Origin of the sequence: Pseudomonas sp. LFS044 (genome assembly GCF_047978245.1) — a bacterium.
Classification (GTDB): domain Bacteria; phylum Pseudomonadota; class Gammaproteobacteria; order Pseudomonadales; family Pseudomonadaceae; genus Aquipseudomonas.
This window is the reverse complement of the sequence record NZ_JBFPFX010000027.1, coordinates 1-54,813: the sequence shown is the minus strand read 5'-3', so window position 1 is coordinate 54,813 and position 54,813 is coordinate 1. Positions and strand designations below refer to the sequence as shown.

At 63.9% G+C, this 54,813-nt stretch carries 54 protein-coding genes, 1 tRNA gene and 1 riboswitch; of the genes, 31 read left to right on the top strand and 24 right to left on the bottom strand.

Annotated elements, in window-relative coordinates:
- Positions 1–18: 18 nt before the first annotated feature.
- The 3 genes from rplQ to bfr all read left to right on the top strand — a co-directional run bounded on the left by rplQ (position 19) and on the right by bfr (position 2,648).
- Positions 19–405 (top strand): 50S ribosomal protein L17, encoded by a 387-nt coding sequence (rplQ, locus tag ACNQPL_RS20665; RefSeq protein WP_060478900.1) that lies wholly within the window; start codon positions 19–21, stop codon positions 403–405.
- A gap of 173 nt (positions 406–578) precedes the next feature.
- Complete coding sequence (locus ACNQPL_RS20660) at positions 579–2,018, top strand: catalase (RefSeq protein WP_416467759.1); 1,440 nt, start codon at positions 579–581, stop codon at positions 2,016–2,018.
- Between the two features lie 165 nt (positions 2,019–2,183).
- A complete protein-coding gene (bfr, locus tag ACNQPL_RS20655) occupies positions 2,184–2,648 on the top strand; it encodes a bacterioferritin (RefSeq protein ID WP_414537045.1) in 465 nt (154 codons plus the stop codon).
- A gap of 68 nt (positions 2,649–2,716) precedes the next feature.
- Here bfr and uvrA read toward each other — a convergent pair whose 3' ends face one another.
- Positions 2,717–5,551, bottom strand: coding sequence for an excinuclease ABC subunit UvrA (gene uvrA, locus ACNQPL_RS20650; RefSeq protein WP_416467757.1), 2,835 nt, complete (start codon positions 5,549–5,551; stop codon positions 2,717–2,719).
- A gap of 129 nt (positions 5,552–5,680) precedes the next feature.
- On the opposite strand from uvrA, the gene ACNQPL_RS20645 reads away from it, so the two are divergent.
- Complete coding sequence (locus ACNQPL_RS20645; RefSeq protein WP_416467756.1) at positions 5,681–7,075, top strand: MFS transporter; 1,395 nt, start codon at positions 5,681–5,683, stop codon at positions 7,073–7,075.
- A gap of 9 nt (positions 7,076–7,084) precedes the next feature.
- Complete coding sequence (locus ACNQPL_RS20640; protein ID WP_346614684.1) at positions 7,085–7,642, top strand: single-stranded DNA-binding protein; 558 nt, start codon at positions 7,085–7,087, stop codon at positions 7,640–7,642.
- 70 nt (positions 7,643–7,712) lie between these two features.
- Here ACNQPL_RS20640 and ACNQPL_RS20635 read toward each other — a convergent pair whose 3' ends face one another.
- From ACNQPL_RS20635 to ACNQPL_RS20625, 3 genes are all read right to left on the bottom strand, one after another.
- On the bottom strand, positions 7,713–8,201 hold the full coding sequence (locus ACNQPL_RS20635; RefSeq protein WP_416467755.1) for a GlcG/HbpS family heme-binding protein: 489 nt from the start codon (positions 8,199–8,201) through the stop codon (positions 7,713–7,715).
- Between the two features lie 143 nt (positions 8,202–8,344).
- Positions 8,345–8,617, bottom strand: a complete 273-nt coding sequence (locus ACNQPL_RS20630) for a DUF3077 domain-containing protein (RefSeq protein WP_416467754.1) — start codon at positions 8,615–8,617, stop codon at positions 8,345–8,347.
- A gap of 4 nt (positions 8,618–8,621) precedes the next feature.
- Positions 8,622–8,891 carry a hypothetical protein gene (locus ACNQPL_RS20625; protein ID WP_416467753.1) on the bottom strand — a complete coding sequence of 90 codons (270 nt, stop codon included), beginning with the start codon at positions 8,889–8,891 and terminating at the stop codon, positions 8,622–8,624.
- Positions 8,892–9,810: 919 nt separating this feature from the next.
- Here ACNQPL_RS20625 and fdnG point away from each other — a divergent pair.
- The 7 genes from fdnG (at position 9,811) to ACNQPL_RS20590 (ending at position 19,009) form a co-directional block, all read left to right on the top strand.
- Positions 9,811–12,879, top strand: a complete 3,069-nt coding sequence (gene fdnG / locus ACNQPL_RS20620) for a formate dehydrogenase-N subunit alpha (protein ID WP_416467752.1) — start codon at positions 9,811–9,813, stop codon at positions 12,877–12,879.
- A complete protein-coding gene (gene fdxH, locus ACNQPL_RS20615; protein WP_416467751.1) occupies positions 12,879–13,829 on the top strand; it encodes a formate dehydrogenase subunit beta in 951 nt (316 codons plus the stop codon). The genes fdnG and fdxH overlap by 1 nt, the downstream gene beginning before the upstream one ends.
- Positions 13,826–14,482 (top strand): formate dehydrogenase subunit gamma, encoded by a 657-nt coding sequence (locus ACNQPL_RS20610; RefSeq protein ID WP_346614679.1) that lies wholly within the window; start codon positions 13,826–13,828, stop codon positions 14,480–14,482. The genes fdxH and ACNQPL_RS20610 overlap by 4 nt, the downstream gene beginning before the upstream one ends.
- A gap of 4 nt (positions 14,483–14,486) precedes the next feature.
- Positions 14,487–15,413 carry a formate dehydrogenase accessory protein FdhE gene (fdhE, locus tag ACNQPL_RS20605; protein WP_346614678.1) on the top strand — a complete coding sequence of 309 codons (927 nt, stop codon included), beginning with the start codon at positions 14,487–14,489 and terminating at the stop codon, positions 15,411–15,413.
- A gap of 147 nt (positions 15,414–15,560) precedes the next feature.
- The gene (gene selA, locus ACNQPL_RS20600) at positions 15,561–16,988 is read left to right on the top strand and encodes an L-seryl-tRNA(Sec) selenium transferase (protein ID WP_346614677.1); all 1,428 of its coding nucleotides are present in this window, start codon (positions 15,561–15,563) and stop codon (positions 16,986–16,988) included.
- Positions 16,985–18,907 (top strand): selenocysteine-specific translation elongation factor, encoded by a 1,923-nt coding sequence (gene selB / locus ACNQPL_RS20595; RefSeq protein WP_416467765.1) that lies wholly within the window; start codon positions 16,985–16,987, stop codon positions 18,905–18,907. The genes selA and selB overlap by 4 nt, the downstream gene beginning before the upstream one ends.
- A 6-nt stretch (positions 18,908–18,913) precedes the next feature.
- Positions 18,914–19,009, top strand: a tRNA-Sec gene (locus ACNQPL_RS20590).
- 124 nt (positions 19,010–19,133) lie between these two features.
- On the opposite strand, the gene ACNQPL_RS20585 is transcribed toward ACNQPL_RS20590, so the two are convergent.
- Positions 19,134–20,123 carry an asparaginase gene (locus ACNQPL_RS20585; protein ID WP_416467750.1) on the bottom strand — a complete coding sequence of 330 codons (990 nt, stop codon included), beginning with the start codon at positions 20,121–20,123 and terminating at the stop codon, positions 19,134–19,136.
- A gap of 72 nt (positions 20,124–20,195) precedes the next feature.
- The gene (locus ACNQPL_RS20580; protein WP_346614675.1) at positions 20,196–21,638 is read right to left on the bottom strand and encodes an alanine/glycine:cation symporter family protein; all 1,443 of its coding nucleotides are present in this window, start codon (positions 21,636–21,638) and stop codon (positions 20,196–20,198) included.
- A 176-nt stretch (positions 21,639–21,814) separates the two neighbouring features.
- Here ACNQPL_RS20580 and ACNQPL_RS20575 point away from each other — a divergent pair, with 176 nt between their 5' ends.
- A complete protein-coding gene (locus tag ACNQPL_RS20575) occupies positions 21,815–22,624 on the top strand; it encodes a helix-turn-helix domain-containing protein (RefSeq protein ID WP_416467748.1) in 810 nt (269 codons plus the stop codon).
- Positions 22,625–22,635: 11 nt separating this feature from the next.
- On the opposite strand, the gene ACNQPL_RS20570 is transcribed toward ACNQPL_RS20575, so the two are convergent.
- A complete protein-coding gene (locus tag ACNQPL_RS20570) occupies positions 22,636–23,481 on the bottom strand; it encodes an alpha/beta hydrolase (protein WP_416467764.1) in 846 nt (281 codons plus the stop codon).
- Between the two features lie 211 nt (positions 23,482–23,692).
- Between ACNQPL_RS20570 and ACNQPL_RS20565 the strand changes: the two genes are divergently transcribed.
- Positions 23,693–24,577 carry a sugar nucleotide-binding protein gene (locus tag ACNQPL_RS20565; protein WP_346614671.1) on the top strand — a complete coding sequence of 295 codons (885 nt, stop codon included), beginning with the start codon at positions 23,693–23,695 and terminating at the stop codon, positions 24,575–24,577.
- The gene (locus tag ACNQPL_RS20560) at positions 24,570–25,502 is read left to right on the top strand and encodes an NAD-dependent epimerase/dehydratase family protein (RefSeq protein ID WP_346614670.1); all 933 of its coding nucleotides are present in this window, start codon (positions 24,570–24,572) and stop codon (positions 25,500–25,502) included. Before ACNQPL_RS20565 ends, ACNQPL_RS20560 begins: the two co-directional genes overlap by 8 nt.
- 47 nt (positions 25,503–25,549) lie before the next feature.
- Here the strand turns inward: ACNQPL_RS20560 and ACNQPL_RS20555 are convergent, their stop codons facing one another.
- Positions 25,550–25,993 (bottom strand): winged helix-turn-helix transcriptional regulator, encoded by a 444-nt coding sequence (locus ACNQPL_RS20555; protein ID WP_416467747.1) that lies wholly within the window; start codon positions 25,991–25,993, stop codon positions 25,550–25,552.
- 104 nt (positions 25,994–26,097) lie between these two features.
- Here ACNQPL_RS20555 and ACNQPL_RS20550 point away from each other — a divergent pair, with 104 nt between their 5' ends.
- Entirely contained in the window at positions 26,098–27,303 is a 1,206-nt protein-coding gene (locus ACNQPL_RS20550) for an MFS transporter (RefSeq protein WP_416467746.1), read from the top strand.
- Here the strand turns inward: ACNQPL_RS20550 and ACNQPL_RS20545 are convergent.
- From ACNQPL_RS20545 to ACNQPL_RS20525, 5 genes are all read right to left on the bottom strand, one after another.
- Positions 27,291–27,974 carry an OmpW/AlkL family protein gene (locus ACNQPL_RS20545; protein ID WP_346614667.1) on the bottom strand — a complete coding sequence of 228 codons (684 nt, stop codon included), beginning with the start codon at positions 27,972–27,974 and terminating at the stop codon, positions 27,291–27,293. The two genes, ACNQPL_RS20550 and ACNQPL_RS20545, sit on opposite strands and share 13 nt — an antisense overlap.
- A gap of 109 nt (positions 27,975–28,083) precedes the next feature.
- Positions 28,084–28,599 carry a DUF3299 domain-containing protein gene (locus ACNQPL_RS20540; RefSeq protein ID WP_416467745.1) on the bottom strand — a complete coding sequence of 172 codons (516 nt, stop codon included), beginning with the start codon at positions 28,597–28,599 and terminating at the stop codon, positions 28,084–28,086.
- A 9-nt stretch (positions 28,600–28,608) separates the two neighbouring features.
- The gene (locus ACNQPL_RS20535) at positions 28,609–29,874 is read right to left on the bottom strand and encodes an ABC transporter permease (protein ID WP_416467744.1); all 1,266 of its coding nucleotides are present in this window, start codon (positions 29,872–29,874) and stop codon (positions 28,609–28,611) included.
- The gene (locus ACNQPL_RS20530) at positions 29,874–30,584 is read right to left on the bottom strand and encodes an ATP-binding cassette domain-containing protein (protein ID WP_416467743.1); all 711 of its coding nucleotides are present in this window, start codon (positions 30,582–30,584) and stop codon (positions 29,874–29,876) included. The genes ACNQPL_RS20535 and ACNQPL_RS20530 overlap by 1 nt, the downstream gene beginning before the upstream one ends.
- Positions 30,585–31,157, bottom strand: coding sequence for a DUF2796 domain-containing protein (locus ACNQPL_RS20525; protein ID WP_346614663.1), 573 nt, complete (start codon positions 31,155–31,157; stop codon positions 30,585–30,587).
- A gap of 133 nt (positions 31,158–31,290) precedes the next feature.
- On the opposite strand from ACNQPL_RS20525, the gene ACNQPL_RS20520 reads away from it, so the two are divergent.
- On the top strand, positions 31,291–31,635 hold the full coding sequence (locus ACNQPL_RS20520; RefSeq protein ID WP_416467742.1) for a hypothetical protein: 345 nt from the start codon (positions 31,291–31,293) through the stop codon (positions 31,633–31,635).
- Positions 31,636–31,765: 130 nt separating this feature from the next.
- On the opposite strand, the gene trxA is transcribed toward ACNQPL_RS20520, so the two are convergent.
- Genes trxA through ACNQPL_RS20505 form a run of 3 tightly spaced genes read right to left on the bottom strand, consistent with a single transcriptional unit; the run spans position 31,766 to position 33,794 of the window.
- Positions 31,766–32,650, bottom strand: a complete 885-nt coding sequence (gene trxA / locus ACNQPL_RS20515) for a thioredoxin (protein ID WP_346614661.1) — start codon at positions 32,648–32,650, stop codon at positions 31,766–31,768.
- A gap of 31 nt (positions 32,651–32,681) precedes the next feature.
- A complete protein-coding gene (locus tag ACNQPL_RS20510; protein WP_416467740.1) occupies positions 32,682–33,341 on the bottom strand; it encodes a class I SAM-dependent methyltransferase in 660 nt (219 codons plus the stop codon).
- Complete coding sequence (locus ACNQPL_RS20505; RefSeq protein WP_416467738.1) at positions 33,342–33,794, bottom strand: YbaY family lipoprotein; 453 nt, start codon at positions 33,792–33,794, stop codon at positions 33,342–33,344.
- Positions 33,795–33,899: 105 nt separating this feature from the next.
- Here ACNQPL_RS20505 and nrdR point away from each other — a divergent pair, with 105 nt between their 5' ends.
- The 12 genes from nrdR (at position 33,900) to ACNQPL_RS20445 (ending at position 42,585) form a co-directional block, all read left to right on the top strand.
- Positions 33,900–34,364 carry a transcriptional regulator NrdR gene (gene nrdR, locus ACNQPL_RS20500; RefSeq protein ID WP_016393425.1) on the top strand — a complete coding sequence of 155 codons (465 nt, stop codon included), beginning with the start codon at positions 33,900–33,902 and terminating at the stop codon, positions 34,362–34,364.
- Positions 34,365–34,366: 2 nt separating this feature from the next.
- Positions 34,367–35,497 carry a bifunctional diaminohydroxyphosphoribosylaminopyrimidine deaminase/5-amino-6-(5-phosphoribosylamino)uracil reductase RibD gene (ribD, locus tag ACNQPL_RS20495; RefSeq protein WP_416467737.1) on the top strand — a complete coding sequence of 377 codons (1,131 nt, stop codon included), beginning with the start codon at positions 34,367–34,369 and terminating at the stop codon, positions 35,495–35,497.
- A gap of 42 nt (positions 35,498–35,539) precedes the next feature.
- Complete coding sequence (locus ACNQPL_RS20490) at positions 35,540–36,205, top strand: riboflavin synthase (RefSeq protein WP_346614657.1); 666 nt, start codon at positions 35,540–35,542, stop codon at positions 36,203–36,205.
- Positions 36,206–36,223: 18 nt separating this feature from the next.
- The gene (ribBA, locus tag ACNQPL_RS20485; protein ID WP_387530108.1) at positions 36,224–37,315 is read left to right on the top strand and encodes a bifunctional 3,4-dihydroxy-2-butanone-4-phosphate synthase/GTP cyclohydrolase II; all 1,092 of its coding nucleotides are present in this window, start codon (positions 36,224–36,226) and stop codon (positions 37,313–37,315) included.
- Between the two features lie 91 nt (positions 37,316–37,406).
- Positions 37,407–37,883, top strand: a complete 477-nt coding sequence (ribE, locus tag ACNQPL_RS20480) for a 6,7-dimethyl-8-ribityllumazine synthase (protein ID WP_176518320.1) — start codon at positions 37,407–37,409, stop codon at positions 37,881–37,883.
- Positions 37,880–38,380, top strand: a complete 501-nt coding sequence (gene nusB / locus ACNQPL_RS20475) for a transcription antitermination factor NusB (protein ID WP_346614655.1) — start codon at positions 37,880–37,882, stop codon at positions 38,378–38,380. Before ribE ends, nusB begins: the two co-directional genes overlap by 4 nt.
- Positions 38,381–38,398: 18 nt before the next feature.
- The gene (thiL, locus tag ACNQPL_RS20470) at positions 38,399–39,358 is read left to right on the top strand and encodes a thiamine-phosphate kinase (protein WP_416467735.1); all 960 of its coding nucleotides are present in this window, start codon (positions 38,399–38,401) and stop codon (positions 39,356–39,358) included.
- Positions 39,355–39,858, top strand: a complete 504-nt coding sequence (locus tag ACNQPL_RS20465) for a phosphatidylglycerophosphatase A (protein ID WP_313714135.1) — start codon at positions 39,355–39,357, stop codon at positions 39,856–39,858. Before thiL ends, ACNQPL_RS20465 begins: the two co-directional genes overlap by 4 nt.
- Before the next feature lie 16 nt (positions 39,859–39,874).
- Entirely contained in the window at positions 39,875–40,618 is a 744-nt protein-coding gene (locus tag ACNQPL_RS20460; RefSeq protein WP_346614653.1) for a transporter substrate-binding domain-containing protein, read from the top strand.
- A 121-nt stretch (positions 40,619–40,739) separates the two neighbouring features.
- Positions 40,740–41,357 (top strand): GTP cyclohydrolase II, encoded by a 618-nt coding sequence (gene ribA, locus ACNQPL_RS20455; protein WP_346614652.1) that lies wholly within the window; start codon positions 40,740–40,742, stop codon positions 41,355–41,357.
- Positions 41,354–41,773, top strand: coding sequence for an MFS transporter (locus tag ACNQPL_RS20450; protein WP_416467733.1), 420 nt, complete (start codon positions 41,354–41,356; stop codon positions 41,771–41,773). Before ribA ends, ACNQPL_RS20450 begins: the two co-directional genes overlap by 4 nt.
- Positions 41,773–42,585, top strand: a complete 813-nt coding sequence (locus tag ACNQPL_RS20445; RefSeq protein WP_416467732.1) for a cobalamin-binding protein — start codon at positions 41,773–41,775, stop codon at positions 42,583–42,585. Before ACNQPL_RS20450 ends, ACNQPL_RS20445 begins: the two co-directional genes overlap by 1 nt.
- On the opposite strand, the gene ACNQPL_RS20440 is transcribed toward ACNQPL_RS20445, so the two are convergent.
- From ACNQPL_RS20440 to ribB, 5 genes are all read right to left on the bottom strand, one after another.
- Positions 42,563–44,440: a TonB-dependent receptor domain-containing protein gene (locus tag ACNQPL_RS20440; protein ID WP_416467731.1), complete on the bottom strand. Its 1,878-nt coding sequence runs from the start codon at positions 44,438–44,440 to the stop codon at positions 42,563–42,565. The two genes, ACNQPL_RS20445 and ACNQPL_RS20440, sit on opposite strands and share 23 nt — an antisense overlap.
- 106 nt (positions 44,441–44,546) lie before the next feature.
- Positions 44,547–46,442, bottom strand: coding sequence for a 1-deoxy-D-xylulose-5-phosphate synthase (dxs, locus tag ACNQPL_RS20435; RefSeq protein ID WP_416467730.1), 1,896 nt, complete (start codon positions 46,440–46,442; stop codon positions 44,547–44,549).
- A 101-nt stretch (positions 46,443–46,543) separates the two neighbouring features.
- Positions 46,544–47,431: a (2E,6E)-farnesyl diphosphate synthase gene (gene ispA, locus ACNQPL_RS20430; protein WP_346614647.1), complete on the bottom strand. Its 888-nt coding sequence runs from the start codon at positions 47,429–47,431 to the stop codon at positions 46,544–46,546.
- Positions 47,428–47,670, bottom strand: a complete 243-nt coding sequence (locus ACNQPL_RS20425) for an exodeoxyribonuclease VII small subunit (RefSeq protein ID WP_008092375.1) — start codon at positions 47,668–47,670, stop codon at positions 47,428–47,430. The genes ispA and ACNQPL_RS20425 overlap by 4 nt, the downstream gene beginning before the upstream one ends.
- Before the next feature lie 211 nt (positions 47,671–47,881).
- The gene (gene ribB / locus ACNQPL_RS20420) at positions 47,882–48,532 is read right to left on the bottom strand and encodes a 3,4-dihydroxy-2-butanone-4-phosphate synthase (protein WP_416467729.1); all 651 of its coding nucleotides are present in this window, start codon (positions 48,530–48,532) and stop codon (positions 47,882–47,884) included.
- Between the two features lie 80 nt (positions 48,533–48,612).
- Positions 48,613–48,754: riboswitch (FMN riboswitch) on the bottom strand.
- A gap of 63 nt (positions 48,755–48,817) precedes the next feature.
- Here ribB and ACNQPL_RS20415 point away from each other — a divergent pair.
- Positions 48,818–49,222, top strand: a complete 405-nt coding sequence (locus ACNQPL_RS20415; RefSeq protein ID WP_416467727.1) for a hypothetical protein — start codon at positions 48,818–48,820, stop codon at positions 49,220–49,222.
- A gap of 61 nt (positions 49,223–49,283) precedes the next feature.
- Here the strand turns inward: ACNQPL_RS20415 and ACNQPL_RS20410 are convergent, their stop codons facing one another.
- The 3 genes from ACNQPL_RS20410 to ACNQPL_RS20400 all read right to left on the bottom strand — a co-directional run bounded on the left by ACNQPL_RS20410 (position 49,284) and on the right by ACNQPL_RS20400 (position 52,294).
- The gene (locus ACNQPL_RS20410; protein ID WP_416467725.1) at positions 49,284–50,174 is read right to left on the bottom strand and encodes an alpha/beta hydrolase; all 891 of its coding nucleotides are present in this window, start codon (positions 50,172–50,174) and stop codon (positions 49,284–49,286) included.
- An 81-nt stretch (positions 50,175–50,255) separates the two neighbouring features.
- Positions 50,256–51,602 (bottom strand): histidine kinase sensor domain-containing protein, encoded by a 1,347-nt coding sequence (locus ACNQPL_RS20405; protein WP_416467724.1) that lies wholly within the window; start codon positions 51,600–51,602, stop codon positions 50,256–50,258.
- Complete coding sequence (locus tag ACNQPL_RS20400; protein ID WP_416467722.1) at positions 51,602–52,294, bottom strand: response regulator transcription factor; 693 nt, start codon at positions 52,292–52,294, stop codon at positions 51,602–51,604. The genes ACNQPL_RS20405 and ACNQPL_RS20400 overlap by 1 nt, the downstream gene beginning before the upstream one ends.
- Positions 52,295–52,488: 194 nt before the next feature.
- Here ACNQPL_RS20400 and ACNQPL_RS20395 point away from each other — a divergent pair, with 194 nt between their 5' ends.
- The gene (locus tag ACNQPL_RS20395; RefSeq protein WP_346614641.1) at positions 52,489–54,666 is read left to right on the top strand and encodes a TonB-dependent siderophore receptor; all 2,178 of its coding nucleotides are present in this window, start codon (positions 52,489–52,491) and stop codon (positions 54,664–54,666) included.
- Positions 54,667–54,813 lie beyond the last annotated feature (147 nt).

Below are 54,813 nucleotides of genomic sequence, written 5' to 3'. Positions count from 1 at the left end.
TTTGGTAAGGAATGAATCATGCGTCATCGTAAAAGTGGACGTCACCTGAGCCGTACCAGCTCTCACCGCAAAGCTATGTTCCAGAACATGGCTGTGTCGTTGATCGAGCACGAGCTGATCAAAACCACCCTGCCGAAAGCCAAGGAACTGCGCCGCGTTGCCGAGCCGCTGATCACCCTGGCCAAGGAAGACAGCGTTGCTAACCGTCGTCTGGCCTTCGACCGTACCCGTTCGAAGACCGCTGTTGGCAAACTGTTCAACGATCTGGGCAAGCGCTACGCCACCCGTCAGGGCGGCTACCTGCGCATCCTGAAGTGCGGTTTCCGCGCTGGCGACAACGCGCCTATGGCGTACGTCGAGCTGGTTGATCGTCCAGTCGGTGGTGCTGTAGAAGCTGCCGAGTAAGACGTTCTGTCTGCTACAGAAAACCGGGCCTAGTGCCCGGTTTTTTGTGTCTGCAGGTATTGTTTATTTCTATTGATACAAGTCATGTAATGAATTTGTTCTGAAACGACCGCTCGTCAATACTCCTGTCCAAGCCGATTTAGCCGGCAGTTCAAGACCGATAAGGAGAGCCCATGAGCAAGATTCTCACCACCGCCAGCGGTGCCCCAGTAGCTGACAACCAGAATTCCCGCTCTGCCGGCCCACGCGGCCCGCTGCTACTCGACGATTTCCACCTGATCGAGAAGCTCGCCCACTTCAATCGCGAGAACATTCCCGAGCGTCGCGTTCACGCCAAGGGTTCAGGCGCCTATGGCACCTTTACCGTTACTCGCGACATCACTCAATACACCAGTGCCAAGCTGTTCGAACAGATCGGCAAGCAAACCGAAACGTTCCTGCGGTTCTCTACCGTCGGTGGCGAGCGCGGTTCGGCTGATACCGAACGGGACCCTCGCGGCTTTGCGGTCAAGTTCTACACAGAAGAAGGCAACTGGGACATCGTAGGCAACAACACCCCGGTGTTCTTTATCCGTGACCCGCTCAAGTTCCCGGACTTTATCCACACCCAGAAGCGCCACCCGCAGTCCAACCTGAAGAGCGCACAGATGATGTGGGACTTCTGGTCGCATTCGCCCGAGGCGCTGCACCAGGTCACCATCCTGTTCTCTGATCGTGGCATCCCGGACGGCTACCGTCACATGCACGGTTTCGGCAGCCACACCTACAGCCTGATCAGCGCTGCTGGCGAGCGTACTTGGGTCAAATGGCACTTCAAGACCCAGCAGGGCATCAAGAACCTGGCGCCTGCCGATGCCGCGCGCCTGGCCGGTACTGACCCGGACTACGCCCAGCGCGACCTGTTCGAGGCCATCGAGCGCGGCGATTACCCACGTTGGACCGTGTGCATTCAGGTAATGAGCGAGGCCGAGGCGGCAAGCCGCGACGAAAACCCGTTCGATGTCACCAAAACCTGGTCGCAGAAAGACTACCCCCTGATCGAAGTAGGTGTGCTGGAACTCAACCGTAACCCGCTCAACTATTTCGCAGAGGTCGAGCAGGCCGCATTCGGGCCGAGCAACATGGTGCCGGGCGTGGGCCTGTCGCCCGACCGGATGTTGCAAGGCCGTGTGTTTGCCTATGCCGATGCGCACCGCTACCGCGTGGGTACCAACCACCAGCAGCTGCCGGTCAATGCGCCGCGTTGCACGGTGAACAGCTACCAGCGGGACGGTTCGATGGCGGTGGGCAGCTACGGCAATGCGCCCAACTATGAGCCCAACAGCTATGGCGATGCGCCAAAGCAGTCGCCACGCCACGCGGAACCTGCGCTGGCCCTGAACGGTTCTGCGGATCGCTATGATCACCGCGAGGACAACGACTACTACAGCCACGCCGGTGCGCTGTTCCGCCTGATGAGTGACGAACAACAGGCACTGCTGATCAGCAACATTGCAGGGACCATGGCAGGCGTCAGCGAAGACGTCATCCAGCGGCAATTGCAATACTTCTTCAAGGCCGACCCGGCCTACGGAGAAGGGATCGCGAAGGCCTTGGGTGTGAATCTCGCCTGACTCGAAGTGATAAGAAGAACCGCCCTCATTTGGGCGGTTTTTCAATGAATATCACTACTGTTTAACCGATTTTTTGCTTCTAATTGCGCGGTTTTCAGTGACCGCCAGCAATTCCTGGTTCACACTATGTTCCCTATAGACGTATCCACAGGGAGAAGCAGGGCGATGCAAGGTCACCCGGACGTAATCAATTACCTCGTCACGTTGCTGAAGGGCGAACTGGCAGCACGCGACCAATACTTCATTCACTCGCGCATGTACGAAGACTGGGGCCTGGCCAAGCTCTACGAACGTATCAACCACGAGATGGAAGAAGAGACTCAGCACGCCGACGCGCTGATGCGCCGTATCCTGATGCTCGAAGGCACCCCCGACATGCGCGCGGATGACCTGGAAGTAGGCAGCACCGTGCCGGAAATGATCGAGGCCGACCTCAAGCTTGAGTACAAGGTCCGCGCTGCATTGTGCAAAGGCATCGAGCTGTGCGAGTTGCACAAGGATTACATCAGCCGCGACATCCTGCGCGCGCAATTGGCCGATACCGAAGAAGATCACACCTACTGGCTGGAGAAGCAGCAGGGCCTGATCAAGGCCATCGGCCTGGAAAACTACCTGCAATCGCAGATGTAAGTTATCCGCAGCCCACGAAAAAGCCCCTGGCACCATCGGTACCAGGGGCTTTTTCATGCACAGGCTTTTCAGGCCCGGTCACGCTCCAGCAGTGGTTTGAGGTAATGCCCTGTATAGGACTGCTTCATCTTGGCCAGTTCCTCCGGGGTGCCACTGGCAATGATCTGCCCACCCTTGGAGCCCCCCTCCGGTCCCAGGTCCACCAACCAGTCGGCTGTCTTGATCACGTCCAGGTTGTGCTCGATCACCACCACGGTGTTGCCGTGATCGCGCAGGCGGTGCAGGACATCGAGCAACTGCTGAATATCGGCGAAGTGCAGGCCTGTGGTCGGCTCGTCGAGGATGTACAGGGTCTTGCCGGTGTCGCGCTTGGACAGCTCGCGGGACAACTTGACGCGCTGCGCCTCACCGCCGGACAAGGTTGTCGCCGACTGCCCCAGCTTGATGTACGACAGGCCGACGTCCATCAGCGTCTGCAGCTTGCGCGCCAACGCTGGCACCGCGTCGAAGAACTCGCGGGCATCCTCGATGGTCATTTCCAGCACCTCGTGGATGTTCTTGCCCTTGTACTTGATCTCCAGAGTTTCGCGGTTGTAGCGCTTGCTCTTGCACACGTCGCACGGCACGTAGATATCCGGCAGGAAGTGCATTTCGACCTTGATCAGGCCGTCGCCCTGGCAAGCCTCGCAACGCCCACCTTTGACGTTGAAGGAAAAACGGCCTGGGCCGTAGCCGCGTGAGCGCGACTCCGGCACACCGGAGAACAGCTCGCGGATGGGCGTGAAGATGCCGGTATAGGTCGCCGGGTTCGAGCGCGGGGTGCGGCCGATCGGGCTCTGGTCGATATCGACCACCTTGTCCAGGTGCTGCAGGCCATCCATGTTGGTGTGTGGCGCGGCTTCCAGGCTGCTTGCGCCGTTGAGGGCGGTGGCAGCGAGGGGGTAAAGCGTGTTGTTGATCAGCGTCGACTTGCCGGAGCCCGATACACCCGTCACGCATGTCAGCAGGCCGATCGGGATTTCCAGGTCGACGTTCTGCAGGTTGTTGCCGCGGGCACCCTTGAGCTTCAGCGACAGCTTCTTGTTACGCGGTGTACGTTTGGCCGGCACGGCGATCTTCTTGCGACCCGACAGGTATTTGCCGGTCAGCGAGTCAGGATGGTCCATGACCTCCTGCGGTGTCCCCTCAGCGACGATCTGGCCACCATGCACACCGGCACCCGGGCCGATGTCCACAACGTAGTCAGCCAGGCGGATGGCGTCTTCATCGTGCTCGACCACGATGACCGTGTTGCCCAGATCGCGCAGGTGGTTGAGGGTGGCGAGCAGGCGGTCGTTGTCCCGTTGATGAAGACCGATGGACGGTTCATCAAGGATATACATCACGCCGACCAGGCCTGCGCCGATCTGGCTGGCAAGGCGGATCCGCTGTGCCTCGCCGCCCGACAGCGTGTCGGCACTGCGGTCGAGGGTGAGGTAATCCAGGCCCACGTTGACCAGGAACTGCAGGCGTTCGCAGATTTCCTTGAGAATCTTCGAGGCGATTTCGCCCCGACGCCCGGTCAGCGTCAGTTCGCCGAAATACTTGCTGGCTTCGCCAATTGGCAGGTTGGTTACCGCCGGCAGGGTCTTCTCGCCAACCCAGACGTGACGCGCTTCACGGCGCAGGCGGGTGCCGCGGCAATCGGGGCAGGGCTGGGTGCCGAGGAACTTGGCCAGCTCCTCACGCACGGTGGCCGACTCGGTCTCGCGGTAGCGTCGCTCCAGGTTTGGCACGATGCCTTCGAACGGGTGCGTGCGTTTGACGATGTCGCCACGGTCGTTGAGGTACTTGAAGTCGACGCTCTGCTTGCCGCTGCCTTGCAAAATCACCTTCTGGTGGTCGGCAGGCAGCTCGCCGAACGGTTCTTCCAGGCTAAAGCCGTAATGAGCGGCCAGCGAGCCGAGCATCTGGAAGTAATAGACGTTGCGCCTGTCCCAGCCGCGGATCGCCCCTTCGGCCAGGGTCAGCTCAGTGTTGACCAGTCGCTTGGTGTCGAAGAACTGCTTCACCCCCAGGCCATCGCAGGTCGGGCAGGCGCCGGCGGGGTTGTTGAAGGAGAACAGCTTGGGCTCCAGCTCACTGATCGCGTGGCCGCAGACCGGGCAGGCGAAGCGGGCGGAGAAGATCGTCTCTTCGCCTTCCTCGTCGTCCATCGGCGCCACCAGGGCGATACCGTCGGCCAGCTTGAGCGCGGTCTCGAACGACTCGGCCAGGCGCTGCTGCAGGTCGGCGCGCACCTTGAAGCGGTCCACCACCACATCGATGCTGTGCTTCTTCTGCTTGTCCAGCTTGGGCAGTTCGTCGAGCTCGTACAGCTTGCCGTTGACCCGTGCGCGCACGAAGCCCTGGGCGCGCAGCTCGTCGAACACCGCCAGGTGCTCACCTTTGCGCTCGCGGATAACCGGCGCCAGCAGCATCAGCTTGCTGCCCTCGGGCCGCTCCAGCACCAGGTCGACCATCTGGCTGATGGTTTGCGCTTCCAGCGGAATATCGTGGTCTGGGCAACGCGGGGTACCCACGCGGGCATACAGCAGGCGCAGGTAGTCGTAGATCTCGGTGATGGTGCCGACGGTGGAACGCGGGTTGTGCGAAGTCGACTTCTGCTCGATGGAAATGGCCGGCGACAAGCCTTCGATGGTGTCGACGTCGGGCTTTTCCATCATCGACAGGAACTGCCGGGCGTAGGCCGACAGCGATTCCACATAGCGGCGCTGGCCTTCGGCGTACAACGTATCGAACGCCAGGGACGACTTGCCGGAACCGGACAAACCGGTGATCACGATCAGCTTGTCCCGCGGCAGGGTCAGGTCGATGTTCTTCAGGTTGTGGGTACGTGCCCCACGAATCAGGATCTTGTCCACTGCGGCCTCGCTCGGCGGGCATAAACAAGGAAGTATACGGCGCGCTGCCAGTACGCGGCAAAGCGTCGCGTAGATGCCGTCAAGCTGTCGGACTGATAGAATCGCCGCCGGTTCACACGAGGTTAATCCATGCACGACACCCACAACGAACGCATGAGTGGCAGCGAAACCCGCGCCGCTAGCGGCCTTGCCCTGGTCTTTGCCTTTCGTATGCTGGGCATGTTCATGGTCTTGCCGGTGCTGGCCACCTACGGCATGGACCTGGCAGGCGCCACGCCCGCGCTGATCGGCCTGGCCATTGGCGCCTACGGCCTGACCCAGGCGTTCCTGCAGATCCCGTTCGGGGTGATCTCCGACCGCATCGGCCGCCGCCCGGTCATCTATGTGGGCCTGGTGATCTTTGCCCTCGGCAGTGTACTGGCGGCCCAGGCCGACTCCATATGGGGCGTGATCGCCGGGCGCATCCTGCAGGGCGCGGGGGCGATTTCCGCTGCGGTGATGGCGCTGCTGTCCGACCTTACCCGCGAACAGCACCGCACCAAGGCCATGGCCATGATCGGCATGAGCATCGGCCTGTCGTTCGCCGTGGCGATGGTCGTCGGCCCGCTGCTCACCAGTGCCTTCGGCTTGTCAGGATTGTTCCTGGCAACTGCAGGACTTGCCCTGGTCGGCATCCTGCTAATCGCCTTCGTCGTGCCCAACACCCACAGTACCTTGCAGCACCGCGAATCGGGTGTCGCCCGCCAGGCCCTAGGCCCAACCCTGCGCCATCCGGACCTTCTGCGCCTGGACATCGGGATCTTCATCCTCCATGCCATCCTCATGGCCAGCTTCGTCGCGCTGCCCCTGGCGTTCGTCGAACGCGGCGGCCTGCCCAAGGAAGAGCACTGGTGGGTATACCTGACCGCGCTGTTCGTCTCATTTTTTGCAATGGTCCCGTTCATCATCTATGGCGAAAAAAAGCGCAAGATGAAACGCGTGCTGGCTGGGGCGGTCAGTGTGCTGCTGCTGGTGGAAGTGTTCTTCTGGCAGTGGGCTGACAACTTGCGCGGACTGGTGATTGGCACCGTGGTATTCTTTACTGCATTCAACCTGCTGGAGGCATCGCTGCCTTCGCTGGTGAGCAAGGTGTCACCTGCTGGTGGCAAAGGGACGGCGATGGGGGTGTATTCCACCAGCCAGTTCCTTGGCGCCGCGCTGGGAGGAATCCTCGGTGGGTGGTTGTTCCAGCACGGTGGGCTGAACACGGTGTTCCTCGGTTGTGCAGTGCTGTGTGCCGTATGGCTGGTCGTCGCTTTGCGCATGAACGAGCCGCCGTATGTGACCAGCCTGCGCATGCCGCTGACGGCTGAGGCAGTCCGGGAAGCCGGCCTGACCGAACGCCTGCTGGCCGTGCCGGGTGTGACCGACGCCGTTGTGGTGGCAGAAGAAGCTGCCATCTATATCAAACTGGATACGAAAATTTTGGACCGTGCGACCCTCGAGCGTCTGGTAAACCCAGCCTCTTCGGCGTGCGAAGCCTAGGAGAACGTTATGGCCCGTGGGGTTAACAAAGTCATTCTGGTCGGCACCTGTGGCCAGGATCCCGAAGTCCGCTACCTGCCCAACGGTAACGCCGTGACCAACCTGAGCCTGGCTACCAGCGAGCAGTGGACCGACAAGCAGTCGGGCCAGAAGGTCGAGCGTACCGAGTGGCACCGTGTGTCGATGTTCGGCAAGGTTGCCGAAATCGCTGGCGAATACCTGCGCAAGGGTTCGCAGGTGTACATCGAAGGCAAGCTGCAGACCCGCGAGTGGGAAAAAGACGGTATCAAGCGTTACACCACTGAGATCATCGTCGACATGCAGGGCACCATGCAGCTGCTTGGCGGCCGTCCGCAAAACCAGCAAGGTGGCGGCGACCAGTACAACCAGGGTGGTGGTAACAACTACAACCAGGGTGGCCAGCAGCAACAGTACAACCAGGCCCCGCAACAACAACGTCAGCAGGCCCCACGCCCGCAACAGGCCCAGCAGCGCCCAGCGCCGCAACAGCCAGCACCGCAGCCGGCGGCTGACTTTGACAGCTTTGATGACGATATTCCGTTCTGATAAAAACGGTCAGGCGTCGCGCTACACCAGAAACCCAGGGCATTTGCCCTGGGTTTTTTCATGCGTGAGTTCAGGCCCCGCTATCCAGCGCGGCCTGGGCAAATTCCGCGTCCAGCTCAGGCGTTGCACCGCTGATACCGATACCGCCAATGTGTTCGCCGTTCGCGTCCAGGATCGGCAGGCCGCCACCCAGTAGCGTGAAACCTGGCAGTGACGCATATGGGTTTGCTGGCAGTGCAGCGCTTCGCGCTGCGAGCGCGCTGGACGAAAGGGGGAAGCGGGCGGAGGTCGACGCCTTGAGTTGTGCGACTTTTATGCTGCCGCTGCTGGTGCCGTCCATGCGGTGGAAGTGCTTCAAGTTGCCATGGTTGTCGACAATGCTGATGACAATGGCAAACCCCTGAGCGCGGGCTGCTCGTTCTGCGGCAGCGGCCATTGCTCGGGCCGCTTCTGCAGTGATGGCTGGCGCTGGTATGGGTTTTACAGCTTCAGCCAGCGCCGGTGCTGCCAGTAACAGCCAAAACATGAAGAGTGTGACACGGCCGTAGTTCGTATTCATGTGAGCACCATCCCTAGGTTTTTTCGCGAACCTAGCAAGGGGTTAGCGCTCTTGGATGTAGTCCGTTTCCGAAATTGATGTGCGGTTACTGGATAGCAGCTGATGGCCCAACCGCCGACAAGCGAGCGATCGGGCCCTTGAGGTCAATGCAGCCTGTTCTTGGCTATCTCGATATCGTTCATCAGCGCCTTTGCCAGCGCGGTCAGATAATCCGCCGCGCCCAGCAACTTGTGGTCATCCTCCATATCCCCTTCACGAACAAGATGCCTGATGTAGCCCAGCAGGACGGAGACCTGTTCGTACGCACCGTCGATGGGAACACCAGGCTGCACGCGCAGGAGGTCGATCGGTGGGTTGCCCACATCGAGAAAGGTCGCCACGCCGACGGTTGTAAGCGGTTTGGGTTGGTCCGCCATGTCGTCAATCCTCGCCCCGTTGGCTATAGAGCCGATCATGAACGTGCTCCACCAGTGAGTGGGCGATCTCGCTGGCATGCATGGCATTGCTCAGCATCTTCATGCCGGGTTCGCCCGCCCGAGCTCTGCAGTGTTCGTCGATGGTTTCGATGACGCCGCGTAACAGTTCGCTCACGTGGGCCAGGGCGTCGGGTGGGTACATGTCGGCTTGGACGGTGAAGAATGGGGTGGTGATGGGTTTGCGGCGGGGTGGGTCGGGGACGATCTTTTTCATGGCGTAATTCCGGAGTTCTCAGTAATAAACTGCCGCCTGAATCTTTCTCACGGGCTAGGTGGCAGCCGTACGTGGGGTGAGAAACCGAGGAGAATTACGCCAAAAGACTCGGCCAGGACGAAGCCTGCCCACGTACGGCCACCATAACGGTGCTGCGTAAATATCTCTGTCGGGTTCTCACGCCCGGTCGCCTAAACGACCCGAAAACGTTATCCCTGAGGCGTTTCCCCGACAACAGCGACACTTCAGCAGCGCGCGTAGGATAATTCGCAAGCATGCTAATCCTGAAGCATTTGGTTTCAGGTTCAGAAATGTCTTACGGAAGATGGATTTTTTGCGTGTGGTGGCATGGCAGGAAATGGGGTGGGGCCCGATGTGTTTGGCTCAAAACATTCAGCGCCCATGAAATCGAGCGCCGCCCGCGCGGCGCATCGCGGGCAAGCCCGCTCCTACATTTGTTGCAACGTGCCATGGCCTGACAGGCCATAGTTGTCAGCCTTGTCGGCACGACGCGATTTTTCGGCTGGCGCTGCCGCCGCCCCGCCAGTCTTGGGCCATGCGCCAAGGCGAGCAACCATGGCCCGACTGGAACGGCGCGTTGCAACAAATGTAGGAGCGGGCTTGCCCGCGATGCGCCGCGCGGGCGGCGCTCGATCTCAAGGGCGCTGAAGATATCAAGGCAAGCGCTTCGCGAAGCGCCGCGCGGGCGGCGCTCGATTTACGCATCACCCTAAAACCCAAGCCATGCACCTGGCGGCCATAACGCCCCCATCACCAACCGCCCATGTGACCCAAGTCACCACACCTTCCCGATTCTTGACTAGTCTTACCCATTGGCGGCCAGCAAAAACCCGCCACCGTGACTACCAAGAGGCGCCGGCCATGTTCCGTGCGTCCACCACCTGATCAGGAGTGCACGATGGACCTCAACCGTCGGCAGTTCTTCAAGGTCGCCGCCGTCGGCCTTGGAGGCTCTAGCCTGGCGGCGTTGGGCATGGCCCCGACGCCGGCCTTCGCCGAGCAGGTGCGCCACTTCAAGCTGGCGCATACCAAAGAAACCCGTAACACGTGCCCCTACTGCTCGGTCGGCTGCGGCCTGATCATGTACAGCCAGGGCGATGCGGGCAAGAACGTCAAACAGAACATCATCCACATCGAAGGCGACGCCGACCACCCGGTCAACCGCGGCACCCTGTGCCCGAAAGGCGCGGGCCTGCTGGACTTCATCCACAGCCCTAGCCGCCTGCAGTACCCCGAGGTACGCAAGACAGGCAGCAAGGAATGGGTGCGAGTCAGCTGGGACGAGGCGCTCGACCGCGTCGCCGACCTGATGAAACAGGACCGGGACGCCAACTTCATCGAGAAGAACGCCCAGGGGCAGACCGTCAACCGCTGGCTTACCACCGGTTTTCTCGCTGCCTCCGCCGCCTCCAGCGAGGCAGGCTACCTGACCCACAAGGTCGTACGCGCAACTGGCATGCTGGGGTTCGATAACCAGGCTCGTGTCTGACACGGCCCGACGGTGGCAAGTCTTGCCCCGACGTACGGCCGTGGCGCCATGACCAACCACTGGTCAGATATCGCCAACGCGAATCTGGTCCTGGTGATGGGTGGCAACGCAGCAGAAGCGCATCCGTGCGGCTTCAAATGGGTGACCGAGGCCAAGGCGCACAACAAGGCGCGGCTGATCGTGGTCGACCCACGGTTTACCCGTACCGCCTCGGTGGCGGATTACTACGCGCCGATTCGTACCGGCAGCGACATCGCCTTCATGGGCGGGCTGATCAATTACCTGCTGAGCACTGACAAGATTCAGCACGAGTACGTGCGCAACTACACCGACGTGTCGTTCATCGTCAAAGAAAACTATGGCTTCGAGGACGGGCTGTTCAGCGGCTACGACGCGGCCAAGCGCGTGTATGCCGATAAGTCCGGCTGGGGTTATGAGCTGGGCGAGGACGGCTTCGCCAAGGTCGACCCGACCCTGCAGCACCCGCGTTGCGTGTTCCAGCTGATGAAGCAGCACTACAGCCGCTATACCCCGGAACTGGCGAGCATGACCTGCGGTATGCCGCAGGACGCCATGATGAAGATCTGGGAGGAGATCGCCACCTGCTCGGTACCGGGCAAGACCATGACGATCCTCTATGCGCTGGGCTGGACGCAGCATTCGATCGGCGCGCAGATCATCCGCAGTGCGGCCATGGTCCAGTTGCTGCTGGGCAACGTCGGCATGCCGGGTGGCGGGGTCAACGCCTTGCGTGGGCACTCCAATATCCAGGGCCTGACCGATCTCGGCCTGTTGTCCAACTCGCTGCCGGGGTACCTGACGCTTGCCGGCGATGCCGAGCAGGACTACGCCACTTTCATCGACAAGCGCGCCTCCAAGCCGCTGCGCCCGGGGCAGCTGTCCTACTGGCAGAACTACGGCAAGTTCCACGTCAGCCTGATGAAGGCCTGGTACGGCGCCAACGCCACGGCGGAAAACAACTGGGGCTACGACTGGTTGCCCAAACTCGACGTGCCGGCCTATGACGTGCTGCGCATGTTCGAGATGATGGGCCAGGGCAAAGTTAACGGTTACATCTGCCAAGGCTTCAACCCGATTGCCGCGCTGCCGGATAAAAACCGCGTCACCGCGGCACTGGCCAAGCTCAAATGGCTGGTCATCATGGACCCGCTGGCCACCGAGACGTCGGAGTTCTGGCGCAACGCCGGGCCGTTCAACGACGTCGACACGGCCAATATCCAGACCGAAGTGATCCGCCTGCCCACCACCTGCTTCGCCGAGGAGGACGGCTCGCTGGTCAACAGCAGCCGCTGGCTGCAGTGGCACTGGAAGGGCGCCGACGGCCCGGGCGAGACGCGCACCGACGTGCACATCATGAGCGAGCTGTTCCTGCGCCTGCGCCAACGCTACCAGACCGAGGGCGGCGCTTACCCCGATGCCATGATGAACATCAGCTGGCCGTACAAAGTCCCTGAAGAGCCTTCACCTGAAGAGCTGGCCAAGGAAATGAACGGCTGGGCCGTGGCCGACGTCACCGACCCGAGCGGCGCGGTGATCAAGGCTGGCCAACAGCTGGCGGGCTTCGGCCAGCTCAAGGACGACGGCAGCACGGCGTCTGGCTGCTGGATCTTCGCCGGCAGCTGGACCGAGCAGGGCAACCAGATGGCGCGCCGCGACAACAGCGACCCGTATGGCATGCACCAGGTGCAGAACTGGGCCTGGGCCTGGCCGGCCAACCGCCGCATCCTCTACAACCGCGCCTCCAGCGACCCGCAAGGCAAGCCCTGGGACCCGGAGAAGAAGCGCCTGGTGTGGTGGAACGGCAAGGCCTGGACCGGTACCGACGTGCCCGACTTCAAGGTCGACTCGCCTCCGGAAGCAGGGATGAACCCATTCATCATGAACCCCGAAGGTGTGGCGCGGTTCTTTGCCATCGACAAGATGGCCGAAGGCCCGTTCCCCGAACACTATGAGCCTTTCGAGACGCCCATCGGCATCAACCCGCTGCATCCGCAGAACAAGAAGGCCACCAGCAACCCGGCCGGGCGGATCTTCGATTCGGTGTGGGACACCCTCGGCACGCACGACGAATTCCCCTACGCGGCGACCACCTATCGGCTGACCGAGCACTTCCACTTCTGGAGCAAGCATTGCCGGCTCAATGCGATCGCCCAGCCCGAGCAGTTCGTCGAGATCGGCGAGGTGCTGGCCAACGAGAAGGGCATCACGGCTGGCGACCGGGTGCGGGTGTCGAGCAAGCGCGGGCATATCGATGCGGTGGCGGTGGTGACCAAGCGGATTCGCCCGCTGCAGGTCAACAACCAGACCGTGCACCAGATCGGCATACCGCTGCACTGGGGCTTCACCGGTGCCACCCGGCATGGCTACCTGACCAACACCCTGGTGCCATTCCTGGGTGACGGCAACACGCAGACGCCGGAGTCCAAGTCGTTCCTCGTCAAAGTGGAGAAACTCTGATGGCCAGCCAAGACATCATTGCCCGCTCGGCCACCACCACCGTACCGCCCTCGGTACGCCAGCAGCAGGAAGTCGCCAAGCTGATCGACACCACCAAGTGCATCGGCTGCAAGGCCTGCCAGGTGGCGTGTTCGGAGTGGAACGAACTGCGTGACGAGGTCGGCCACAACCACGGCACCTACGACAACCCCCAGGACCTCACCGCCGAGACCTGGACCCTGATGCGCTTCACCGAGCACGAGCGCGACGACGGTAACCTGGAGTGGCTGATCCGCAAGGACGGCTGCATGCACTGCGCCGACCCCGGTTGCCTGAAGGCCTGCCCGAGCCCGGGGGCGATCATCAAGCACGCCAACGGCATCGTCGACTTCAACCAGGACCACTGCATCGGTTGCGGCTACTGCATCACCGGCTGCCCGTTCAATATCCCGCGCATCTCGCAGAAGGACCACAAGGCCTACAAGTGCACGCTGTGTTCCGACCGCGTGAGCGTGGGCCTGGAGCCCGCCTGTGTGAAAACCTGCCCGACCGGGGCGATCGTGTTCGGCAGCAAGGACGAAATGAAGGTGCATGCCGCCGAGCGCATCGTCGACCTCAAGTCGCGCGGCTACGACAACGCCGGGCTGTACGACCCGGACGGGGTCGGCGGTACGCATGTGATGTACGTGCTGCACCATGCCGACACCCCCAGGTTGTATGCCGGCTTGCCGGACCAGCCGGTGATCAGCCCGCTGGTGGGCCTGTGGAAAGGCTTCACCAAGCCGCTGGCGCTGCTGGCCATGGGCGCGGCGGTGCTGGCCGGGTTCTTCCACTACGTGCGGGTCGGCCCGCAGCGGGTCGAGGAGGACGAGCATCCTACGCCGCCGGATGCCAGCGTGCACCAGCTGGATCCGGCAGTGCATGTCTACGATCCGAAGCAGCCCGGTGGGCAAGGGGAGCAGCGGCCATGAACGACGACAAACCCATCCTGCGTTACAACGCCAACGAGCGCACCAACCACTGGCTCGTCGCCATCTTGTTCTTCATGGCCGGGCTTTCCGGGCTGGCGCTGTTCCACCCGGCGCTGTTCTGGCTCAGCCATCTGTTCGGCGGTGGGCCGTGGACGCGCATCCTGCACCCGTTCATGGGCGTGGCGATGTTCGTGTTCTTCCTGTTCCTGGTTTTCAGGTTCTGGCGCGCCAACTTCATTACCGCCAACGACCGCCTGTGGCTGCGCCGCATCGACCGGGTAATGGTCAACCGCGAGGACGGCGTGCCCCCCATCGGCAAGTACAACGCCGGGCAGAAGCTGCTGTTCTGGACCCTGCTGCTGTGCATGCTGGTGTTGTTGCTCAGTGGCGTGGTGATCTGGCGCGCGTACTTCAGCCATTTCTTCGACATCGGTTCGATTCGCCTCGCGTCACTTGCCCATGCGTTGGCGGGCTTTGTGCTGATCCTCAGCATCATCGTGCACATCTATGCCGGCATCTGGATCAAGGGCTCGATCGGCGCCATGCTGCATGGTTGGGTCAGCCGTGCCTGGGCACGCAAGCACCATGAGTTGTGGTACCGCGAAGTGACCGGTGACAAGCCGCCGAGCAATCACCGACGTAAAGAAGGATAAGCGCTTGAGCACGATACTCGAACCCGGGCAGATCGAAGCATCGGCGGTGATGCCGCCCTTTCTGCACCTGCCGCCCAAAAACCTGTTCGCCCTGCGCGCCGAGCGGCTGGAGCAGCTGGCCGAAGGCAATGCCCTAGGCGATTACCTGCGGTTTATCGCGTGGCTGTGTCGCTTCCAGCAACAGCTTGTGGATAACCCGCCTGGTGGTTTACCGGTGGCCGAAGAGCGTCAGCGCCTGTGTACAAGCCATGGCCTCCCTCCGCTTGCGGCCGATAGCCTGGTGCGCGAAGGGCCCTGGCTGGTCTGGATGCAGGCGTTGATCGATCATTTTGACGAAGAGACCAGCGGCCCGCTCGCGGCCGCGTTGCATACCCTGCGTGAAAGCGAGGCCAGCCAGCGAAAGGCGTGGGGGATCGCATTGCTTGCCGGGCAGCTCGACGCCGTGCCTGCGGCGTTGGTGCCATTCCTTGGCGCCGCGCTGCAAGCTGCCTGGTTCAGTTGGCTGCTGGCGCTGCCGTCACCCGAGCTCAAACCTTCAGCCAGCTTGGCCCAGTGCCCGGCCTGCGGCTCACCGGCCATGGCCGGGGTGGTGCGCAATCGCGGCAAGCATAATGGTTTGCGCTATCTGGCATGCTCCCTGTGTGCCTGCGAATGGCACGTGGTGCGGGTCAAGTGCGTGTACTGCGAGTCCAGCAAGGACCTGCGCTATAGCAGCCTTGAAGATGACCGCCATGCACCCGGCAAGGCGCCGCTGCGGGCGGAGTGCTGCCCGGGGTGCAATACCTACCTGAAGCAGCATTACCTGGAGAACGATGCCGCAGCCGAGCCACTGGCCGATGACCTGGCCAGCCTGGCGCTGGACATCCGGCTGGACGGGGAGGGCTTTCACCGGCTGGCGCCGAACCTGATGCTGGCGCCGGGTGGTGGGTGAGTGTCTACACTTCACAACTGAGTTGCCCTTATCGCCGGCAAGCCGGCTCCTACAGGTACTGCACCGTTCCTGCGACCGGTGCAGCCTTTGTGGGAGCCGGCTTGCCGGCGATGAAGCCCGAACAGACAATGGATAAGGTCGTACCTGATGTCTTCAAGCCTCGCCGATAACAACCCGCGCCTGCCTTCCATCGACACCCTCCTGCGCCACCCGGCCTGCCTCCCGCTGATCGACCGCCACGGCCGTGACGCCGTGCTCGCCACCCTGCGCCAGCTGCTCGACGACCTGCGCCAACCCACCCGCCTGGGCCAACTCAGCAGCGCCGAACTGGCCGCCGAAGTATTGCTTGGCCGCACCGGCGAGCGCCTGGCCATCCAGCAACGCAGCCAGGTGCGTCGCGTGTTCAACCTCACCGGCACCGTATTGCACACCAACCTCGGCCGCGCGCTGTTGCCGGAGGAGGCCATCGAAGCCATGCAGGCCGCCGCCCGCTACCCGCTCAACCTGGAGTTCGATCTGGCGACCGGCAAGCGCGGTGACCGTGACGACCTGATCGAAGGCCTGATCCGTGAGCTCACCGGCGCCGAAGCCGTCACCGTGGTCAACAACAACGCCGCCGCCGTTCTGCTGGCGCTCAACAGCCTGGGCGCACGGAAAGAAGGCATCATCTCGCGCGGCGAACTGATCGAGATCGGCGGCGCCTTCCGCATCCCCGACATCATGGCCCGCGCCGGTGTGAAACTGCACGAAATCGGCACCACCAACCGCACCCACGCCCGTGACTACGAAGCCGCCATCGGCCCCCGCACTGGGTTGTTGATGCGGGTGCATTGCAGCAATTACAGCATCCAGGGGTTCACCACCCAGGTACCCACTGCCGAGCTGGCACGCATCGCCCATCAACATGAACTGCCGCTGCTCGAAGACCTGGGCAGCGGCAGCTTGCTCGACCTTACCCGCTGGGGCCTGCCCGCCGAGCCGACCGTGCGCCAGGCCCTGGCTGATGGTGCCGACATCGTGACCTTCAGCGGTGACAAGCTGCTGGGCGGCCCGCAGGCCGGGATCATCGTCGGCCGCAAGGCGCTGATTGCCAGAATCAAGAAGAACCCGCTCAAACGTGCACTGCGTGTCGACAAGATCACCCTCGCCGCACTCGAAGCGGTGCTGGCGCTGTACCGCAACCCCGATCGGCTGGCCGAGCGCTTGCCAAGCCTGCGCCTGCTGACCCGCAGCCAGGCCGAGATCCAGGCCCAGGCCGAGCGCCTGGCACCCGTACTCAAAGCCCGTCTCGATGGGCAATGGGCGGTCAGTGTGGAGCCGGCGCTAGGCATGATCGGCAGCGGCAGCCAGCCGGTAGCCCGCTTGCCCAGCGCCGCGCTGTGCCTGCGCCCGCAGGTATCGAAGAAGCTGCGCGGGCGCAGCCTGCATGTGCTGGAGCGCGCCTTGCGCGAGCTGCCGGTGCCGGTACTCGGGCGCATCGACGATGACGCGCTATGGCTCGACCTCCGGCAGCTGGACGACGAAGCCCAATGGCTGGCGCAGCTGCCCGCCTTGCGGCTGGGGCCAGTGCAGTGATCGTTGGTACCGCCGGCCACATCGACCATGGCAAGACCGCGTTGCTCCTGGCCCTGACCGGGCAGGCCGGCGACCAGCGTCAGGAGGAGCGCGAGCGTGGCATGACCATCGACCTGGGTTATCGCTATGCAGCCCTGGCCGAAGGTGCGCCACTGACCGGCTTCATCGATGTGCCGGGCCATGAGCGGTTTATCCACAACATGCTGGCGGGCGCCCACGGCATCGACGTGGTGTTGCTGGTGGTAGCGGCAGACGATGGGGTCATGCCACAGACCCGCGAGCACCTGGCGATCATCGAGCTGTTGGGCATTCCTCAGGCGCTGGTGGCAATCAGCAAATGCGACCGGGTAGCGCCGGCGCGGGTGGCTGAAGTGCAGGCGCAGGTTGCCGAGCTGTTGGCGCCAGGGCCTTACGCTGATGCGCTGCAGCTGACCCTGTCGAGCGTCACCGGCGAGGGGGTCGATGCCTTGCGCCAGGCACTGCTCGAGGCTGACGCGCACGTGCAGCAGCGCAGTTCGCGCGGTGGTTTCCGCTTGGCAGTGGACCGCGCGTTTGCCGTGACCGGGGCCGGCGTGGTCGTTACCGGCACCGCGCTGGCGGGGCGGGTCAGCGCCGGTGACACACTGCTGTTGGGCAAGGCCGGCAAACCGGTGCGGGTACGCGGCCTGCACGCGCAGAACCAGGCGGCGCTGGTGGCGGAGGCGGGGCAGCGAGTGGCGCTGAATATCGCCGCCGAGCGCCTGGCGGTGGAGCAGGTGCACCGTGGCGACTGGTTGCTGCCTGAGTGGTTGCACGCGCCCAGTGTGCGGGTCGATATCGAGCTGCATCTGCTGGCGAGCGAGCCCCGGCCTTTCGAGCACTTCAGCGCCGTCCATGTGCACCTGGGCACCCAGGATGTCACCGCCCGGGTGGCGTTGCTCGAAGGCGAGCGGCTGGTGGCAGGGCAGCGCATGTTCGCCCAGTTGTTGCTCAACGCCCCGCTACAAACCGTACACGGTGATCGCCTGGTGCTGCGCGACCAGCGTGCCCAGCGCACCCTCGGCGGCGGCACGGTGCTCGACCCGTTCGCGCCGAGCCGGCATCGCCGCAGTGAGCCGCGCCTGCGCCAGTTGCAGGTACTGCGCGATACCCAAAACCTGGAGCAGGCGTTGATGGCATTGCTTGCCACCGCGCCAGGCGGGCTCGACCCGCAGCGCCTGGAGCGCCAGTTCAACCGCCTGCGTGAAACCTGGCAGTTACCGGCGCACGTGCTGGTGGTTGCCACACGGCAGGGGCAGTTGTTGTTCACCAAATCCCAGTGGCAGGCCCTGAAACAACAGGTGCTGGAGCAACTGGCGCTGTTTCACCAGCAAGAGCCCGATCAGCTGGGCCCGGACCGTGACCGCCTGCGCCGCTTCGCCGCCTTGCCGATGGAGCGCCCAGCATTCGTCAGCCTGCTGGATGAGATGCTCGGCGAAGCTACGATTGCCAGCAGTGGGCCGTGGCTGCACCTGCCTGGCCACAAGGTGCAGTTGAGCGAAGCCGACAGCGCGTTATGGGCACAGCTGCAGCCAAGCTTGCAGGAAGGGCAATTCGACCCGCCCTGGGTCAGGACGCTGGCCAGCGAAGCGCAATGTGCCGAAGCGGATGTGCGCCTGCTGCTGCGCAAGTTGGCCAGGCTCGGCGTTGTGCATCAGGTAGTGCGCGACCTGTTCTACCCTGAGACGACGCTACAGCGCATGGCAGAGCTGCTGCTGGCGCAAGCGAGTGAAACGCCGATAGTGCAGGTGGCTGCGTTTCGCGATATGTTGGGCATCGGTCGTAAACGCAGTGTGCAGATTCTCGAATACTTCGACCGTATCGGCCTGACCCGCAGGGTCGCCGATCAGCGTCACATCCGCGCCGACAGCGCGCTGGCCCAGCAGCAGGCCAGGCCCTGAGTTCAAGGAAGGCAATCGCGCCCGGTGGCGCGGCCGGGCTTCAAACCCGGTTGGGGACGGCAGCCGTTCCCGGGCAGGTTCGACTCCCGCTGCCTTCCGCCAATTTCTGTGACGGTGCTGGCCTATCGCCGGCAAGCCGGCTCCCACCGGTGTCAGGCAGCACTTCAGGCCAGCGCCGTCCCTGTAGGAGCCGGCTTGCCGGCGATAGGGCCGCAACTGGCAGAATTCAGGCCCGCTCGCCGCACAGGTCCAAGGCAAACCACTGTTCTGCGGCCTCTGCATCCAGCCCGGCGCCCAGCAGCGCAAACATCTTGGCCAACGCCGCTTCACGGGTCATGCCGCCGCCACTGACCAGGCCAGCGCCGCGCAGGCGGTTGCCCGCTGCATAGGTATCGAACACCACCGAACCCTCCGGGCACTGGCTGATGGCAACCAGCAACACGCCACGCTCGCGTGCCGCGCGCAGCACGTCGAGCAAGGCTTGGTCGTCCGACGGCCCGGTGCCGCTGCCGTAGCATTCCAGCAGCAGCCCTTGCACGCCAGTGTCGAGCAGTGCGCGCAGGTGCTCGGCGTGCAAGCCGGGGAATACTGGCATCACGGCAAGGTTGACTGGCTGGCGCTGCTGACGATAACCGAGGGCGGCAGGTACCTGGGTCGCCCGCTCGCCTTCACGGTGGCGCGGCAAAGCGGCAAACGCATCGAACGCTTCGCTGCGCAGCTTCGAGGCGCGGCAGCCGTGCAGCAGCTGGCCGTGGAAGTACAGCTGCACGCCGTCCTCCAGGCCCTGCTCGAACTGGCGCAGGGCGCCGCACAGGTTGTCCCAGGCGTCGCTGCCCGGTGCGCCTGCCGGCAGCATCGAACCGGTCAGCAGCACCGGCACCGGCAACCCCAGCAACAGCAACGCCAACGCCGCGGCGCTGTACGCCAGGGTATCGGTGCCATGCAGTACCAGCACGCCGTCATGCCCGCCAACCTCTACCGCAGCCACAATGGCATCGCGCATGGCCAGCCAGTTGTGCTGCTGCATGTTGGCGCTGTCGAGCAACGGGTTCAGTTCCTGCAGCGTCCATTGCACCTGGGGTGCATCGCTCAGCTGGGCAAAGTGTTCGCGCATCCGCGCGTCGAAGCCACCGGCCGGTGCCAGGCCTTCGGCGGTTTCGAGCATGCCGATGGTGCCCCCGGTATAGAGGACGAGGAGATTCTTGACTGCACGCATGGAAAGCATCCGTAGCGGTGAGCGGATAGAAAGCAGCCGCCCACTGACGGGGCGGCTGGGCAGGGCAGGATATCAGCGCTGCGGCTGGGCTTGGCCCACGGCTTTGTCAGCGGCTGTTTCGGCCTGAGGATTGGCAGGCCAGGCATTGCGGTCCAGGTCCAGGTCGGTGAACTTGGCCGAATCGAACACGGGCTGCTTGATACCCGCCTTGCGCTGATCATCGTAGTCGCGCATCACCCGCAGGCCGACCTTGAACAGCAGGGCCAGGGCCACCAGGTTGACGAAGGCCAGGCAGGTCATGGTGATGTCGGCGAAGGCGAACACGGTCGACAGGTCCTGCATCGAGCCCCACACCACCAGTGCCAGCACCAGGCCGCGGAACACCATCAGTACAGCGCGGTTGCGGGTGAGGAACTGCAGGCTGTTTTCGCCCAGGTAGTAGTTGTAGAGGATGCAGGTGAAGACGAACAGCGACAGCGCGACGCTGACGAACAGGCGGCCCCAGTCACCGACCACTGCGGCCAGGGAGTTCTGGGTCAGGACGATGCCATCCCCTTCGAAGCCCGGGGTGTAGAAGCCCGACAGCAGGATCAGCAGCGCGGTGCAGGTGCAGATCACGAAGGTGTCGAGGAACACGCTGAACGCCTGGACCACGCCTTGCGCGCCCGGGTGCTTCACGGCCGCCACGGCCGCCACGTTAGGTGCACTGCCCAGGCCCGCTTCGTTGGCGAATACGCCACGCTTCACGCCCATGACGATGGCGCTGCCGAGCAGGCCGCCGAACGCCGGGTCAAGGCCGAAGGCGCTCTTGAAGATGGTTTCCAGCATGGCTGGCACGTGCTCGATCTGCGTGCCGATCACGTACAGGGTCACGCCGATGTAGGCCAAGGTCTTGACCGGTACCAGCAGGTCCGACACGGCGGCGATGCGCTTGATGCCGCCGAGGAAGGTGATGGCCAGCAGCACGGCCAGGACGATACCGGTGTGCTTGGGGTCGAAGGCAAAGGCGTTCTGCAGCGAGTGGGTCACGGTGTACGACTGCAGGCCAATGAAGGCGAAGCCATAGGTGACCAGCAGCAGGATCGAGAACACGATGGCCATGTTCTTGCGCTTCAGGCCATGCTGCATGTAATAGGCCGGGCCACCACGGTACAGGCCGTCGCCGTCGGCGCGTTTGTAGACCTGGGCAAGCGTGCATTCGAAGAAGCTGCTGGCCATGCCGACCAGGGCAGTGACCCACATCCAGAACACCGCGCCTGGGCCGCCCAGGGTGACGGCGATGCCGACGCCGGCGATGTTACCGGCGCCAACGCGGCCGGCAAGGCTCAGCATCAGGGCCTGGAAGGAGCTCAGCTGGCCTGCCTGGCCACGCAGCGATTCCTTGAACACACCGAACATGTGGCCGAAATGGCGGAACTGGACGAATCGCGAGCGGATGGTGAAGTAACCGCCGAGACCGACGATCAACACGATGAGGAGCTTCCCCGAAAGGAAATCGTTGAGTACTTCGAGCATTGGAAAATGACCTCGATTCTTATTCTTTGTGTGAAAAGACCAGCGGCCGGCAGGCGCACCGCTATCGTTGGGCGCATGGTTGGCCATGACAAGAGTGGTTACAATTTCGCGGGTTGCTCTGACTTGATGCGACTTGATGCTACACTTGCGCCATTCGCGTCACCTGGATTCTGAACATGAGCGATCATTTCGCTACCAACCTCAAACTGGCCTGCAGCCACTACCGCTCTATCTCCGAAGTTTGCCGCCAGCTGTCGATCAACCGCGCCCAGTTCAACAAGTACTTGAGCGGGCAGAGCCGTCCGACGGCGTTCAACCTCAAGCGCATCGGCGATTTCTTCGGGGTCGAGGATTACGAGCTGAATTTGCCGCCCGAGCAGTTCGCCCGCCTGATTGGCGCACGTGTGTCGACGGTAAGCGACCAGCCCAGCGACCCCATCAGCGATCTGTTCCGCCCGCTGCACGAGCATGCCGGCAACCTGTCGCGCTACTGCGGCTATTACTTCGAATACTCCAATTGCATGTCGGTACCCGGCACCATCCTGGTGTCGCTGGTGCACCTGCGCGAAGAGCGTGGCCGCTTCCTGTTCGAGCGTCAGGAGCGCCAGGAACGCTCCAGCGCCACCGATCAGCATGCCGAGGTACGCTGCCGCTACCTCGGCGCGGCGTTCCAGCTGCAGGACCGGATGTTCCTCATCGACTACGAGTCGCTGACCTTGAACGAGATGAGCCAGACCATCCTCATCCCCAGCTTCAAAAGCCGCATCACCCGCTTGAATGGCCTGAAGACCGGCGTCTCCAGCGGCGACCGGCGCAACCCGGCCTGCACACGCGTGGTGTGGGAGTTTCTGGGGGAGGAGATCAACCGCATCAACGCCTACCGGCAGGTCAAACTCTACCGACCGGATGATCCGCGGATCGATGACGATGTGCGCGAGCGGTTGAGCGTGGGGCCGCTCAGTAACGGGCTGTTCGAAATCGAGTGATGCTCAGCGCATCAGCCGCCGTCGAGGATGAACATTTCAACCGCCTTGGCAACCTGGTCCGCGATGGCTGGCGTGCTGCGCAGGTGGGCGGCGATGCCGTGGTCGCAGTCTGTAAGAAACAGGCACTGCAAACGCGCCGCCGGTACGGCGCTCATCAACGCTTGGGTGACTTCTTCAGGGATCGGGCTGTAGCGTTCGGTGCCGCCCAGCCACAGGTTACCTGCGCTGGTGCCCGGCCCTTTGCCGTAGCGTTGTGAGTTGAGCCCGTCGTACTCGCCAATCACCATCAGCACTCTGCCCTGGAACTGCTTGAGGAAGGCGTAGCTGTCGCTGTCCAGAAAGCCGTAGGGCTTGCTGATGGCGGCAGTGAATGCCGGGCCAAACGGCGCTTGGTGGGCATCATCTGGATAGACTGCCGGGCAGATCAGTACGATGCTGTCCACTTGAGGCAACCGTGCCGCAAGTTTCAGCGTGATTGCCGCGCCCAGGCTGTGGCCTATCAACGTTCTGCATCGAGGTGCGATGTGCGCGTGGAAGCGCTGGGCCTCTTCGAGGTTGGTAACCAGTGACGGGGCCACTGCGCCTGGCTCGCTGGCGGGGCTGTGACCAGAAAGATTGCCCGTGAGCGACCCGATGCCAGCGGCTTGCAGGCGATAGAGCAGAGGGTTGAGCCGGGTAAAGTCCGAACGCGCGCCACCCAGCACGAATACCGGCGCTGAGCGCTCGGTATCAGGTACCAGCAACCGGGCCTGTTGCCGATAGCTCGCGAAGTGTTCGTCGATGAACAGCTCTCTGCCCGGGGCAGGCTCGTCGAATTGCCATTTAATGCGCTGTTGGGTGCCGGTTTGCACGTGCAGGGTGCTCTCTCGGAGGACAGTTTGTGCAGCCCTTCGCCAAGTGGGTTGCCCGAATCGAGCAGCAACGTGAGAGCGTTGATGCAGCAGGGTAGTCGATAGATTTACCTTGCGCGCTTGTTCATTGGGTTTTGGGCCCTGTGTTGGACTTCCCGGGCAGGAAACCGCAAAATGGCCCCTTTCCCTCATCAACCTGTTCGGATCTGCTGACTCTATGCGTATGCGCCTGATGCTGTTGGGTGGTGGCAATGCCCTCGGGCAAGCGCTGATTCGTCTCGGGGCCGAGGAGGACATCGCATTCCTGGCGCCGCGCCCGCCGGAAGATGGCTGGACGCCGGCCAACCTGACCCAGCTGCTTGACGATCACCGGCCCGATGCCCTGGTCAACCTGGCTTACTACTTCGACTGGTTCCAGGCCGAGTCGGTCAGCGAGCAGCGCCTGGCTCAGCAGGAGCGGGCGGTTGAGCGGCTGGCGGAGCTGTGCCAGCACCACCAGATCACCCTCGTGCAGCCTTCCAGTTACCGGGTGTTCGATGGTTCGCGGGCCACGGCCTACAGCGAAAAGGACGAACCGGTACCGTTGGGCCTGCGTGGCCAGGCGTTGTGGCGCATCGAACAGAGCGTGCGTGCGGCGTGCCCGCAGCATGTGCTGCTGCGTTTCGGCTGGTTGCTGGACGAGAGCATCGACGGTGCCCTGGGCCGCTTCCTGACGCGCGCCGAGCAGCCGCAGGAACTGCTGCTGGCTGATGATCGCCGCGGCAATCCAACGCCGGTCGACGATGCTGCGCGGGTGATCCTGTCGGTGCTCAAGCAGCTCGACTGCACAGCGCCGCTATGGGGCACCTACCACTACGCCGGCAACGAAGCGACCACGCCGCTGGCGCTGGGCCAGGCGATCCTCACCGAGGCCGGGCAGCATCGCCAGCTGGCGGTGCAGGCGCCGACCGCGCAGGCGCATGCCGCTCGCCCGGATGCCAGCGAAGAGCCGCAGAACGCGGTGCTGGCCTGCAAAAAAATACTTCACACCTTCGGCATCAAGCCGCGTGCCTGGCGCGCTGGCCTGCCGCCTCTACTGGACCGATTCTACCGCCATGGCTGATGCCCCCATCCTGATCACCGGCGGCGCCGGCTTCATTGGCTCCCACCTGTGCGATGCGTTGCTGGCCAAAGGCTACGCCGTGCGCGTGCTCGACGACCTCTCCACCGGCAAGCGCGACAACCTGCAACTGGGCAACCCGCGCCTTGAACTGATCGAGGGTGATGTCGCCGATGCCGCGCTGGTTCAGCGCGCCGCAACCGGTTGCCGCGCCGTCGTGCATCTGGCTGCAGTGGCTTCTGTGCAGGCCTCGGTGGAAGACCCGGTGAAGACCCACCAGAGCAACTTCATCGGCACCCTCAATGTCTGCGAAGCCATGCGCCTGCAGGGCGTGCGCCGGGTGCTGTTTGCCTCCAGTGCGGCGGTATACGGCAACAACGGCGAAGGCCAGTCAATTGCCGAGGACACGCCCAAGGCGCCCTTGACGCCCTATGCGGTGGACAAGCTGGCCAGCGAGCAATACCTGGACTTCTACCGCCGTCAGCATGGGCTGGAGCCGGTGGTGTTCCGCTTCTTCAACATCTTCGGGCCGCGCCAGGACCCTTCGTCCCCGTACTCCGGGGTGATCAGCATTTTCAGTGAGCGGGCCACCCAAGGGTTGCCGATCACGGTGTTCGGCGACGGCGAGCAAACCCGTGACTTCCTGTATGTGGGCGACCTGGTGCAGGTGATGGTGCAGGCGCTGGAGCAGCCGCAAGTGGAGGAGGGCGCGGTGAATATCGGCCTGAACCAGGCGACTTCGCTGAACCAGTTGCTCAAGGCGTTGGAAAAGGTGGTCGGCAGCTTGCCGCCTGTCAGCTATGGCGAGGCTCGTTCGGGTGACATTCGCCACTCCCGGGCGGATAACCAGCGTCTGCTGACGCGATTCGATTTCCCGCAGCCGACATCGATGGTCGAAGGGCTGGCACACTTGCTCGGCAAGGCCTGAAACCAGGGCCTCTGCAGTAGCGGGCTCGCCCGCAAAGACGGTACTGCTCAGCCGTGGCTGATCACCCGTCTCCGGCAGTCTTCCGGCCCCACAACCCGGCCATCCTGCGCCCGTACCAGCAGCGTCTCGATCGGCTTGCCGCTGGCGCTGTCGAGTAGCTCCGAGCGCGCCTCCCCCGCCTCGAACAAAAACCGCTCCCCCCACTGCCGCAGCCCCACCACGATCGGAAACACCGACCGCCCTTTGTCGGTGAGCACATATTCCTTGTAGGCACTGCCATCTGATGCTGGCTGCAGCTGCAGCAGGCCGCTTTCCAGCAAAAGCTTGAGCCGCGTTGCGAGGATGTTCTTCGCCAGCCCCAGGTTCTTTTGAAATTCACTGAAGCGGCGCAGGCCGTCGAAGGCATCGCGCAGGATCATCAGCGCCCAACGGTCGCCCAATACTTCCAGGGCCCGCGCTACAGGACATTGAGCGTTCACGTCATCGAGCATCGGGTGCAACCTTTGGTGATCATCTGGTTGCAGATTAAAACCACATTTGCTAAATAGCCAGCATGTGGTTTCAATTTGAAACCAGAAGCGCTGGAGCTGAGCCGATGAACGATGTGCTGACCCGCGGGATAACCCTGCTGCTCGCCGCCACCTGCGCCATGGCCGTGGCCACGGTCTATTTCGCCCAACCTTTGCTCGAGTCGATCGCGGCCGACCTGGGCGTGCCTCAGGCACGGATTGGCTGGGTTGTCGGTGCCACCCAGGCGGGTTACGCGCTGGGGCTGATGCTGATCGTGCCGCTCGGTGACTTGTTCGACCGCAAGCGCCTGGTATTGGGCCAGTTGCTGGTCGCGGCGCTGGCGCTGGCCGCCGTTGGCCTGGCGCAGAACTGGGCGGTAATGCTTGCCGCTTTGGCCGTGGTCGGGCTGATGGCGGTGATGGTGCAGGTGATGGTGGCGTATGTCGCGGTCCTTGCCTCACCCGCCCGCCAGGGGCAGGCCGTGGGTACGGTCACCAGCGGTGTCGTGCTGGGCATTCTGCTGGCGCGCCTGGTGTCCGGTGCGCTTGCCGATGTGGCGGGTTGGCGCAGCGTCTACTTCGTGGCGGCGGGGTTGCTGTTGCTGATGGCCGTTGTGCTCTGCCTTTGCTTGCCACCAGGGCGCCGCCCGCAGCATCGATCAGGTTACCTGGCGCTGATCGGCTCGCTGTTCAGCCTGTACCGGCAGGACCGCTTGCTGCGCCGGCGCGGCCTGTTCGGCCTGTTGATCTTTGCCGCGTTCAGCGTGCTGTGGAGCAGCATGGTCTTGCCCCTGGGGGCCGCACCTTTGGCGTTGAGCCACAGCGAAATCGGCCTGTTCGGCCTGGCAGGCATTGCCGGTACGTTGGCGGCGTCGCGCGCAGGGCGTTTGGCTGATCAGGGGTTGGGAGAGCGCACCACGGGCCTGGCGCTGGCACTGCTGACGCTGTCATGGCTGCCGACAGCCTTCGTCGGGCAATCGTTGATGGCTTTCACCCTGGGTGTGCTGATGCTGGACTTCGCCGTGCAGGCGGTGCACGTCACCAACCAGAGCCTGTTGTTGGCCGGGCGGAGCGAGCTGGCCAGCCGGTTGATCGGCGCCTACATGTGCAGTTATGCGATTGGCAGCGGGCTTGGCGCGGTGCTGGCGAGCTGGATGTATACCCGTTGGGGCTGGGGCGCAGTGTGTGCGCTGGGGATGTCGTTCAGCGCGCTGGCGCTGGGTTACTGGCTGTGGCTGCAAACAGAAAGGGCGGCCTCGGCCGCCCTGTCTCGCAGTGGTCAGAACTTGTAGCCAAGGCCGACCATGTAGACCCACGGGTCGACTTCCACATTGACCTTGGTCTTGCTGTAACCCAGCGCGCTCGGGCCGTCGACGCTGGCCTTGGTGTCGATGTCGACGTACCAGACCGAGGCGTTGACCAGCAGGTTGTCGGTCAGCATGTAGTCCATGCCCAACTGGCCGGCGATACCCACCGAGTCCTGCAGCTTGAGGTTGCTGAAGCCCTGTTGCTTGCGCGCGCTGCTCAGGTCTTCATCGAAGAACAGGGTGTAGTTGATGCCGATACCCGCGTAAGGCTGGAAGCGCGAGTTCGGCGCCATCGGGTAGTACTGCAGCGACAGGGTCGGTGGCAGTTGCTTGATGTCGGCCAGCTTGCCGTCCAGGCCGCCGCCCAGGCCTTTGACGCCAACGGTGTGCTGGAACGGCGTGGCGGCCAGCAGCTCAAGGCCGATGTGGTCGGTGAGCATGTAGGCGAAGGTCAGGCCCAACTGGGTGTCGCTGTCCAGGGTTGCCTTGGTGCCCGACACCTTGTTGCCGTCGAACTTCAGGTCGCCGCTGCTTTCGTTTGGGGCGGTGGTGATAGCGCCTGCGCGCAGGATCATATCCCCCGCCTGATAGGCGTGGGCGGCAGGGGCGACGAGCGCAAGGGCCACAAGCGAGGCGCCGAGCAAGGACTTGTTCATGGAAGCTCCCAAAGGACGTTATCAATCGAGTAGTCCAATGGTACGGAGCCGTCTAAACCGATTGTTTGACCCAGCTCAAAGAACTGCGTTCACGAATTCGAAACAGTTCTCACTTCAAGTCATAAACGTATATTTTCTCGGCTTCCATCTGGTACCCAGCGTCGGCCAGTTCGCTGCTGGAGGCTCTAACCTGCAGCTTTCCTTCGATCCAGTAGGGCTGGTAGAGGTCTTCGACGCGAACGCCCATCTCGCTGAAAATATGCACGATCTGGTTGGAGGGCGGGGGTGGCACATGGATGCAGGCGCCGTAGTAAGGCACCAGCAGAAATTCGGTGGTGCGGCCTTCTTCGCTGACTTCCAGCGGCACGATGTAGCCAGGCAGCTTGATCTGCTGGCCATCCAGGCCTTTGACCACGGGCGCATCCGGCGCTTGCTGGCGGGCTGGTGGCGCCGATTCGGCAGACAGTGCGTTGCTCAGCTGCGACATGTCATGCAGCGGTGCCAGCTGCGGCGGGATGACCGGCGCCCCTTCCGGGATCAGCGCGGGCCAGTCGAGTTCGCGGGGTTCCGCCGCCCAGGTATGGGCGGCGAACATCAGCAGGGTTAAAAACAGCGCGCGGAGCATGGCGTTTTCTCAGAGGTGAATCGACAAGCCATCAGCCAGCGACTGCCGGTAGGCGCGCCAGGCCGGCACGCTGCCCATCAGCAGCGCTGCGCCGAGGATGATAGCCAGCAACGTCCACTCGTGCGCGCTGGGCCAGGCCAATGGCAGGTACAACCCGTAGTTGGCCTGCACGTAACCTTGGGCAAGGGCGATACCGGCGTATAGCAGGCCAAGCCCGGCTACGATCCCGGCAGCCGCCAGCGCCAGTGCTTCAAGCACCAGCAACCCAGCAATGTGCCATGGCCGGGCACCCACCGAGCGCAAGATCGCCATCTCCCGGCGACGCTCGTTGAGGCTGGTGAGGATCGCCGTGAGCATGCCGATCAGGCCGGTCAGCACGACGAACAGCGAGACCACGAACAGCGCCTGTTCGGCAGTGCCCATCAGGCTCCACAGCTCCTGCAGTGCCACCCCCGGCAAAATCGCCAGCAGCGGTTCGTTGCGGTATTCGTTGATCTCGCGCTGCAGGCTGAAGGTGGCGATCTTGTTGTTCAAGCCGAGCATGAATGCGGTGATCGCAGCGGGCTGCAGGTCCATGCCACGCGCCTGATCGGCACTGATGCGCCCGGCGCCACGGGCCGGCACGCCGTTGTGCCAGTCGATATGGATCGCCTCCATGCCTGCCAGGCTGATGTGCAAGGTGCGGTCGACCGGCGTGCCGGTGCGTTTCAGCACGCCGACCACGGTGAAGGGTTTGTCGTCGTGCTTGACCAGGCTGATCGCTGCTACGCCATGTGCCAGCACCAGCTTGTCGCCCAGCTTGTAGTGCAAGGCCTCGGCGACTTCTGCGCCAAGCACCACTTCGAACGGGTCGTCGGCAAACTCACGGCCTTGGCTCAGCGCCAGGTGCTGCCTGCGCCCATATCGATAGTGGCTGAAATAGTCGCCGGTGGTGCCCATCACCCGGTAGCCGCGGTGCGAGTCGCCTAGCGAAATAGGAATAGCCCACTTCACCCGCGGGTCCTGGGCGTAATGCTGGTAGCTGTCCCAGCGAATGTTGTTGGTGGCGTTGCCGATGCGGAACACCGAATACAACAGCAGGTTCACCGAACCTGAGCGGGCGCCGACGATCAGGTCGGTACCGCTGATGGTGCTGGCGAAGCTGGCGCGGGCTTCGGTACGCACGCGCTCTACGGCCAGCAGCAGGCACACCGACAGGGCGATGGCGAACGCGGTAAGAAAGGCGGTGAAGCGACGGTTGGCCAGGCTGGCCAGGGCAAGACGAAGCAGGTACATCAGGCCTCCCGGGGCTTGGCGGCGCGGTTGAGTTCGGCCAGTGAAAGGTGGCGGTCGAACAGCGGCGCCAGGCTCTGGTCATGGCTGACGAACAACAGGCTGGAGCCAGCCGCCCGACACTCGGTGAACAGCAGGCGGATGAACGCTTCGCGGGTGTCGGCGTCCAGTGCCGAGGTTGGCTCGTCGGCGATCACCAGTTCGGGCTGGCCGATCAGCGCGCGGGCCGCAGCCACGCGCTGCTGCTGGCCGATCGACAGGCTGTCAGCGCGCCGCGCAAGCATGGCCGGGTGGTCCAGGCCCAGGTGCGCCAGCAGCTCGGTGGCGGCCTGGTCGACACTGCCGTGACGCTGGCGCGCACGTTCGGCGCGGCTGCGCGAGAAGCGGCAGGGCAGCTCGACATTTTCGCGCACCGAAAGAAACGGCAGCAGGTTGAACTGCTGGAAGATATAGCCGGTGTGGTCCACCCGGAAGCGGTCCCGGGCGCCTTGGCCCAACGCAGCGAGGTCCTGGCCGAGCAACCGGATACGCCCCTGGCCAGGCAAATGGACCCCGCCCAACAAGCCCAGCAAGGTGGTCTTGCCGCTGCCGCTGGGGCCTTTGAGGAACAACGCCTCACCGGCATCCAGGCGAAACGCCGGGATGTCCAGCAGTGTGAGCTGGTTGGGCCAGGCGAACACCACGTCCTGCAGTTCGATCAACGGCAGGCTCATTCAGAACGCGACCATCGCTTTGGCGGGCGAGGTTTCCACGCCTTTCTGGCCGTTGGGGCCGATCAGCTGCACGTTGATTTTCTGTGTGGCGGGAAAAGCCTTGAACAGCGGCGCAAGGTCGAGCTGGGTGAGTTTCTCAGGTGCCGAGCAGTTCAGCTGATAATGGGCACCGATGTCGCTGTGCGGGTGGGTGTGCTCGTGCTCATCGCCGTCGTCATCCTTTACCGCATCCCCGAACAGCGGGCTCTCAAGCTCCTGAGCGTCTTCCTTGCAGCCTGCCGCCGCCGCCAGGCCAAACAGTTTCAGCGGTTGTTCGAGCTGCTGGCGCACGGCAGCGACCTTGGCCTTGTCGGCATCAGTACTGGCCGCGTGCTCGAAGCCGACCAGGTTCATTGCCGGGCTGTCCAGCTCCAGCTCCAGCGTATTGCCATCGAGCACGGCGTTGAGCTTGGCCACGCCATGCTCATGGGCACCGAGCGTGCCATGGGCGTGGTCGTGATCATGGTCGTCGTGGGCATGGGCAACGGCCAGGGGCAGCAGAGCGAAAGGCAGGGCGAGCAGCAGGCGACGCATGGACGACTCCAGGAGCGGGCTGGGGATGATTTGGTAATGTTATAACAACTTTTCTCTTGGCCGCCAGCCTGCGTGGCGCAGGTTTCATGTTGATGTAGCATGGCTCTATTGACCTGCGTGCAAGGAAAACATCGTGAGAATACGTGGACAGATCGGCAACTGGCCGGTGGACCTGACCCTCGAGCTGGAGCCGGCGGAGTGGGCACAGTTGGGGCGGCAGCTGGAAGCGCCCGTAGTTGCAGAAGCTACGTCGACGGCCATGCCGGCAGCGCCGCGTCAGGATGACGGGCAGTGGACCGCAGCGCGTGAGGTGCTGCGCGCGGCGGGGCAGATGAACGGGCCAGAATTGCTGGACCGGCTGGAAGGGCTGGCGGGCAGTACTGCGGCCGGCAAGCGGTTGCTGGTGCGGTTGCGGCACAGCAGTGAGGTGAAGGTAGAGAGTGGCGCGGATGCGCCGGTGTATCACTGGGTCGGATAAAGTTGCTGGCCTGTCCGGGCCTCTTCGCGGGGCAAGCCCACAGGTTGACCGTAGACCTGAGAACAGCGCGGTACCTGTGGGAGCGGGCTTGCCCCGCGAACGAGGGCGGAGCCCTCGCCTGATGCGAGGGTCAGAACAGGGCCGAAGACAGCCGGCGGCGGTAAACACCTACCAACGGATGGTCGCTACCTAGCAGCTCGAACACTTGCAGCAGCGCCTTTTGCGGCAACCCGTTCTCATACGCCCGGTTACGCTGGAACAGTTTCAACAGCCCATCCAGCGCCGCTTCATACTGCTGGCGCGCCAGTTGCTGAATGCTCAGCTGGTAGGCCGCTTCGTCATCCTGCGGGTTCTGCGCCAGGCGGCTTTTCAGGTCGGCCACTTCCGGCAGGCTCTCAGCCTGGCGCAGGAACGTCAGCTGAGCCTTGGCACCGGCCAGCGCCGCCTTGTGCTCGTCGGTCTTCACCGCATCCAGTACGACCTGGGCTTCACCCAGTTCGCCACGCTCTGCCAGGCAGCGGGCATACAAGATCAGCGCCTCGGCATTGCTGTTGTCTTCACCCAGCAGCACCTGCAGCAAGGCTTCGGCCTCGGCAAAACGGCTTTCGGCGAACAGCGCCTTGGCCTGCTCCAGTGGCGAAGCGGCTGGGGCGGCAGGCATTTGCACGTGCGGTTCGAGCATGGCGCGGATGCCCGACTCCGGCTGCGCACCGGCAAAGCCATCGACCGGTTGGCCGTCCTTGAACAGCACCACGGTCGGCAGGCTGCGAATGCCGAACTGGGCGACCACCTGCTGCTCCACGTCGCAGTTGATCTTGGCCAGCAGCAGCTCGCCCTGATATTCCTCGGTGATCTTCGCCAGCAGCGGCATCAGCGCCTTGCACGGCGCGCACCATTCGGCCCAGAAGTCCACCAGGACCGGCTTGTGGAAGGAGTTCTCGATGACCAGTTGCTGGAAGTTGGCATCGGTGGCATCGAAGATGTACGGCAGATCTTTACTAGGAGCTTGGCTCATCGCGACTCTCGCAAAACCGTGAATCGCACCACTATAAAGGCTCGCGGCTGGCGTGGTACAGGCTGACCCGGCGGAATTCGTGCGGCTCGGCCAGGTCCGGCAGGGTCAGCGCATCGAGCACGCCCAGTTGCCGGTACAGCGGGTGGCTGAAGTCGCGCACCCGCGAGTCGGCCACCAGGGCCTGGCGACCACGGCCCAGGAAGGCATCGAGCAGCGGCAGGTTGGCGCGGTCGTAGAGCACGTCGGCGACCAGGATCAGGTCGAAGCGGTCTGCCTCGGCGAAAAAATCACTGCTGTAGCCGAGCTCCACGCCATTGAGCAAGGCATTGGCCTGGCAGGCTTGCAGCGCCAACGGGTCGAGGTCGCAGGCCACCACTTCGGTTGCCCCGGCCCGGGCAGCGGCAATCCCGGCAATGCCCGAGCCTGCGCCAAAGTCCAGCACGCGTTTGCCGGCTACCCACTCGGGGTGTGCGGCCAGGTAACGGGCCATGGCCAGGCCGCTGGCCCAGCAGAAGCTCCAGTACGGCGGGTCCTCGAGAATGCGCCGGGTTTCTTCCATGCTGAAGGCGCGGTCCATGTTCTGGTCGTCGATCAGCCACAGCTTGAGTGCGCATTCCGGCAGTTCACTGACCACCAGGCGCGCTTCACCAATCAGGCCGCTGAGGGCCTGTTGCAGGGCAAGTGGCGCCACTTACGGTGCCTTTTCGAACTGCAGCGGGCCGGTGGCCTGGGTTTGCGCTTGCGTGATGCGCACCGGTGGCAGGTGCAGGATCAACTGCCCGGAGTTGCTGGCGCGGCCGCGCAGTTCCACCCTGGCGCCGGCCGGGAAGGCCTCAGGGTTGAAACGCAGCTGGTAGGGCAAGGCCTGGCCGGTACCCGTCAGGGTGCTGCTGGCCAGCAACTGTTGCGGGCGGCCGCGCTCGTCGATCACCAGCAGTGCCAGCTCCACGTCCGCGCCAGCAGGGATAGCCATCAAGGTCCCGCTCAGCTCGCGCTGGTAGGCCGGCAAGGGGCCGAGCGGCTGGGCTTTTTTCGCCACCTTGGCAGGTACTGGCGCGGGGGCTTGTTCAGTCTTGGGCCGGTCACTGCCGCAGGCAGTGAGCAAGGCGGCGCAGCACAGCACGGCGAGCGCTCGAAGATGCATGGGGTAGTCCTTCACGGGCAGAATTCTATGGATGTTAACCCCTTTGGCTTGTCTTGCCAGTGGGATGCGCTACCATGGCCCTCCCTTTTTTTGTTGCCTGCCACCATGCACTGTCCGTTTTGCGGTGCCAACGACACCAAGGTCATCGACTCGCGCCTGGTCGCCGAGGGCGAGCAAGTGCGCCGCCGTCGCGAATGCGTCGCCTGCGGTGAGCGCTTCACCACCTTCGAAACCGCCGAATTGGTACTGCCCCGGCTGATCAAGCAGGACGGTACCCGCCAGCCCTTCGACGAAGACAAGCTGCGTGCAGGCATGCAGCGCGCGCTGGAAAAGCGCCCGGTCAGCGTTGAACGCCTGGAGGCGGCGCTGGCGCATATCAAGAGCCGCCTGCGCGCCACCGGCGAGCGTGAGGTGAAGTCGCTGGTGGTCGGTGAGCTGGTGATGGCCGAGCTGCGCAAGCTCGATGAAGTCGCCTATATCCGTTTCGCTTCGGTGTACCGGCGCTTCCAGGACCTCGACGAATTCCGCGAAGAAATCGACCGCCTGGCCCGCGAGCCGGCTAAAGAGTGAGCATGCCGAGCCAGACCGCGATCCTCGACGCCCATTACATGGCCCGTGCCCTGGAGCTTGCCCGCAAGGGGGTGTACACCACCCACCCCAACCCGCGCGTGGGGTGCGTGATTGTTCGCGATGGTGAGGTGGTCGGCGAGGGCTGGCACGTGCGCGCCGGCGAACCGCATGCCGAGGTGCATGCCCTGCGCCAGGCCGGTGAGCGTGCCCGCGGTGCCTGTGCCTATGTAACCCTTGAGCCGTGCAGCCATCATGGCCGCACGCCGCCGTGCGCCGAAGCGCTGGTGAACGCGGGCGTGGCGCGCGTGGTGGCCGCCATGCAGGACCCCAACCCTCAGGTCGCAGGCCAAGGCCTGCAGCGCCTGGCGGATGCCGGCATCGAAGTCGCCAGCGGCGTGCTCGAAGCAGAGGCGCGCGCGCTCAACCCCGGCTTCCTCAAACGCATGGAACACGGCCTGCCATTCGTCCGGGCCAAGCTCGCCATGAGCCTGGACGGTCGCACCGCCATGGCCAGCGGCGAAAGCCAGTGGATCACCGGCCCCGCCGCCCGTTCTGCGGTGCAGCGCCTGCGGGCCCGCGCCAGTGTGGTGCTGACCAGCGCCGCCAGTGTGCTGGCCGACAACGCACGGATGACCGTGCGCGCTGCCGAGCTGGGGCTGGATGAAGAGACCACCGCGCTGGCCCTGAGCCGCACGCCGCTGCGTGTGCTGATCGACGGCCGCCTGCGCTTGCCGCTGGATGCAGCGTTCTTCCGGGCCGGCCCGGCCCTCGTGGTGACCGCCCTGGGCAGTGATCCGCGCTACGCCGAAGCCGGCCACGAACTGCTGAGCCTGCCCGGTAGCGGCGGCCACGTCGATCTGCTGGCCCTGATGCAGGCGCTGGCGGCCCGCGGCGTCAACGAAATCCTGCTGGAAGCCGGCGCCGGCCTGGTCGGCGCCTTCGCCCAACAAGGCCTGGTCGACGAGTACCAGCTGTTCGTCGCTGGCACGTTCCTCGGCTCGCAGGCACGCCCATTGCTGGACTGGCCGCTGAGCAGGATGAGCGAAGCGCCACGGCTGAAAATCACCGAAATGCGCGCAGTGGGCGATGACTGGCGGGTCACGGCCATCCCTCTGCCGGCGCCCGGCGTATAATGCCGGGCTTGCCCCGCGCAAACCGTTTTTGAGGAAGACCCCATGTTCACCGGCATCATCGAATCCATCGGCACCATTCGCAGCATGACCCCCAAGGGCGGTGACGTGCGCGTTTACGTCGAAACCGGCAAGCTCGACCTGGGTGACGTCAAGCTCGGCGACAGCATCGCCGTCAATGGCGTATGCCTGACCGCCGTCGAACTGCCGGGTAACGGTTTCTGGGCCGACGTCAGCGTCGAGACCCTCAAGCGCACCGCCTTCATCGACCTCAAGAGCGGCAGCAAGGTCAACCTGGAAAAAGCCCTGACCCCGACCACCCGCCTGGGCGGCCACCTGGTCAGCGGCCACGTCGACGGTGTCGGCGAAATCATCTCGCGCGCCGATAACGCCCGCGCCATCCAGTTCCGCGTGCGTGCGCCCAAGGAGCTGGCCAAGTACATCGCCCACAAGGGTTCGATCACCGTCGACGGCACCAGCCTGACGGTCAATGAGGTCAATGGCGCCGAATTCGAGCTGACCATCGTCCCGCACACCCTGTCCGAAACCATCATGGCCGACTACCGCGCAGGGCGTCGGGTAAACCTTGAGGTCGACCTGCTGGCCCGTTACCTGGAGCGTCTGCTGCTGGGTGACAAGGCTGCCGAACCGAGCAAGGGCAGTGGCATTACCGAAAGCTTCCTGGCCGCCAACGGCTTCTTGAAATCCTGATTGAGAAGGGGGTGCCGCGTGGCGCTCAACAGCATCGAAGAACTGGTCGAAGACATCCGCCAGGGCAAAATGGTCATCCTCATGGATGACGAAGACCGCGAGAACGAAGGCGATATCATCATGGCGGCCGAGTGCTGCCTGCCTGAGCACATCAACTTCATGGCCAAGCATGCCCGCGGTCTGATCTGCATGCCGATGACCCGCGAGCGCTGCGAAACGCTGAAGCTGCCGCTGATGGCTCCGCGCAACGGCTCGGGCTTCGGCACCAAGTTCACCGTCTCGATCGAAGCTGCCGAAGGCGTCACCACCGGCATTTCCGCTGCCGACCGTGCGCGTACCGTGCAGGCTGCTGCCGCCAAGGACGCCAAGGCCGAAGACATTGTCAGCCCCGGCCACATCTTCCCGCTGATGGCCCAGCCCGGCGGTACCCTGGCCCGTGCCGGCCACACCGAAGCGGCCTGCGACCTGGCGCGCATGGCGGGCTTCGAGCCGAGCGGCGTCATCTGCGAAGTGATGAACGACGACGGCACCATGTCGCGCCGCGCCGAGCTGGAAGTGTTCGCCGCCGAGCACGGCCTGAAGATCGGCACCATCGCCGACCTGATCCACTACCGCATGATCCACGAGCGCACCGTGCAGCGCGTGTCCGAGCAGCCGATCGAAAGCGAGCTGGGCGAGTTCAACCTGGTCACCTACCGCGACGCGGTGGAAGGCGATGTGCACATGGCCCTGACCCTGGGCAAGATCTGCGCCGAAGAGCCGACCCTGGTGCGCGTGCACAACATGGACCCGCTGCGCGACCTGCTGATGGTCAAGCAACCGGGCCGCTGGAGCCTGCGCGCGGCCATGTCCGCCGTGGCCGAGGCCGGCAGCGGCGTGGTGCTGCTGCTGGGCCACCCGCTGGACGGCGACGTGCTGCTGGCGCACATCCGCGAAAGCGCCGGCGACGCCCCGACCAAGGCCCCGACCACTTACAGCACCGTCGGTGCCGGCTCGCAGATCCTGCGTGACCTCGGTGTGCGCAAGATGCGCCTGATGAGTTCGCCGATGAAGTTCAATGCGATATCCGGATTCGATCTGGAAGTTGTAGAATACGTGCCCTCCGAGTGACTTGAGGCGGCGCTTGCGCCCTCACGCTCGAGTCCAAACCCTCCCGAGGCCGCCAGTGCGCGGCCTCGCTCTTGAAGATGAGAACATCGGAATGACCCTGAAGACCATCGAAGGTACCTTCATCGCCCCCAAAGGTCGCTATGCTTTGGTGGTTGGCCGCTTCAACAGCTTCGTCGTCGAAAGCCTGGTAAGCGGTGCCGTTGATGCCCTGGTACGCCACGGCGTCAGCGAAAGCGACATCACCATCATCCGTGCCCCGGGCGCGTTCGAAATCCCGCTGGTGGCACAGAAAGTCGCCCAGCAAGGCGAATACAACGCGATCATCGCCCTGGGCGCAGTGATCCGCGGCGGTACCCCGCACTTCGAATACGTGGCGGGCGAATGCACCAAGGGCCTGGCCCAGGTGTCCATGGAGTTCGGCGTGCCGGTGGCCTTCGGCGTCCTGACCGTCGACTCCATCGAGCAAGCCATCGAGCGTTCCGGCACCAAGGCCGGTAACAAAGGTGCTGAAGCTGCCCTGTCCGCACTGGAAATGGTCAGCCTGCTGGCGCAGTTGGAGGCCAAGTGATTAGCGACGAAAGCGATCGTTTCAACCCGCGCGATCCAAAACCTGCGGATGCCGGCAAGCCATCGAAAAGCGCCAAGCGCCGCGAAGCCCGCAAGCTCGCGACCCAGGCCCTGTACCAGTGGCACATGGCTCAGCATTCGCTGAACGAGATCGAAGCGCAGTTCCGGGTCGATAACGATTTTACCGATGTCGACGGTGCCTACTTCCGCGAGATCCTGCATGGGGTCCCGGCGATCAAGGGCGAAATCGACAGCGCACTGAAGCCGTGCATGACCATGACCCTCGAAGAACTCGACCCGGTCGAGCTGGCCGTGCTGCGCCTGTCCACCTGGGAGCTGATCAAGCGGGTCGACGTACCGTACCGCGTTGTGATCAACGAAGGCGTGGAACTGGCCAAGGTTTTCGGCGCCACCGACGGCCACAAGTTCGTCAACGGCGTGCTGGACAAGCTGGCACCTTCGCTGCGCGAAGCAGAAGTCAAGGCGAACAAGCGCTGATCCTGGCGCTGTCGAGCCATGGGTGAGTTCGAGCTGATCAACCACTACTTTGCCGCCGCGCCCTGTGCGCAGGGCGGTGAGGGCGTGGCCCTGGGTATCGGCGACGACTGCGCCTTGCTCGACCTTCCCCCCGGCGAGCAACTGGCGGTGTCCACCGACACCCTGGTGGCCGGGGTGCACTTCCCGGCGGTCTGCGACCCGTGCCTGCTTGGCCAGCGTTCATTGGCCGTGGCGGCCAGCGACCTGGCGGCCATGGGTGCCCACGCCATCGGCTTCACCCTCGCCCTGACCCTGCCCGATGTCGGCCCTGACTGGCTCGCAGCCTTTGCCAACGGCCTTAGCCGCATGGCCGAGCGTTGCCGCATGAGCCTGATTGGCGGCGACACCACACGCGGCCCCCTGAGCATTACCGTCACCGTGTTCGGTCGCGTGCCGGCCGGTCAGGCCCTGCGCCGCAGCGGTGCGCGGCCGGGCGACCTGCTGTGTGTCGGTGGCGTGCTGGGCAAGGCGGCAGGTGCGTTGCCACTGGTGCTGGGCGAGCGCGAAGCGCCGGCCGAGCAGGCCGAGCCGCTGCTGGCCCATTACTGGTCGCCGCTGCCGCAGCTCGACCTCGGCCTGCGTTTGCGCGGCCTGGCCACGTCGGCGCTGGACATTTCCGATGGCCTGCTGGCCGATTGCGGCCATATCGCCAAGGCCTCCAGGGTCGCGCTCGAGGTGAACCAGGCGCAGGTGCCAGGGTCTCCTGCACTAGAGGCTTTTCTCGGCCGCGACGCGGCGGTGCGGGCGGCGCTCACCGGTGGCGACGACTACGTGCTGGCATTCACCTTGCCGCCGGAGGCACTTTCAGCCCTGGCCGATGCCGGCGTGCATGTGATCGGCCGGGTGTGCGAAGGGCAGGGCGTCATCCTGCGTGACCCGCAGGGCCAGGACATCACCCCCGTACAGCGGGGCTATCAACACTTTAGGGAGACACCGTGACCGACCACCCGAACCAGGTGCCTGCGGAGTTCGTTCCGCCATCGGTCTGGCGCAACCCGTGGCACTTCATCGCCTTTGGCTTCGGCTCTGGCACCCTGCCCAAAGCCCCCGGTACCTGGGGGTCGATGGTGGCCATTCCGTTCATCCCGCTGTGGCAGATGCTGCCCGATTGGGGGTACTGGCTGCTGTTGGGCGTGACCATGCTGTTCGGCTTCTGGCTGTGCGGCAAGGTGGCGAATGACTTGCGTGTACACGACCATGAAGGCATTGTCTGGGACGAGATGGTCGGCATGTGGATCACCCTGTGGCTGGTGCCCGAAGGGTGGCAGTGGATCCTCGCTGGGTTCCTGATGTTCCGCTTCTTCGACATCCTCAAGCCGTGGCCGATTCGCTGGATCGATCGCCACGTGCACGGCGGTGTCGGCATCATGCTCGACGATATCCTGGCCGGTGTCTTTGCCTGGCTGGGCATGCAGGTTCTGGTGTGGGCGGTTGGCTGAGACAGGGAGCGCTTTGATGGCCATACGGACTGTGCTGCTGGCAATGATGCTTGGCCTTGCCCCATGGGTGGCGGCGGCGGAGGGGACGCCGAAGCAGGTCCATCTGGTCAGCGAAGAATGGCTCGACTACACCAATGCCGATGGCAGCGGCGTAGCCTGGGATGTGCTGCGCAAGGTGTTCGAGCCAGCAGGGGTGAAGGTGGTGGCGCAAAGCGCGCCTTACAGCCGGGCAGTTGGGCTGGTCAAGCGCGGCGAGGCCGATGCCTGGGTCGGCTCGTACAAGGATGAGAACGAAGACAACCTCTACCCGCGCTGGCACTTCGACATGGACCATATCTATGCCTTGGGCCTTGCCAGCAAGCCTGTGCCAACCCTGAACACCGTCGGCCAGTACCGCCTGGCATGGGTACGCGGCTATGACTACAGCAGCTACCTGCCGAACGCCAAGACCTTCCGCGAAATCCAGCGCCGCGAGGGCATCCTGCCGATGCTCGAGCATGATCGGGTGGACTTCTACATCGATGCACTGACCGAGGTGGACTACGTGCTCGGCCAGAGCCCCCAGCCCGAGCGCTTCCGCCGCACCCACGTGGCCGAACTGCCGCTGTACCTGGCGTTCGCCCGCAACGACCAGGCCAGGGCTTTGCGAGACCTGTTCGACCGGCGCATGGACGAGCTGGTGCGCAGTGGCGAGCTGCGGCCGATTTTCGAGCACTGGAAACAGCCGTATCCATTCGCTACCGACAGCCAGCCGCAGTGATGCCACCCTGCTCAGCATCGAACTTTTCGATCTTAAGCCACGGTATTCAACGAGCGCGCAGCCGCCGACCTGCTGATACAATCGCTTCACGAGAAATTTCCTACTTATCCAGGAGCACAACGTGCCCGTCGTCTTTGTTGCCGCCTCTAAACTCCCGACGCCTTTTGCGACTTTCACCATGCATGGTTTCCTCGAAGAAGCCACCGGCCGTGAGCACGTGGTGCTCAGCCTGGGTGATATTGCCGACGGCGAGCCGGTGCTGGGGCGCCTGCACTCCGAGTGCCTGACCGGCGATGCCTTGTTCAGCCAGCGTTGCGACTGCGGTTCGCAACTGGAAGCCGCTTTGCAGGCGATCGCCCGTGAAGGCCGTGGTGTGCTGCTGTACCTGCGCCAGGAAGGCCGTGGCATTGGTTTGTTGAACAAGATCCGCGCCTACGAGCTGCAGGACGGTGGTGCCGACACCGTCGAGGCCAACGAGCGTCTGGGCTTTGCCGCCGACCAGCGTGATTATGCGATTTGCCTGCCGATGCTCGAGCACCTGGGCGTTAAATCGCTGCGCCTGATGACCAACAACCCGCGCAAGGTCAAAGCGCTGACCGACATGAACATCAAGGTCGCCGAGCGCGTGCCGCTGCACACCGGCCACAACCCGCACAACCGCTACTACCTGGCCACCAAGGCCGACAAACTGGGCCACATGCTGGGTAACGAGCACCAGGGCGAGGTGCCCCAGGCGTGACCCGGGGCGAGGTGAAGCGGCGCCTGGCGCTGGCCTGGTGGCAATACCTGGCGGTCGGCGTGGTGCCGCTGCCGGTCATGGCCTGGGCCTTTGGTGGTGGCGATGCGCTGATCCCGGTGCTGGCCATGCCGCTGTTCATCGCGGGCGCGGCGACCATGTTCCTGAGCCTGCCGCGCTTTGGTGCCTACAAACGTTCTTTGATTGCGGCCTCCAAGGTCATGGGCACTGCTGAAGAGCCCGAGGCCTGGATCGAGTTGGCGCGGGTGCGTCGTATGGCGATGCTGTACGCCTGCTTCCCTGCTTGGGTGGGCGCGCTGTCGGTGCTGGTGGGGCTTGAGGCGGTTCCGCAGATCCTTCTGGCGCTGTCCACCGTGGTCATCCTTTACCTCTACCGCATTCCGCGTCAGCTGGGCTGATGCGCATCCTGCTCTGCCTGCTGACGCTGCTGGCCTGCACCGCCCGGGCTGGCGAGCCCTTGCGCGTGGTCAGCCTCGCACCCTCGATGAGCGAGATCATGCTTGAACTGCAGGCCGATGACCTGCTGGTGGGCGTGCTCGATGGCGGCGAGCGGCCAGCGGCGCTGCGCAACCTGCCTTCGGTGGGGCGCCAGGGGCAACTGGACATGGAGCGCTTGCTGAGCCTCAAGCCGGACCTGTTGTTGTTCTGGCCTGGCAGCGTGGTGCCGGCCCAGCGCGATCAGCTCAAGCGCCTGGGCATTGCCATGTATAGCGCCGAACCCCACACCCTTGACCAGCTACTCGAACAGATCGAGGCCATTGGCGTGCGGGTCGGGCGGGCAGAGCAGGGGCGGCGCTACGTGACGGGCTTGCGTGAGCGCTTGGCGCAGTTGCGCCAGCAGTATCGGCGCGAGCAGCCGCTGCGGGTGTTCTATCAGGTCTGGGACCGGCCGTTGTACACCTTGGGTGGGCGCCAGGTGGTCAGCGACGCCTTGGCGGTGTGCGGGGCGCGCAACATCTTCGCCGACTTGAGCCAGCCGGCCCCGCAGGTGAATGTCGAGTCGGTGCTGCTGGGTGATCCGCAGGTGATCCTTGCCGGCGATGCGGCGCAGCTTGCCAGCTGGAAGGCCTGGCCACGCCTCAGTGCGGTGGCCAGTAACAGCTTGCTGGTGGTGCCGGACAAGGGCCTGGAGCGGCCCAGCGGGCAAATGATCGAAGCCACTGTCCGCCTGTGCGCGTTGCTTGCGGCTAAAGCGCCGGTGTCCAGGTGACGCTGAACAGCGCTGTGCGGCCTTCTTCGCGGTAGCCGTAGCTGGCGCCTTCGTAGCTGTACAGTGCGCGGCTGTAGCCCTTGTCCAGCAGGTTGTCCAGCTTCAACTCCAGTTTCAGCTCATCCGTCGCAGCCCAGCTGCCACGCAGGCCCAGCAGGCCGTAGCCACCCAGGCGGTTGCGGTTGGCCTCGTCGTCGTAGCTGGCGCTGACGGCTTGCCAGCTGCCGCCGACGGTAAAGCGCTCGAACTGACGGTCCAGATCCAGGCTCAAGGTGCGCCGGGCGCGGCGAGCGAGGGTGTGGCCGCTGTCCCGATCACGCGGGTCGATCAACGCCAGGCCGAGCTGGCTTCGCCACTCACCCCACTGCTGATCCAGGGCCATTTCAAAGCCGTTGATGCGTGCCGAGGCAATGTTACGCGGGATCGAGTCCTGCCCGAAGATGATCGCATCGCGCAAATCAGTGCGGTACAGCGAGGCTTCCAGGCGGCTGTCGTGGCTCAGTTGGCTGCGCCACTGCAGCTCGTAACTCTTCGAGTGCTCCGGGTCCAGGTTCGGGTTGCTGAACTGTGGGTAATACAGGTCGTTGAAGGTCGGGGCGCGGAAGCCTTCGCTGTAGGACAGCAGCACATCGTTGTGCGAATTCAACGGTACGGTGACGCTGCCGCTCCAGGTGGTCTGGCCGCCGAACTGCTGGTTCTGGTCGCGGCGCACGCCGAGCTCGGTGGAGAAGTGCTCGGCACTGAAGCGGTGCTGGATGAAGGCGGCGCGGTTCCAGCGGCTGTCCTCGGTGAAGTCGGTGCTGCCGTGCACGCGGTCCTCGTACCAGTCGCCACCCACCAGCAGGTTGTGCTGCTCGGTCAGGGCCAGGTCGTTCTGCCAGGTGACCTGGTCGCGATAGGTGTTGAACACCGAGCGTTCGTCGCTCAGCTTGTCGCGCTTGTCATCCCGGTTTTCGCTGTGGCCCAGCTCCAGGCGGGAATGCCACGCGTCGGTAAGCTGGGCGTCGAAGTAAGTGCCGATGCTACTGACGCTGAAGTCGGTGTAGGGCTTTTGCCCGAAGCTTTCAAACGTCACCGGGTCAAAGCCGCCGAATGGGTTGTCGTACTCACTGCGGCCACGGCTGTCGAGCAGGTTCAGGCCCGCTTCAAAGCGTTCGCCAAAGGTGCGGCTCAGGCTCAGGTTCAGCGATTTGTTGCGGTAGGCATCGTGGTCGCCATCGCTGGCGAAGGACGGCCCGGTGGAGTCGATGCCGGCCGTTTCGTCCAGGCTGGCGCCCAGGTTGAAGCGCGTGGCGCCGTCACCGCCGGACAGGCCCAGGCTGCGTTGCCAGGTGTGGTTGCTGCCTGCGGCCAGGCGCAGGCGCGGTTGCAGGCCGAGGCCAGTGCTGCGGCGGGTGAAGATCTGGATCACGCCGCCGATGGCATCGCTGCCGTAGACCGCCGAGCGTGAGCCGCGCAGTACCTCGACGCGTTCGATCTGTTCGACATCGAGAAACTGCAGGCCGCTGTCGCCGGAGGTGGCATTGGCGATGCGCACGCCATCCACCAGCACCAGGCTCTGGGCGGCCTTGGTGCCACGGATGAAGATACCCGGCAGGCTGCCGCGGCCCCCGGTGGGCGCAACTTGTACGCCCGGTACTCGGCTGAGCAGGTCGGTGACGCTGGTGGGTTGCAGGCGGTCGATGTCGCTGCGGGTGAAGACGGTGTTGGCTGCGCTGGTGGCGGTTCGGGATTCGACCTGGCGGTTGGCGCTGATCAGCACGTCAGGGAGTTTCAGGGCGTCATCGCGGGCAGGTTCTGCTGCTACGGCAGCGGCGGGGACACAGAGCAAGGCGGCAAAGGTCGGGATCTTCATCGGTTTTTCCAAAGCATTCGCGGGGCAAGCCCGCTCCCACAGGTCATGCGCTGAACCCTGTAGGAGCGGGCTTGCCCGCGAAAGGGCCGCAATGCGGCCCCGAGGATTACAAGCCGAGCGTAGCCATGCGGGCCTTCACCGAGGCTTCGATCCCGGCAGCGTCCAGCCCACACTCAGCCAGCATCTGCGCAGGCTTGGCGTGCTCGACATAGATGTCCGGCAGCCCCAGGTGCAGCAGCGGCTTGATCACGGCCTGGCTGGCCAGGAATTCACCGACGGCAGCGCCCGCGCCGCCCATGATGGCGTTCTCTTCGAGGGTGACCAGCAGCTCATGGCTGGCAGCCAGTTCGAGTACCAGCGCCTCGTCCAGCGGCTTGACGAAGCGCATGTCGACCACGGTGGCGTTGATCTGCTCGGCCACCTGCAGCGCTTCGGCCAGTTGCACACCAAACACCAGCAGGGCGACTTTTTCACCCTGGCGGCGGATGACGCCCTTGCCGATCTCCAGGGGTTCCAGGTCGCCGCTGATCGGTGCGTTCGGGCCCGTGCCGCGTGGGTAGCGCACCGCCGCTGGGCCGTTGTACAGGTGCCCGGTACTGAGCATCTTGCGCAGTTCGTTCTCGTCGCTCGGCGTCATCACCAGCATGCCTGGGATGCAGCGCAGGTACGACAGGTCGTAGCTGCCGGCGTGGGTCGGGCCGTCTTCGCCGACCAGGCCTGCACGGTCGATGGCGAACAGCACGTCGAGGTTCTGCACCGCCACGTCGTGGATCAGCTGGTCGTAGGCGCGCTGCAGGAAGGTCGAATAGATCGCCACCACCGGCTTGCTGCCTTCGCACGCCATGCCTGCAGCCAGGGTAACGGCGTGCTGCTCGGCGATGGCGACGTCGAAGTAGCGCTCCGGGAAGCGCTCGCTGAACTCGACCAGGTCGGAGCCTTCCTTCATCGCCGGGGTGATGCCCACCAGCCGGTTGTCGGCTGCGGCCATGTCGCACAGCCACTGGCCGAACACTGCGGAGTACTTCGGCCCGCTGGTCTTCTTCGGCGCTGCCGGCTTGTCGGCAGGCTCGAGTTTGGTGATGGCGTGGTAACCGATCGGGTCGATCTCGGCCGGCGCGAAACCTTTGCCCTTTTTGGTCACCACATGCAGGAACTGCGGGCCCTTGAGGTCACGCATGTTGCGCAGGGTGGCGATCATGGTGGGCAGGTCGTGGCCGTCGATCGGGCCGATGTAGTTCCAGCCCAGCTCTTCGAACAGGGTGCCGGGGACCAGCATGCCCTTGGCGTACTCTTCGGTGCGGCGGGCGATTTCCCAGGCGCCGGGCAGGCGCGACAGCACCTTCTTGCTGCCCTCGCGCATGCTCGCGTAGGTGCGGCTGGAGAGAATCTTGGCCAGGTAGTTGGACAACCCACCGACGTTGCGCGAAATCGACATGTCGTTGTCGTTGAGGATAACGAGCATGTCGGCGTTGACTTCCTGGGCGTGGTTCAACGCCTCGAAGGCCATGCCGGCGGTCAGGGCGCCGTCGCCGATGACCGCAATCGACTTGCGTGCACTGTTTTGCAGGCGGGCGGCAATCGCCATGCCCAGCGCTGCGCTGATCGAGGTGCTGGAGTGGCCCACGCCGAAGGTGTCGTACTCACTCTCGCTGCGGCGCGGGAAGGCGGCGATGCCGTCCTTCTGGCGCAGGCTGAGCATGCGGTTACGCCGGCCGGTGAGGATCTTGTGCGGGTAGGCCTGGTGGCCGACGTCCCACACCAGCCGGTCGTCCGGGGTGTCGAAGACATAGTGCAGGGCGATCGTCAGCTCGATGACGCCCAGGCCGGCGCCAAAGTGCCCACCGGTCTGACCCACGGTGTAGAGCAGCTCCTGGCGCAACTCGTCGGCCAGGGTCTCCAGGTCGGCTTCGGCCAGCCGGCGCAGGCCGGCAGGCGTGTCAGCGCGGTCGAGCAACGGCGTGACCGGGCGTTCGCGGGGGATCTCTTGAAACGTCGTGGGCATCAGGCGAGTCGTTATAGATGTTAAGACGCGGCAGTTTACCCCATTGTGGGAAATACTGCCCATTCAGACGGGTGTGGGATTGGGCCGCAAGGCGGCCGCAATCAATGGCGGCGTTCGACGATGTAGCGCGCCAGCGCCCGCAGGGGTTCTGCGTTTTCACCCAAGCCTTGCAGTGCGTCCAGCGCCTGGTCGCGCAGTTCGATTGCATAGGCTTTGGCAGCCTCCAGGCCGAGCAGGGCCGGGTAGGTCGGTTTGTCACGGGCTATGTCTGCGCCCTGTCGCTTGCCAAGGGTGGCGGTATCGCTTTCCACGTCGAGGATGTCGTCCTGAACCTGGAATGCGAGGCCGATGGCCTGTGCATAAATCTGCAGGGCATCCAGCTGAGCCTGCTCGGCGCGGCCGCTGGCCAGGGCGCCCAGGCGCACGCTGGCTTCGATCAGCGCGCCGGTCTTGTGCCGGTGCATGAATTCGAGTGCCTGCTGGTCCAGCTTGAGGCCTACCGAACCGAGGTCGATGGCCTGCCCGCCGACCATACCGGCCGGGCCGGCCGCTTTGGCCAGCGCCTGGACCATGGCCAGGCGGATGCTGTCGGGTTGCGGGCTCAGGCGTGGGTCGAGCAGGGCGCTGAACGCCAGGCTCTGCAGGCCGTCGCCAGCAAGGATGGCGCACGCTTCATCGAACGCCTTGTGGGTGGTCGGCTGGCCGCGGCGCAGGTCATCGTCGTCCATGGCCGGCAGGTCGTCATGCACCAGCGAATAGGCGTGGATCAGTTCCACTGCGCAGGCGGCGCCGTTGGCCTGTTCGGCCGGCACACCCAGCGCCTCGCAGGCGGCATAGGCCAGCAGCGGGCGCACGCGCTTGCCGCCGTTCATCACGCTGTAGCGCATGGCGGCGTACAGGCGCTCGAGTTCTTTGGTCGGTGCGATGAACAGCGGTTCGAGGGCGGCGTCAACGCGGGCCTGGCTGCTGGCCTGGTAGGCGCTGATCATGCCTCTGGCTCCGCATCGAAGGGCTGCGCGGCGAGCTCGCCGTCACGCTCCAGCAGAATCTGTACTTTCTGTTCGGCCTGGGCCAACGCACCTTGGCAGTCGCGGGTCAGGGCAATGCCCTGCTCGAAGGCGGCAAGCGAGTCTTCCAGCGACAACTCGCCGTTCTCCAGGCGCTCGACCAGTGCTTGCAGGTCTGCGAGGGATTGCTCGAAATCGATGGAGGCTTTTTTGCGGGCCATGGCGACAGGTCTCGGTAGCGGTTCAGAACGGCGCGACACTAGCAGAGCGGGGCGGGGGGAGCAAATTGCAGGTTCGGTGAGGTTGAATTTACGGGCCTCATCGCCGGCAAGCCGGCTCCCACAGATACCGTGCTGGTAGTGAGTACAGCGCAGAAACCTGTGGGAGCCGGCTTGCCGGCGAAAGGGCCGCATAGCGGCCCCATGCATTCGATCAGGCGAGCTCAGCTTCCAGCTCCACCATCGCCTCGCGGCAGCGCGCCAGCTCTTCAATGGTCAGCACCGGCAGGTTGTATTGCCGCGCATACACCGCCACCTGCTCGCCACGGGCCATGCTGCCGTCGGGGTTCATCAGTTCGCACAGCACGGCCGCCGGGCGCAACCCGGCGAGGCGGGCCAGGTCCACCGAACCTTCGGTATGGCCACGGCGGGCAAGCACGCCACCATCACGCGCGCGCAACGGGAACACATGGCCGGGGCTGACGATATGGCGTTGTTCCGCCGTCGAGCGCAGTGCCGCCTCGATAGTGGTGATGCGGTCCTGGGCAGAAACGCCCGTGCTGACGCCTTCGGCGGCTTCGATGGTGACGGTGAAGCCGGTGCCATGGCGAGCCTGGTTGTTCTGCACCATTGGTGCCAGCTGCAGGGCATCGACGGTGGCTTCGTCCAGGCACAGGCAGACGATGCCGCTGCAGTCGCGAATCATCATGGCCATGGTCTGCAACGACAGGTTTTCGGCAGCGGCAACGATGTCCGCTTCGTCCTCGCGGTCGTCATCGTCGAGCAGCAGCACGGGGCGGCCGGCCTGGAAGGCCGCAATGGCGGCGGAAACATTGGGGAATTGCTGGTGATGCTTGGGGGACATGAAACGCTCCTCGTGATTGATCGATGAACGTCTCGGGGCGAACAAAATGCGCGCGCAAGGGCGCCCGAATGGCCCTTGGCTGACGCCTTCTTTCATCCGGACTATGACCGTCGGCTCTGGAGTCGCACCAGATCTGCTGACCCCCGGCATGGCCGGGGCGCTCGCGGGCTCATCTTTCGATTTACCGCCGGTGGGGACTTTCACCCCGCCCTGAAGACCCGCCAAGCATACAGCACAGTGCCACACTGCTGGCAACCCACGGGGCTAAGACTTTAGGCGACCTTCATGGCGGGCACGTTCTATTCGGAATCGACCTCAGGGACACTCTTCAGGCCGGCGCAACTGACATTTTTGCCAGTTGCCCAGTTTATAGGCCTGGCGCTAAATGACCCAAACCCATCGTCCTTGACGGTTGATTTTCTATCTCCATCAATAGGCTGCTGGCGAAGCCGTACTCTGCCGAGGCGTCATATGAGCAAAGATCTTGCATCCCTGGCCAAACGGATCAAGAAGTTGGAGGGTGTGGATATCTCGAAGGCTTCGCTGGCTGATAAGTTGGAGAGTTATATCGACGGGCCAGAGGGGCTTGTCTATCTAATTTTCAATTTGGCCCCGCACACTGATCAAGACTGGTCGGAATTAGAAACAATCCAGGACTTCCTCAACATCATCCCGGAGGCGAATCTTTAGTTTCGAAAACGGTGAACCCCCTGTGGGAGCGGGTTCACCCGCGAGAAGGCCAGCGCAAATCCTACTGGGACATGCCTTCTATCACCTTCTTGAGCGAAGCCGGCAACATCGGCCCATGCCCCAGCCCCTCGAACCGCTCGTAGCGCACCTGCAGCCCTGCCACCTTGGCCAGGTCCGCCGCCAGCTCACGCGCCGGCCGCTCTACGTCGCCCTTCACCTGGGCCCGCGGGTTCGCCGGTTCATCACTTCCTCGCATCAGCATCAGCGTCGGCCGGTGACCACCCAGGCGCCCCTGCAGCCCCTGCGCTTCACCAACGATCACGCCGTCATGCCACCAGAGCGACGGGCTTGCCGCGGCGTAGTCACTGAATGCTCCAGGCCGGGTGAACAGCGCATGCAACACCGCCAGCCCACCATACGAATGCCCCCACAGCGTCTGCCGTTGCAGGTCGATTGGCGCCACGCCGGCCACCATCGGCCGCATGCGCTGTGTCAGCAGGTCGAAGAACGCATCCACGCCGCCGCTCGGCAGGCCGGTCAGCGGGTCGCGCTGCTCGGCCTGCCCGGCAATCGCCGGGGTGTAGTCATACGTCCGCCCTGCGCGCTCGATGCGCTGCTCGGTCTGGTAACCCACCGCTACCAGCAGTGGCGCCTGGCCGGCTGCCAGTTTGCCTAGCAGTGCACTGTCCAGGGCGCCCAATGCGGCATTGCCGTCGAGCATCCACAGCACCGGGTAACCTGCGGCGGGTGCGGGGCGGTCCGGTTTGCCGATCCACAGGCGGTAATGGCGCTGGCCATCGGCCGAGTCCAGGTCGAGGTGGCTGAAGCGGTAGGCCAGGTCCTGGCGCTGCAGCAGGGACGTGTCCATCTTCTGCTCGCGCTCGGGCTGTGCCAGGGCAACCGGAGCCGCAAGGGCCAGCGCCAAAGCCAGGGGCAGGTAAATCTTGCTCATCAGGCGTCTCATCAGGGCTTTGCAGGGGCGCAAGGCGGGAGAACCAAGATGATAATCAGTCCTGATTGAGCGTAAAGCGCATTAACTTTCTAAACATTCCCGGGCCATAGGCAGCACCATATGCAGGCAAAGGCCGGGGTGGCCATTGCTGGCCCACAGCCGACCGCCTTGCAGTTCGATCGCGCGGCGGGCGATGGCCAGCCCCAGGCCGAAGCCTGCGCCGCTGTCGGGCAGGCGTTGGTAAGGTTTGAAGATGCGTTCCAGGTCCGCTTGAGGTACGCCGGGGCCCTGGTCGCTCAGGCGCAGGTGCCAGCTGTCGCCTTCACGCCAGCCATCCAGGCTGACCCGGCCGTCGGCGGGCGAGTGACGAATGGCATTGCGCAGCAAGTTTTCCAACGCCTGGGCCAGGCTGTCCAGGTGCACCTGGACCCGGCAATCGGGGCCGAGCGAGCAGGGCAGGCGCTCGGCGGCCCAGCCGCTTTCGAAGCAGGCGTCCTGGGTCAACGCTTCCCACACCGACACCATCAGCACCGGCTCGGTGGGTAGCTGCGGCTGCTCGGTGTCCAGCCAGGCAAGGTCCAGGGTGTCCTCGAGCAGCTTCTGCATGTCGTTTACCTCGTGCTCCAGGCGCTCGCGCAACTGGGCCGGTGGCAGGTGGCTGTCGTGGGCGATGCGCAGCCGCGCCAAGGGTGTACGCAGCTCGTGGGACAGCGTGCGCAGCAGCAGGCGTTGTTGATCAAGGCTTTGGCGCAGGCGGCCGGCCATGTGTTCGAAGGCTTGCGCCAGCTCACCCAGTTCATCACGGCGTTTCTGCAAAGGCAGGCCAGGGGTGTCCAGATCATCCGCGCGCAAGGCGTCGGCGCGGTCGCGCAACCGGTTGAGCGGCACCACAAGGTGTCGATAAATCGCCAGGCCCAGCAGCAATGCCAGCACCGTCGGTGCTACGCCATGGGTGATGACGTGGGTCCAGGGTGTCAGGCCCGTGGGCAACAGCCGTTCTGGCAGCTGCATGACCAGCCGGCCGTCCTCGGGGTGCTGCGGGAACTCGATGCTGACGTAGGGCAGTTCATCCTGCAGCCGCCGGCTCATCGGCCAGTCGAGTTTGCGCATGAAGGTCAGGTGGCTGGCCTCCTCGGCGCTTAGCGGCGTAGTGCCAAGGCTTTGCAGGTGCGGGCCGACCAGCCCCACCCAGGTGTCTTCGGCGTGCGCCAGCTTACTGCGCAAGGCTTCTGCGCCGGCCGCCCCACCTTGGCGCCAGGCCTGTTCGGCCTGCTGCGCATAACGCGCCAGGTAATCCTGGTCGGCCTGGGACAAAAAATAGGTACTGCGCTCTACCGACAGGCCCCAGGTCCAGATCAACCAGGTCAGCAGCAGGCAGAAGCTGACTTGCAGCGCCGCCAGTTTCCACAGCAGAGGGTGTCGGCGCATCACGCTTTTTCCGTGTCGACCAGTATGTACCCCTGGCCGCGCACGGCCTGGATCTGTACATGCTGGGCGCCGATATCGGCTAGCTTGCGACGCAGGTTGCACACATGCACATCCAGGCCGCGGTCCAGACGTGTGTACGCACGATGCAAGACGGTCTGGTAAAGAAATGCCTTGCTCAAGGCCTCGCCCGGGTGGGCGCTGAGGGTGGCCAGCAAGCGGAATTCGGAGCTGGTAAGGCCGGCAGTTTTGCCGTGGTGAACGACATCGTGGTGGTCCTGGTCGAGGGTCACCCGGCCCGCTTCAGTTTGCAGCAGCGCCCCGCGGCCAAAGGCGACGCGCCTTAGCAGTGCATCCACACGTGCATCCAGTTCGGCCAGGCTGAACGGTTTGGGCAGGTAATCGTCCGCGCCGCGGGTAAAGCCACTGATGCGGTCCTGCTCGGCCCCCAGCGCCGACATCAGCATCACCGGGACTGCCTGGTGGCGGCGTAGCTCATCAAGCAGGCTGAGGCCGTCAAGGCCTGGAAGCATGATGTCCAGCAACACCAGGTCGAAGCGGCTGTGCTGCACCGCGCTCAACGCCTGAGTGCCGGTGGCGCGCGCGGCTACCTGAAAGCTGCGGTTGAGGAAGTGGCGCTGGAGGTCCTCACGCAAGCGTGGGTCATCTTCGACGAGCAGGAGTGAGGTTGGCATGGGGCAGTCTTGAATGAGAATTTGTATCAGTTGTCGATCATCCCATTGCGGGCAGGGGGAGGGCAATCGCCCTGTGCGAGGCGCATGTGTTAAGAAGGTTAATCCTGCTGCACCTCAGGATTTGCTCCGGTATCGTTCGCAAAAAGCAACGTATTTCGTTTGCGATTAAATATCATTTGGGCGATAGGTGCGTCATGAGCGGTTTCAAAGGTGTGGGGAGCCCGCAACGGGTTCGGGGATGGCTGGTACTGGGGTTGCTGGCGCCGTTTTCGTTGTCGGCACTGGCTGAAACGGTAGCGACGCAGTCTGCGGCTGCGGACACCTCGCTCGATCTGCCGGCATTGACCATCGAAGGCAACCGCCTGTACGACATGCTGCCCTCGGAGCAAACCGGTGGCTACAGCGTCGACGCTGCAACCGTAGGCACCAAGACCCCAGCGTCGCTCAAAGAGATCCCGCAGTCCGTCACCGTCTACACCCAGGACTACATCAAAGACCGCCAATTCGTGCACCTGGATGACCTGGCCAAATATACGGCGGGCCTACGCACGCTGACCAACGACAGCGGCCGTTCGTCGATCTACGCCCGTGGCTACGAGTACAGCGAGTTCAACATCGACGGCCTGCCCGCGCCTATGGCGAGCATCTTCGGCACCGTGCCGTCGCTGGCGGCCTTCGACCGTGTCGAGATCATGCGTGGCCCGGCTGGCTTGTTCAGCAGCACCAGTGAACTGGGCGGCATCGTCAACATGGTGCGCAAGCGTCCGACCGCCGAGTTCCAGGGCCACGTCGAAGCGAGCTACGGCACCTGGGACACCAACCACGAAGAAATTGACCTGGGCGGGCCGCTGGATGACGCTGGCCGTGTGCGTGGCCGTTTCGTTGCATCGCGTGACGACAGCAACGGTGAAGTCGATTACAACGCCAACACCAGTAACAGCTACTACGGCGCGCTGGATATCGACCTGGACGACGACACCCAGTTGTCGTTCGGCCTGATCCACGAAGTCAAGAACATCACACCGCACAACGGCTATCCGGCCACGCTGTCCGGTGAAGTCCCGGACTTCAGCCATTCCAGGTTTCTTGGCGCTGACTGGAACTACTTCGACGGCAAGACCACCGACCTGGTTGCCGAGTTGACGCACCGCTTCGATAACGGCGGTTATGGCCGTATCGCCGCCCGCGGTTCGCACCGCGACACCAACTACCTGTATGCCTTTACCGCGACCAATGGCACCACCGGTGCCAACTCCGAGCGCGCCAGCGCCAGGGACTTTACCCAGGACACCTACTCGCTGGACGCCAGCTACAGCCAGCCGTTCGAAACCTTTGGCCAGGTCAGCGAGTTCGTGGTTGGCACCGACTACAAGAACTACGACACCGAGTACCTCAACGGCACCACCAACCTGGGCCCCATCAACGTCAACAGCTATTCGCCGACGCAGTTCGCCAAACCATCGCCGAACTACAGCACCGAAACCGGCATGCAAGAGGAAGAATACGGCCTGTATTCAAAAGTCACCTTCCGCCCGATCGAGCGCCTGGCGCTGATCGCCGGGGGCCGCTTCAGCTGGTATCGCGGTGATTTCTACACCACCACCCTGAGCAGCGGCTCGACTGTCGATGACAACAAACGCGTCGATGGCCGCTTCACGCCGTACGGTGGTGTGGTCTACGACCTGACCGAAAACCATGCGCTGTACGCCAGTTATTCGCAGGTGTTCAAGCCCCAGTCTGATACCGATGGCAATGGCCGAGTGCTCAAACCGCGGCAGGGCGAGCAGTACGAATTCGGCCTCAAGAGCAGCTACTTCGGTGGTGACCTGAATACCCGTTTCTCGGTATTTCGCCTGACCGACGAAAACCGCGCCAGCACCGAATACGATGCCGATGGCGTCGACACTGGCTTCTCCGTCGCCTCGGGCAAGACTCGCGTAAAGGGCGCCGAAGTGGAAGTCAGCGGCAAGCTTACGCAGAACTGGGAGGTGCTGGCGGGCTACACCTGGATGGAAACCGAAACCGTGGAGGGTGATGCCGAAACCACGTTCTTCATCATGCCGCGCAACCAGGCGTCGCTGTGGAGCAAGTACACCATCAGCCAAGGGCCGCTGACCGGGCTGGCAATCGGCGGTGGCGTCTCGGCGATGAGCCACTTCTATTCCGAGAATGGCGGCGTGCGCATTGATGCACCTGGCTATGCGACGGTGGATGCGATGCTGTCTTACCCGGTTACCTCGAAGCTGACGGCAACCCTTAACGTGAATAACCTGTTCGACCGGGATTACCTGTCGCGGGTGGGGTCGACTTCGACGTTCAACTTCTATGGTCCCTCGCGCAGCATGATGGTGGGCGCGCGGTATGATTTCTGACGAATAGGCCCGGAAATCTTCAGGGTTTTCCCGTTGCCTATAGTCCATTTCTGACTAGGGCTGAGTCTATCTGGAGCCCGAGGTGGCCTCATCGCCGGCAAGCCGGCTCCCACAGGGTTCAGCAGCGCTGCGCACATTGTAGGAGCC

What these genes read in the sequence shown, in the direction of transcription:
- rplQ (WP_060478900.1), top strand. Translation starts at nt 19, where the DNA reads ATGCGTCATCGTAAAAGTGGACGTCACCTGAGCCGTACCAGCTCTCAC.
- ACNQPL_RS20660 (WP_416467759.1), top strand. Translation starts at nt 579, where the DNA reads ATGAGCAAGATTCTCACCACCGCCAGCGGTGCCCCAGTAGCTGACAAC.
- bfr (WP_414537045.1), top strand. Translation starts at nt 2,184, where the DNA reads ATGCAAGGTCACCCGGACGTAATCAATTACCTCGTCACGTTGCTGAAG.
- ACNQPL_RS20645 (WP_416467756.1), top strand. Translation starts at nt 5,681, where the DNA reads ATGCACGACACCCACAACGAACGCATGAGTGGCAGCGAAACCCGCGCC.
- ACNQPL_RS20640 (WP_346614684.1), top strand. Translation starts at nt 7,085, where the DNA reads ATGGCCCGTGGGGTTAACAAAGTCATTCTGGTCGGCACCTGTGGCCAG.
- ACNQPL_RS20635 (WP_416467755.1), bottom strand. Translation starts at nt 8,201, where the DNA reads ATGAATACGAACTACGGCCGTGTCACACTCTTCATGTTTTGGCTGTTA.
- ACNQPL_RS20630 (WP_416467754.1), bottom strand. Translation starts at nt 8,617, where the DNA reads ATGGCGGACCAACCCAAACCGCTTACAACCGTCGGCGTGGCGACCTTT.
- ACNQPL_RS20625 (WP_416467753.1), bottom strand. Translation starts at nt 8,891, where the DNA reads ATGAAAAAGATCGTCCCCGACCCACCCCGCCGCAAACCCATCACCACC.
- fdxH (WP_416467751.1), top strand. Translation starts at nt 12,879, where the DNA reads ATGGCCAGCCAAGACATCATTGCCCGCTCGGCCACCACCACCGTACCG.
- ACNQPL_RS20610 (WP_346614679.1), top strand. Translation starts at nt 13,826, where the DNA reads ATGAACGACGACAAACCCATCCTGCGTTACAACGCCAACGAGCGCACC.
- selA (WP_346614677.1), top strand. Translation starts at nt 15,561, where the DNA reads ATGTCTTCAAGCCTCGCCGATAACAACCCGCGCCTGCCTTCCATCGAC.
- ACNQPL_RS20585 (WP_416467750.1), bottom strand. Translation starts at nt 20,123, where the DNA reads ATGCGTGCAGTCAAGAATCTCCTCGTCCTCTATACCGGGGGCACCATC.
- ACNQPL_RS20580 (WP_346614675.1), bottom strand. Translation starts at nt 21,638, where the DNA reads ATGCTCGAAGTACTCAACGATTTCCTTTCGGGGAAGCTCCTCATCGTG.
- ACNQPL_RS20575 (WP_416467748.1), top strand. Translation starts at nt 21,815, where the DNA reads ATGAGCGATCATTTCGCTACCAACCTCAAACTGGCCTGCAGCCACTAC.
- ACNQPL_RS20565 (WP_346614671.1), top strand. Translation starts at nt 23,693, where the DNA reads ATGCGTATGCGCCTGATGCTGTTGGGTGGTGGCAATGCCCTCGGGCAA.
- ACNQPL_RS20560 (WP_346614670.1), top strand. Translation starts at nt 24,570, where the DNA reads ATGGCTGATGCCCCCATCCTGATCACCGGCGGCGCCGGCTTCATTGGC.
- ACNQPL_RS20555 (WP_416467747.1), bottom strand. Translation starts at nt 25,993, where the DNA reads ATGCTCGATGACGTGAACGCTCAATGTCCTGTAGCGCGGGCCCTGGAA.
- ACNQPL_RS20550 (WP_416467746.1), top strand. Translation starts at nt 26,098, where the DNA reads ATGAACGATGTGCTGACCCGCGGGATAACCCTGCTGCTCGCCGCCACC.
- ACNQPL_RS20545 (WP_346614667.1), bottom strand. Translation starts at nt 27,974, where the DNA reads ATGAACAAGTCCTTGCTCGGCGCCTCGCTTGTGGCCCTTGCGCTCGTC.
- ACNQPL_RS20540 (WP_416467745.1), bottom strand. Translation starts at nt 28,599, where the DNA reads ATGCTCCGCGCGCTGTTTTTAACCCTGCTGATGTTCGCCGCCCATACC.
- ACNQPL_RS20535 (WP_416467744.1), bottom strand. Translation starts at nt 29,874, where the DNA reads ATGTACCTGCTTCGTCTTGCCCTGGCCAGCCTGGCCAACCGTCGCTTC.
- ACNQPL_RS20530 (WP_416467743.1), bottom strand. Translation starts at nt 30,584, where the DNA reads ATGAGCCTGCCGTTGATCGAACTGCAGGACGTGGTGTTCGCCTGGCCC.
- ACNQPL_RS20525 (WP_346614663.1), bottom strand. Translation starts at nt 31,157, where the DNA reads ATGCGTCGCCTGCTGCTCGCCCTGCCTTTCGCTCTGCTGCCCCTGGCC.
- trxA (WP_346614661.1), bottom strand. Translation starts at nt 32,650, where the DNA reads ATGAGCCAAGCTCCTAGTAAAGATCTGCCGTACATCTTCGATGCCACC.
- ACNQPL_RS20505 (WP_416467738.1), bottom strand. Translation starts at nt 33,794, where the DNA reads ATGCATCTTCGAGCGCTCGCCGTGCTGTGCTGCGCCGCCTTGCTCACT.
- nrdR (WP_016393425.1), top strand. Translation starts at nt 33,900, where the DNA reads ATGCACTGTCCGTTTTGCGGTGCCAACGACACCAAGGTCATCGACTCG.
- ribD (WP_416467737.1), top strand. Translation starts at nt 34,367, where the DNA reads ATGCCGAGCCAGACCGCGATCCTCGACGCCCATTACATGGCCCGTGCC.
- ACNQPL_RS20490 (WP_346614657.1), top strand. Translation starts at nt 35,540, where the DNA reads ATGTTCACCGGCATCATCGAATCCATCGGCACCATTCGCAGCATGACC.
- ribE (WP_176518320.1), top strand. Translation starts at nt 37,407, where the DNA reads ATGACCCTGAAGACCATCGAAGGTACCTTCATCGCCCCCAAAGGTCGC.
- thiL (WP_416467735.1), top strand. Translation starts at nt 38,399, where the DNA reads ATGGGTGAGTTCGAGCTGATCAACCACTACTTTGCCGCCGCGCCCTGT.
- ACNQPL_RS20460 (WP_346614653.1), top strand. Translation starts at nt 39,875, where the DNA reads ATGGCCATACGGACTGTGCTGCTGGCAATGATGCTTGGCCTTGCCCCA.
- ACNQPL_RS20445 (WP_416467732.1), top strand. Translation starts at nt 41,773, where the DNA reads ATGCGCATCCTGCTCTGCCTGCTGACGCTGCTGGCCTGCACCGCCCGG.
- ACNQPL_RS20440 (WP_416467731.1), bottom strand. Translation starts at nt 44,440, where the DNA reads ATGAAGATCCCGACCTTTGCCGCCTTGCTCTGTGTCCCCGCCGCTGCC.
- dxs (WP_416467730.1), bottom strand. Translation starts at nt 46,442, where the DNA reads ATGCCCACGACGTTTCAAGAGATCCCCCGCGAACGCCCGGTCACGCCG.
- ispA (WP_346614647.1), bottom strand. Translation starts at nt 47,431, where the DNA reads ATGATCAGCGCCTACCAGGCCAGCAGCCAGGCCCGCGTTGACGCCGCC.
- ACNQPL_RS20425 (WP_008092375.1), bottom strand. Translation starts at nt 47,670, where the DNA reads ATGGCCCGCAAAAAAGCCTCCATCGATTTCGAGCAATCCCTCGCAGAC.
- ribB (WP_416467729.1), bottom strand. Translation starts at nt 48,532, where the DNA reads ATGTCCCCCAAGCATCACCAGCAATTCCCCAATGTTTCCGCCGCCATT.
- ACNQPL_RS20415 (WP_416467727.1), top strand. Translation starts at nt 48,818, where the DNA reads ATGGCGGGCACGTTCTATTCGGAATCGACCTCAGGGACACTCTTCAGG.
- ACNQPL_RS20410 (WP_416467725.1), bottom strand. Translation starts at nt 50,174, where the DNA reads ATGAGCAAGATTTACCTGCCCCTGGCTTTGGCGCTGGCCCTTGCGGCT.
- ACNQPL_RS20405 (WP_416467724.1), bottom strand. Translation starts at nt 51,602, where the DNA reads ATGCGCCGACACCCTCTGCTGTGGAAACTGGCGGCGCTGCAAGTCAGC.
- ACNQPL_RS20400 (WP_416467722.1), bottom strand. Translation starts at nt 52,294, where the DNA reads ATGCCAACCTCACTCCTGCTCGTCGAAGATGACCCACGCTTGCGTGAG.
- ACNQPL_RS20395 (WP_346614641.1), top strand. Translation starts at nt 52,489, where the DNA reads ATGAGCGGTTTCAAAGGTGTGGGGAGCCCGCAACGGGTTCGGGGATGG.